The sequence below is a fragment of the Pseudomonas sp. GM55 genome, from assembly GCF_000282395.1.
Taxonomy (GTDB): domain Bacteria; phylum Pseudomonadota; class Gammaproteobacteria; order Pseudomonadales; family Pseudomonadaceae; genus Aquipseudomonas; species Aquipseudomonas fluorescens_CC.
The window spans coordinates 173,015-230,685 of the sequence record NZ_AKJJ01000034.1; the positions used below are offsets into that span (position 1 = coordinate 173,015).

Genomic DNA, 57,671 nt, shown 5'->3' on the forward strand with positions numbered 1-57,671 from the left:
CGCAATGAGTCTCGGGCACACCGGCCCAACGTGGCACGGCAATGCTGTCCCAGGTGCGCAGACGGCCTTTCAAGCGAGCCGCATCGACCTTGTTCAGGCCCATCTGCTGATAGTGTTCGGCTTCGATTTCACCCGCTGTCAGCGTAACGATCCAGGTTTCGTCGGCCTGACTGTACAAACCGAAGGCCGCCAGCTCGGCGTCATCGGCATGAGGCGCGATGACCATCACCCGCTGACGCCGATAATCCGGATGCTCGAACGCCCACAGCACAGGCTCGCCGAACACACGACAGTGACGCCCGCGCAAGCGCAGGTCACCACGCGACAGCGCCTGAGCCTGGCCACTGAGATTGAGGTAACGAAGGCCGTTTACGCCCCGCTCGAAGGTTTGTCGGTCATGGCTCTCCCCCCCGAGCAACTCGACCACCGGATCGATAAAACGTCCCAGCCAGGTGCTTTTTACCCGCAGGGCCAGCACCAGCGTCGCGTCGTCGACCAGCATCACGCCCTCGTCCAGCCGCAAATGTTCACCGCTCAGATGCACCTTGGGCTGCGGCGTGTACGGGGGAAAGCTGTACAGGTAATCGTCTTTCGGTGAGTAGAACAGATGGTCGGCAAACCAGGCTTCGTGGGCAATCCAGCCCAGAACCGCCAGCACCAGCGGCAACCACCAGGCCACCAGCACACCGATGACGATCAACAGCACCAGCGCAATCAACAGGCCGATACGTTTATTGCGCCGATGACGCTTGAGCAGTTGCTGTTTGCGGCTCATGGCTTGGCTCATACGGTGAAGACCGGCACAGGGTTGCACCAGCGATCCTTGTATTCACGGTCGGCGCGACCGAAGGAAAAGCGCAATGGTTTGTCCTGCGCCCGGGCATGCTCCCAGGCGCTTTGGGTATTGAGGAAACTCAACACACTGCCAGGGCTGAACTCGCGAGTCTCGGGATCGACCCCACCGTTGATGTACTCGACGCTGATCCATTGCGGGGTTTCGACGCGGTACACCAATTGAATCGCAATCGGCGCATCGTTGAGGAAAATCACCGAGCCGATCAACAACTCGCGCAACAATTCGATGACGTCGGCCATGCGTTCTGCCCCCGTCGCCGGGAAGCCCCAGCGGCGCTGGAACAGATCGCAATAAATAGCCGCCAGATCGAAGCTGGAAAACTCCGATACCGGCCGCACCACACCACCGGCTTCTTCCAGCAAACGCAATTCGCGGCGCTGGTTATAGCGAAACTTTTTCGACAGCTCTTCGGGCGTGCGGGCCATGGCCAGTTGTTCGGCTTGCAACCTGATACCAGTGAAACGGCCTTCGTTCAGTGCCGACAGATACCGCGCGCGATGACGCAAAGGCGCCGTGGCATCGGCAGCGGCCGGCAGGATGATTTCGGCATTGCCCAGATCGAACAGACCTTTTTTACCGCGACGCTTGAGCACGTCCTTGGACAAGGCCAGGTCGCGGCCCCAGGTCGGGATCGCCGCCTTGACCTCATCGCCCTGCATCCAGGCCAGGTAGCGCACCGGAATGTCAGCCAGTTGCGCCAGCCGCTCGACCACCATGGGATGAGTCGCGACGCTGCCGCCATATCGCTGCCAGGTTTCGGCGTAAGTCGAGGCGTCGACTACCGCCCAGCCACGCTCGCGCCAGCCTTGAAATCGGTTGAGCATCAGCCCCTCTGTGCCAGTTCGGTAACGTGCGGCAAGTGCCAGAAAGCATCGCGCACCGCACGGTCGGAAAAGCGCTCGCGCAAGCGTTCGAGCATCAACTCGGCACACTGTCGGCGTTGCTGATCATCCATGCCGGCCAGATGTTGCAGCCCCTGGGCCAGATGTCCGGCATCGCCCAACGGGAACAGGATGCCCACGCCTTCGACCACTTCCTTCGCTCCGCCGCAGGCCGTGGCCAGCAAGGGTACGCCGGCGGCCATGGCCTCCAGCAGCACCATGCCGAACGGTTCGTGATCGGAACTCAGGGCAAACACATCGAAGGCCCGGAAGTAGTTGCGCGCATCCGGCACCTGACCGAGGAACAACACCCGGTCACCAATACCCAGTTCCCGCGCCTGAGCCTTGAGCTTTTCCTCCAGACGTCCTTTACCGAGAATGACCAGTTGGCTGTTGGCCGGCAGCCTCGGCAACGCTTCGGCGAAACCCTGCAGCAGCGTGGCCTGGTCCTTGTCCGGATGCAGCCGTCCGACGTTGCCGACGATCCAGGCATCCGCCGCCAGCCCGAGGGTTTCCCGGGCCTCGCGAGCCGACACCTGTGTGGCTTGCAAGGCATCCACGTCGATACGGTTGTACAACGTCTGAATTCGCGAAGCCGGCCACTTTGGCAGGCAATTGCGCATGTCGTCGCGCACCGCGTCGGACACGCCGAGCAGACTCAAACGCTTGCGGAATATATGCGCGAACAGTTTACGACTGCCGCGCTTGTAGTCTTCAAACCCGTGGTGCACGCCAATGACCGGCAACGACGTACCGAGCAAGGCGATATAGATGGGTTTGAAGCGGTGAGCGATGCAGAAACTGAAGTTGCGCGACGCGGCGATCTTGCGCAGATCGCCGATGGCGCCCAGCTTCAGGCCACGAATGGCCTTGGAGCTGTACTCCATGAACAGTACTTCATCGCAAGCGCAGCCCGCGGCGACTTCGGCATCGGCAGCCCCGGTGAGAAACACCGTGGTCACACGATACCCGGTCCCCGCGAACAGGCTGGCGTACTGCCGTGCGCAGTCCAGAAACGGCCCGTCATAGCCGTGGCAGAACTGCAGCACATGGCGTTCAGCCGAACGTGTCATAGGCGTTCGCGCCCTCTTTGACCACCAGGATGTCTTCCATGATCAGATACTGTAGATCCGAACCGAAGAACATATTCAGCGCATCGGTCGGCGAGCAGATCATCGGCTCGCCACGACGATTGAGCGAGGTGTTGAGCGACACGCCGTTGCCGGTGAGCACTTCCAGCGCTTTCATCATGTCGTAGTAGCGCGGGTTGTATTCGCGCTTGAGCACCTGGGCGCGGGAGGTGCCGTCTTCGTGGACGACTTCCGGCACGCGGGTTTTCCACTCTTCAGCCACTTCGAAGGTGAAGGTCATGAACGGAGCCGGGTGATCGATCTTGATCATCTGCGGCGCCACAGTGTCGAGCATCGACGGGCAGAAAGGCCTCCAGCGCTCGCGGAACTTGATCTGGTGGTTGATGCGGTCAGCCACGCCGGCCACGCTCGGGCAACCGATGATCGAGCGACCACCCAGTGCACGCGGACCGAACTCCATGCGGCCCTGGAACCAGGCCACCGGGTTGCCGTCGACCATGATCTTGGCAATCTGCTCCGGCATGTTGTCGAGCTTGCGCCAGGTTGGCTTGTTCTCGTGACGAGCACAGGCGGCGATCACGTCTTCGTTGCTGTAGGACGGGCCGAGGTAGACGTGTTCCATCTTCTCGACCGGCACGCCACGGGCATGGGACACATAGGCTGCCGCGCCTACCGCGGTGCCGGCGTCGCCGGACGCCGGCTGTACGAACAGCTCCTTGACGTCGTCGCGAGCGATGATTTTCTGGTTCAGCTTGACGTTCAACGCACAGCCACCGGCATAGGCCAGCTTGCCGGTTTCCTTGAGCACGTCGCCCAAGTAGTGGTCGATCATCTGCAACGCGATTTTTTCGAACAGCGCTTGAATGCTGGCGGCGTAGTGAATGTACGGCTCGTCGGCGATGTCGCCTTCGCGCTTTGGACCCAGCCACTCAATCAGCTTCGGCGAGAAGTAGTAACCCTTGCCCTTTTCTTTGTAGCGACGCAGGCCGATGACGTTGGCGTAGTCGGTGTTGATCACCAGCTCACCGTTCTCGAACGAAGCCAGGCGCGAAAAATCGTACTTGCTGGCATCGCCATACGGCGCCATGCCCATGACCTTGAATTCGCCGTCGAGCATATCGAAACCGAGGAATTCGGTGATCGCGCCGTACAGGCCGCCGAGGGAGTCCGGATCGAAGAATTCCTTGATCTTGTGGATCTTGCCGTTTACGCCATAACCGAAGAAGGTCGTGGCGTACTCGCCCTTGCCGTCGATGCCAAGGATCGCTGTTTTCTCTTTGAAACCGGAGCAGTGATAAGCACTGGAGGCGTGGGCCAGGTGGTGTTCGACCGGCTCGATCTTGATCTTCTTCGGATCAAAACCCAGTTGCTCCAGGCACCAGACGATCTTGTTGCGATAGCGCTTGTAGCGACGGTTGCCCATCAGGATCGCGTCGAGTGCACGGTCCGGGGCGTACCAGTAACGCTTGGCGTACTGCCAGCGAGCCTTGCCGAACAGGCTGATCGGGGCGAACGGGATCGCCACCACGTCGACATCGGACGGCTTGATGCCGGCCTGTTCCAGGCAGAATTTCGCCGATTCGTAGGGCATGCGGTTCTTTGCATGTTTATCGCGTACGAAGCGTTCCTCTTCAGCCGCCGCGACCAGCTTGCCGTCGATATACAGGGCTGCGGAAGGATCATGGCTAAGGGCGCCGGACAGGCCAAGAATCGTCAATGCCACAGGGGTCTAGCCTCTTTAGTCTGCATGCAGGCGCTGTAAACGCCTCAAAAATGATGTGCCTTCGCAATGAGCGAGAGACAGCTAAAGGGCGGGATTATAGCGTAAAAGCAGCGGCAAGCCTCTAGCGGCAAGCGGCAAGCGCGCGTGGCGGTGTTCAAGGGGCTTATTATCCCCCGGCAGGCCGCCAGTAAATGATGATGTCGCCATCCGCGACTTGCCGGTAAACCGTGTATGGCAAGACTACGGTGTCCAGAATGCCCGACAGTGTCATATCCAGAAGTGCAACGGGTACGAGGAACCCCATATGATCGGCCGGTGCGTTCAATACACAGAAATCGTAGGCCAGGCCGCTGTAGACCCGGGGAATGGACTGGCAATAGGTTTTCTGCTTGCGAAGCCCCTTGGCCGCGTCCGCTTCGTCCTGCAAGACCGTCGAAACGGTCCCACACCCTGTCAAAACCAATGAGATAACACCTGATGCGACTGCCTTTTTGATCATCTGAAGCCTGCCCTCCGAGAACATCAGGCAAGCTAGCATCAGGGCGATTTCAGCCACAGTTCATGACTTCCCAAAATCGCGTAGGACGGTTCACAAGAACCTGTCCCTAATCTTCGCTGACTGTTCGGGCCTAATCGTCGGATCGCCGCCCGGAGCAAGCCCGCTCCCACAGTAGTTCCGACCGTTCAGAATTCCCTGTGGGAGCGGGCTTGCCCGCGATAGGACCGAAGGTCCTGATTCAGTCAGCGCTGGAGACGTCCTTGGGTAGACGCTGATCGATCACCTGATACAGCGCACTAGTTTCAGGCCAATTACGCATGAACCGCGCCCGATCCCGGGCATAAGCCGAAGCGAAACTGCCCACCGAACCATGCTGACGCATCGCATCCAGATCGATCAGCGCCCAGCGATCCTGTTGCCAGAACAGGTTGTGACCCTTGAAGTCCCCGTGACTGATCCGCTCGCGAATCAGCTCGGCAAACAGGTGGTCCAGCGCCAGCAATTCAGCTTCGGGCGCATCGCCGTTTTCAACGTACGGCGCAAAACGCTCGATGATGTCCGGCCCCGGCAAATACTCGGTGATCAGGTAAGCCCGGCTGCGCAGCCATAGAAAACGTTTTTCCAGCAACGCCAGCGGCTTGGGCGTGGCAATCCCGAGGAACGCCAGGCGGTTGCCTTCGCGCCATGAATGCCAGGCCCGGCTCGGGCGCCAGAAGCGCTTGAGCCAGTGGGCGAAACCCTTGATGTTGTAGCGTTTGATCACCAGCGTGCGGCCATCCACCTCGACCTTGCCGACGCTCGCCGCCCCGCCGGTCTTGTACAGATGCCCCTGGTCGAGCAAGGCATCGGCCTGCTCCAGCACCGTCACCATCGACGACTCTTCCTCGCGGCGAATCGCCCGCAATCCGAAAGCCCCGCGCTGGACGCTGAACAGCGTGCACTCGCGGCCGACCTTGATCAGGAAGTCCTTGAGGCGCCAGCTTCGGACCTTGTCGATCTGCTTCTGCAACGCTTCCATGGGCAACGCGTGTTCGCCGTTGCTGAGCAGGTAATACACCAGCAACTCTTCAATGAAAGGCTCGATCGACTTCGGCAGCTGGGCGAAGAACACCCCGAGGTTTTCCAGGACCTTCTGCCGTGACAGCGGCTGACCGGGGGTCTCGCAGCAGATACCCGCGCCATCGATCAGGTACAGGCGACCGCCCTGACGCAGCAAATTGTCCAGGTGCAGGTCTTCCTGCCACAGGCCCTTGCGATGCATCTGGCCGATCGCACCCAACGCCTCGGCCAGCACCGCCCCTTGCCCATCGGACAGTACGGGCTGCTGCTCAACCTGCTTCCAGGTATCGCCCAGACTTTCGGCATGCTCAAGGAAATCAAACAGCAGCCAGCCACCCTCGCCGTCCTTCAGGCCATCGGCCAACAGCTGCGGCGTGGTCAGCCCCTGGGCGGAGAGCAGGCGCACGCCGTCCAGTTCACGCTGAAAATGCCGTGCAGCCTTGCTGCCGACCAGCAATTTGGCCAACACTGGTCGGCCACGCCAGACGCCGGCACCGACATAACGCTGCCCCGGCAAGACCCGCAACAGACTCAGCAGTTGCAGCTCGGCGGGGCCGGCGGCGTCGGCCAGCGATACGCTCAGCGGCAATACGGGATTGCGGCCAGCGGCCTTCAGTTCTGACAAACGCATCAGCGTGGCCTCTTTTGACTGCGCCGCACGGTCAAACGCTGCAGCCAGCTGTCGACCAGCGAGCTGTCCTGCGGTTGATCCAGATAGGCGGCCAGTAATTGCCGCAGTTGCGACTCGCCCCACTCGGGCGCGCGGCGCGCCAGCGGTTCCAGGTCCTTGATTCGGTCACGCAGCCCGTACAGCAGCGGTCGGGTCTTTTCCAGATCGATCAATTGAGCCTGATAGCCGTTGCCGGTGGCGCGCATGAAAATATGCTTGGGATAGAAGCACCCATGCACCTGGCGCGCAGCGTGCAGTCGCCGGGCCAATTCGCCACTGGCCCTGAGGATTTCCGAGTGCTGCTCAGGGCTCAATTCATCCCAGCGCTGCAGCAGCGATTCAAGGTCGTCCCAACCATCCAGGGCGCGGGTCAGCAGGATCGCGCGCACTTCGCCATTGACCTTGCGCTCCCCGTAGAACACCGCTTCCAGCGCTGGAACCCCCAACTCCCGGTAACGGGAGATGTTGCGAAACTCGCGAGCGAAACTCGGCTCTCCGAAGGGTGCGCGCAATGTGCGGGTCAGGTAGTTGCTTTGACGCTTGAGGTAGAAACCATGACCTTCCAGATCCAGCCGAAACACGCTGCTCCAGCCGCCGCGACCGGTGTTGGGTTCGTCCACCGCATCGAGTTGCCTGGTCCAGAGTGCATCGAATGTACCGAGGCCATGGCGCTCAAGCAGCGCACGGTCTTCAGCGGCCAGAAAATCAGTCATTCGCGCCCCTCGAAAAATCTCAACACGTGCCGGATGCGTTTTTTGTCCGCTGCGTTGAGCCGGGTCCGGTTGCGGTATTGCAGGTAAAAGCGCAGGCGCTGGGTCGCCGACAGTTGATACTTGGCGACCTTGTCCAGGCACGCCAGATCCTTGGTGATGCGGTACTTGAGCCAGAAACCGCGCCAGAAATCGCCGTTGGGGCAATCGATCAAAAACAGTCGAGCCTCATCGTCGATCAGCAGGTTGCGCCACTTCAAGTCGTTATGGGTGAAACGGTGGTCGTGCATGGTCCGGGTGTGCTGCGCCAACTGACGACTGACAGTATCGACCCACGCGCGATCCGATAGTTTCGGATCGCGTCGCTCGGCCAGTGCCGACAAGTCTTCGGTACGCGGCAGTTCCCGGGTAATCATCGCGCCGCGAGCGTAGGCCACACCGCGCCGCTCCAGCCCCCAGGCCACCACGTCGGCAGTGGGGATACCCCACTTGGCGAAGCGCTTGAGGTTCTGCCATTCCATCTTCACCCGAGGTTTGCCCAGGTAACGCCGCAAGCCTCTGCCAGCACCCACGTAGCGCTTGACGTAATAGTTGACGCCATTGCGCTCGACACGGATGACCTCGGAGAGCAGGTCACAGGTGATCTGCTCGCCTTGCAGTGCAAACACAGCCTCGAGACTGCCAAAGTCATCGGCCAGGTCGCTGTAGGCCGGTTCCAGTCTCCAACCCGACATTAGAGCGCATCCCCGTATCGCTGTTTACGCTCGTAGAGCTTTTTGGCCTTGCCATCGAGCCATGCCAGCAAAGCGGCCTCTTCACTCAGGATCTGACGCAGCGGCTGCTGGAAATAGCCTTTGAGGAACCGCAGCTTGTCGCGGCGGGTCAGGCCGATGTCCAGCGCGGAAAAGTACAGGGCCGCCAGATCCTTGTTGCGCCAGCGCGAGGTGATCGCCGGGCGGGTCTGGGCGCGGTGCAGGTCGATCACCGAGAGCTTGAAGTCGTCTGCGGTCACCGGTTTGTCGGTGTGCAGCAGGAAATGGCAGATGTAGCAGTCGCGGTGGTTGACCCCGGCGCGGTGCATCATGCCGGTCATGCGTGCAACTTCGGCGATCAGCGCGCGCTTGAGCTTTGGCTCGGGCGGCTGTTTGATCCAGTTAATGCTGAAATCTTCGAGGCTGACCGTGGGCGCCAGCTCTTCGGTGACGATGAACGAGTGCTGGTCGGCCGGGTTGCGGCCCTTCTCGCCATACGCGACAGCGGTCATGGTCGGCACGCCGGCTTCCTGCAGGCGCTGAATGGCCTGCCACTCCTGACCGGCACCCAGTACGGGAAGCTTGGCCGTGAGCAGGTTCTTGAAGATTTCGCCCCAGCCGATGCCACGATGGATTTTCACGAAAAACCCGTTGCCGTCGACTTCCGTGCGTAATGTCCGGCGTGCTTCCAGTTCGCGGTACACCTCGCCCTTGAGCCCCTCGACTTCGGCGAACGGGTCGCGTCCGGCCCAGAGGCTCTTGAACGGTTCAGCCAGCATCAACTTCATTTAAGCGTGCTCCGCCAGAATTACATCGGCCGCGTGCTGCGGCATGCTGTAGAGATCGGCCGTCTCGGCGTAGGCCAGACCATTGCGGCTCCAGGCCGCCCTTGCTTGAGCGTCGTTCAACATGCCGGTCAGGTACTGCGTCAGCTGTGCCTGATCGAACGGTTCGTCCAGCACCAGGCCGGCATCGGCCTCGGCGATGTAATGGGCGTAACCGCACACCGCGCTCACCAGCACCGGCAAGCCGGCCACCAGTGCTTCGAGCAGCACGGTGCCGGTATTTTCGTTGTACGCCGGGTGGATCAACAGGTCGGCTCCCAACAGGAAACGCGGGATATCGCTGCGCCCCTTGAGGAACGTGACGTTGTCCCCCAGCCCCAATGTTGCACTCTGCATCTGGAATAATTTGGGGTCATCCTGGCCAATTACAAACAGCCGGGTGCGCCTCCTCAACTCGGCAGGCAATGCCGCCAGCGCCTTGAGGCTGCGGTCCACACCTTTGGTCTTGAACCCGGAGCCGATCTGCACCAGCAGCAGTTCGTCGTCCTTGAGATTGAACTCAGCGCGGAACCCTGCACGAATGTCATCGGCATCGGCCGGCCGACGACGGTCCTGGGCGATACCCGGGGGTAGCAGGTGGAAACGCTCCAGCGGCGTGTCGTAATGCTTGATGAACAGCGGCTGCTGGACCTCGGAAATCATCAACACTTCGGTCTTGGCGTCCCTGGCGAACACCGCCCGCTCGTATTCGGCGAAGTGGCGATAGCGGCCCCAGCGGCGATACAGCGAATTGCGCAGGTTCTGCGCCTTGTCTTCGAAGCAGCCGTCGGCGGCGTAGTAGACGTCCAGGCCCGGCATCTTGTTGAAGCCGATCAGGCGGTCAACCGGGCGCCTGGCCAGGTCCGCCTCCATCCATTCGCTGAGTTTTTCGTTGCGCCGATGGTTGAAGAACGCCTTGACCGGCGCCACCAGCACTTCGAAACCCGGCGGCACGTCGCCTTCCCAGATCAGCGTGTAGACGCGAATCTGGTGACCGCGCTTCTGGCACTCCAGGGCGATGCGCATGAAATCGCGCTGCAAGCCGCCAAACGGAAAATATTTGTACAAGACAAATGCCAATTGCATCAGCGCAGCTCCTCAGCCATTAACAACGTGCTCAGTCGGCTGGCGACACGCTCGGGGTTCAGACGCGTGAAGCACAACGGCCACTCGCGTTTCAGGTCAAATTGACGGGCATCGTCGGCCGTCGGTTGATAGGTGCATTTCTTTTGCAGGCACGGCGCACACGGGAAGTCGCTGGCCATGTGAATCTGCACCTTGCCGTAGGCGCCGGTCAGGCCCGGATTGGTCGGACCGAACAGCGACAGCGTCGGCACATCCAGCGCGGCGGCCAGATGGCCGAGGCCGGTGTCCACCGCCACGCAGGCTTGCGCGCCGGCCAGCACCTTGCCGACCCCAGCCAGATTCAGTTTTGGCAGCACCTCGGCGTGCTTGAAACCCGCAGCGATACGCTCGGCCCGGGCTTTCTCCTGCGCATTGCCCCAAGGCAACTTCACCCCGACGCCAAGGTAGCCGACCCGTTCGGTCAGCTCGCGCCAATAGGCTTCAGGCCAGTGTTTGGTGTCCCAGGTGGTGCCATGCAGAAACACCACGTAAGGATTCTTGCGCGGCAATTCCACCAGGCGCTCGATATTCAGTCCGTAGTCGCCCAGGCCTTTGGGCAAGTCATAGCCCAACGCAATGGCGAACAACTGGCGCACTCGCTCCACCGCGTGCTGCCCGCGGGCAACGGCCAGGCGTCGATCGTAAAAGCGCGCAGCAATAGGCTCGCGCGCAGAGCTTTTATCGAGGCCGGCCACCGGCGCCTTGACGTAACGGGTCAGCCAGGCGCTTTTCAGCAAGCCCTGGGCGTCGATCACCAGGTCATATCGGGTGGCGCGAACGCTTTGCTTGAAGCGCTTCCACTCGCCGCTCTTGATGGTCTGCCAGATGTTTTTGCGCCAGCGACGGATCGCCACCGGAATCACCTTGCCCACCGCCGGGTGCCAGGTCGGGATCTCGGCAAAGCCTTCTTCCACCACCCAGTCGAATTTGATGCCGGGAATCGCCCGCGCCGCATCAGTCAACGCTGGCAACGCATGAATGACGTCGCCCAGCGAAGAAGTCTTGATCAACAGAACCCGCAAGCTATTTGACCTCGACCACAGTGCCCTGCAAACGCTGCAAGGCTTCGTTCACCGCTTGCGGCATGAGCTGGCGCAAGCAGTTGTAATGGCCGAACCGGCAGGTGCGGTCGAAGCATGGGCTGCATTCAATGCCCAGGCGCACGATCTCGACATGCTCGGCCAGCGGCGGCGTGAAGCCCGGCGACGTCGAGCCGTAGACCGCCACCAGAGGGCGATTCAGCGCCGCGGCGACGTGCATCAGGCCGGAGTCGTTGGACACCACCGCATCGGCACAGGACATCAGGTCGATGGCTTCGGCCAGCGAGGTGCCGCCACTGAGGTTGACCGATTCTTCTCGCAGGCCGGGAATCAGCCGCGCACGGATGTCTTCGCCCACGGCGTGATCGTTTTTCGAACCGAACAGCCAGACTTGCCAGCCTTCGCGGATCTTCGCTTCGGCGACCTTGGCGTAATGCTCGGATGGCCAGCGCTTGGACTCGCCAAACTCGGCGCCGGGGCACAGGGCCAGCACCGGACGGTCGAGGGTCAGGCCGAATTTGGCCAGAGCCGCCTCGCGGGTGACCGGGTCGATCTGCAACGCAGGGCGCGGATAGGGTTTTGGCAACTCGACGCCCGGCTCGTAAGCCAGGGCCATGAAGCGCTCGATCATCAGCGGATAACGATCTTTATCCAGTGTGCGCACGTCATTGAGCAAGCCATAGCGCAATTCGCCACGCCAGCCGGTGCGTTTCGGGATGCCAGCAAAGAACGGCACCAGCGCCGACTTCAGGGAATTGGGCAACAGGATCGCCTGATCGTACTGGCCGGCCAGGGATTTGCCGATGCGCCGGCGCGTCGCCAGCTCCAGCACACCGTGACCGAGCGGGAAGCTCAAGGCCTGGCGAACCTCGGGCATGCGCTCAAGAATCGGCCGGCTCCACTCGGGGGCCAGCACGTCGATTTCGCATTGCGGGTGGCGTTGTTTCAGACACTGGAAAAGTGTCTGCGCCATCACCATGTCACCGACCCAACTGGGCCCAACGATCAGAATTTTCATGTGGTTTCCATAAACGAACCGGGGAGGCCTACGCCTCCCCGCCTCGAGAATTCTACAGAACAACGCAAATCTACTACTGTAGGAGCGAGCTTGCTCGCGATGAACCTGAAAACTCCGCGGGGTGTCAGGCTCGCCGCGTTATCGTTAACGACCATCGCGAGCAAGCTCGCTCCTACAGGGAATATTGGCGTATCAAATATCCCGTTTCAGCGTAGACCCAGCTCGCGCCAGACCCGCATGACCTGCCGCCGTTCGTCCGAGAACTGGTCAGCCGGTATCACCCCCGGGTTCTTCTGCAGAGCCTGCCGGTGGGCGGCGGAACGGTACGCTTTATACACTTCACGCAACAGGCCGGCATCTTCGACGGGCATCAGCCCTTCATGCTCCAGCTCTTCCAGAATGCGGATATTATCCGTCCAGCGCAGCAATGGCGGGTGTGTTTCGGACCACGCCAGGGCCGCGTATTGCACCATAAATTCAATATCGACGATACCTCCGGCGTCCTGCTTGATATCGAACGGCGCCGTGGCTTCGAAGGCATTTGCCCCGGTGCCGGCCGCCGTGCTCTTGCTGCCGAGGTTGTCGCGCATCTTGGCGCGCATCTCGCTGACCTCCTGGCGCAGGGTCGGCAGATCACGTGGCTTGCCCAAAATTGCGGCACGGACTTTCTCGAATGCCTGACCGACATCCTGACTGCCCACCAGCACTCGCGCCCGCACCAGCGCCTGGTGTTCCCAGGTCCAGGCTTCGTTTTCCTGATAACGGGCAAACGCTCCCAGGGAACTCACCAGCAACCCCGACGCACCGGATGGCCGCAGACGCATGTCCACTTCATACAACTGCCCGGAGTTGGTCTGCGCCGTCAGCAAGTGAATGATCCGCTGCCCCAGACGGGTGAAAAATTGCGCGCCATCGATGGGTTTCGGCCCATCGGTTTCGGCCTGCGGATCGCCGTCGTGGATGAACACCAGGTCCAGGTCCGAACCGTGCCCGAGTTCCAGGCCGCCGACTTTCCCATAACCGACAATGATGAAGCCGGGATCGCACAAGGTGCCATCGGTGCGCAGCGGCGTGCCGTACTTGGCCACGGTCTGGCGCCAGGCCAGTGCCAGCACTTGCTCCAGGATCGCTTCGGCGAGCCAGGTCAGGTAATCGCTGACCTTCATCAGCGGCAGGCTGCCGGCGATTTCCGAAGCGGCCACCCGCAAGCGGTGCGCCAGCTTGAAGTGGCGCAGTGCTTCCATCTGCTGTTCGAGGTCGTCCTCGGGAATCCGTGTCAGGCGCTCGCGCAACTCGGCCGCCAGCTCTGGCGCCAGTGGCGGTTTGAACAGCCGGCCTTCGTTGAGCAATTCGTCGAGCAGCAACGGGAAACGGGTGATTTGCTCGGCGATCCACGGGCTCGCCGCGCACAGCGTCAGCAACCGCCGCAGCGCGCCGGGGTTCTCGGTCAGCAGCACCAGGTATGCGGAACGACGGGCCACGGCTTCAACCAGCGGCAGCACCCGCTCCAGTACCAGGTCCGGATTGTCATGCTCCACGGCCTGAGCCAGCAAACGCGGAATAAAAGCATCGAGACGTTCGCGCCCCAGACGCTGCATTGCCCTCAATTGCGGGCTGCTGCGCAAGCCGGCCAGGGCTTTCAAGGCTTTGGGGGCATCCTTGAAACCACCTTGTTCCAGTTGGCGGCAAGCAGCCTCATCATCCTGAGCCTCCTCCCACAGCGGCAACCACTCACCGCCGACCACCACTTCGCTTTCGGCGCCCTGCTCTTCGTCGGGATCGGCGATCACCTGCCCGAAGTGCCAGGCCACGCGGCCGCGCCAATACATCAGTTGCTCGTGGAAAGCCGTCCAGTTGGCGAAACCCAGCATAAAGGCAATACGCGCCTGATCCTGCTCGCCATCGGGCAACATTTGCGTCTGGCGATCGGCAATCGCCTGAATCGCGTGCTCGGTGTAACGCAGGAATTCATACCCTTCACGCAGCTCGCTGATCACGGCCGGCGGCAGGTAACCCTGGCCTTCCAGTGTGCTGAGCACCTTTAATAGCGGGCGCTGCTGCAGGCTCAAATCGCGGCCGCCGTGAATCAGCTGGAACGCCTGAGCAATGAACTCGACTTCACGAATACCACCGGAACCCAGCTTGATATTGTCGGCCATGCCCTTGCGCCGCACTTCCTGCTGGATCAGCTGCTTCATGGTGCGCAGCGCTTCGATGGCCGAAAAGTCCAGGTAACGCCGGTAGACGAATGGCCGCAGCATCTCTTGCAGTTGCGCACCGGCTACTTGATCGCCGGCCACCACCCGCGACTTGATCATGGCGTAGCGTTCCCAGTCGCGTCCCTGGTCCTGGTAATACTGCTCCAGCGCGTTGAAGCTCAGCACCAGCGCGCCTGCCGAACCGTAGGGACGCAAGCGCATGTCGACGCGGAACACAAAGCCGTCGACGGTCATCGGGTCCAGCGCCTTGATCAGCCGCTGGCCCAGACGAATGAAGAACTCCTGGTTATCCAGCGGACGTTTCACGCCGACGGTTTCGCCGCCTTCGGGGTAGGCGAAAATCAGATCGATGTCCGACGACAGGTTCAGCTCCACCGCACCAAGCTTGCCCATGCCGAGAATGACCATCTGCTGCGGCTCGCCGCTACGCCGGCCGGTCGGCACGCCGAACTGCTGGCAATGCCGCACGTACAACCATTGATAGGCCTGATCGATGCTGGCATCGGCCATGTCCGAGAGGTCACGGCAGGTCTGAATCAAATCGGCCTGGCGGGTCAGGTCGCGCCAGATGATCCGCACCTGATGGCGTGCACGCTGACGGCGCAAGGCGCGGCCAAGCTGATCGTCGGTCTCGGCCACACTCACGGCGGCGGCAATCTGCGCGCACAACTCACCGGGAGCGAAGCTGCGGTCCAGTTCGCCGGACTGCACCAGCTGCAGCAACATCAAAGGGTCACGAACACACTGTTCAATCACGAAATCGCTGGCGGCGGTGACGCGGGCAAATTGCGCCCAGCGCTCTGGCGTCCAGGCTGACAGGCCGTGGTCATCATCCAAAGCGGCGACAGCAGCCCGGAACGACTGCTCGGCACGGGTGACAAACGGCAGAAGAATGGCGGGCAGTTCGGCAAACGAAGGGAGGCTCATGGTCTATCCTTGATCGGCGTACAACGGACTGCATGTAGTGGTTTGCGAAAACCCACTACCTGAGGGAGTGTCGAACAAAAGTTAGAAATAGCTGAAATTTCTTTTATTTTGGCAGCCAGCATCAAGCTTTTACCTTTTGTAGTTGGAAAAAGACCAACCTTAACGATTATTCTCACAACGCAGCCGGGGGCCACAAGCCGCTCATCTGTAGTTTTACTACTCGTATATACATTAGCCGGGCTGAAATGCCGGAAGATTTGTAGTAAAACTACACGCCGCCGGAACAACCTGTCGGCAATCCAAGAATTCATAACGTCTGCCCACAAGGCCAGTCGCTAACTCAGGCAACCGATTCTGGTAGCCTTTCCGCCCTGGAGCAAGCCATGCAAGACCTCGATCCCGTCGAAACCCAGGAATGGCTGGACGCCCTGGAATCGGTTCTCGACAAAGAAGGCGAAGACCGTGCTCACTATCTGATGACCCGTATGGGTGAACTCGCGACCCGCAGCGGTTCGCAGTTGCCTTACGCCATCACCACGCCTTATCGCAACACGATCCCCGTTACCCACGAAGCACGCATGCCTGGCGACCTGTTCATGGAACGCCGCATTCGCTCGCTGGTACGCTGGAACGCGATGGCCATGGTAATGCGTACGAACCTGAAAGATTCTGACCTCGGCGGTCACATCTCCAGCTTCGCTTCCAGTGCGACCCTGTATGACATCGGCTTCAACTACTTCTTCCAGGCCCCGACCGACGAACACGGCGGCGACCTGATCTACTTCCAGGGCCACACCTCGCCAGGCGTTTACGCCCGCGCATTCATGGAAGGCCGCATCACCGAAGACCAGATGAACAACTTCCGCCAGGAAGTCGACGGTCAGGGCCTGTCGTCCTACCCTCACCCATGGCTGATGCCTGACTTCTGGCAGTTCCCGACCGTATCCATGGGTCTGGGCCCGATCCAGGCGATCTACCAGGCACGCTTCATGAAGTACCTGGAACACCGTGGCTTCATCCAGCCAGGCAAACAGAAAGTCTGGTGCTTCCTGGGCGACGGCGAGTGCGACGAGCCGGAATCCCTGGGCGCCATTTCCCTGGCCGGCCGCGAGAAGCTCGACAACCTGATCTTCGTCATCAACTGCAACCTGCAGCGCCTCGACGGCCCGGTTCGCGGCAACGGCAAGATCATCCAGGAACTCGAAGGCGTGTTCCGCGGTGCTCAATGGAACGTGACCAAAGTCATCTGGGGCCGCTTCTGGGACCCACTGCTGGCCAAGGACGTCGACGGTATCCTGCAACGCCGCATGGACGAAGTCATCGACGGCGAGTACCAGAACTACAAAGCCAAAGACGGCGCGTTCGTCCGTGAACACTTCTTCAACACGCCGGAACTCAAGGCGATGGTTGAAGACCTGTCCGACGACGAGATCTGGAAGCTCAACCGTGGCGGCCACGACCCGTACAAGGTCTACGCGGCGTACCACGAAGCGGTCAACCACAAAGAACAACCGACCGTCATCCTGGCCAAGACCATCAAGGGTTATGGCACCGGTGCCGGCGAAGCGAAAAACACTGCGCACAACACCAAGAAAGTCGACGTCGACAGCCTGAAGTTGTTCCGCGATCGTTTCGACATCCCGGTCAAGGACGAAGAGCTGGAGAACCTGCCGTTCTTCAAACCGGAAGAAGGCAGCGCCGAAGCCCGTTACCTGGCCGAGCGTCGCAATGCGCTGGGCGGTTTCGTACCACAGCGTCGCGCTCAAAGCTTCAACATCCCGACCCCTCCACTGGACACCCTAAAGGCGATCCTGGACGGCTCGGGCGACCGTGAAATTTCCACCACCATGGCCTTCGTGCGGATCCTCGCGCAACTGGTCAAGGACAAGGAAATCGGCCCGCGCATCGTACCGATCATCCCGGATGAAGCCCGTACCTTCGGTATGGAAGGCATGTTCCGTCAGTTGGGCATCTACTCCTCCGTCGGCCAGCTCTACGAGCCAGTCGATAAAGACCAGGTGATGTTCTACAAGGAAGACCAGAAGGGCCAGATCCTCGAAGAAGGCATCAACGAAGCGGGCGCCATGAGCTCCTTCATCGCTGCCGGTACTTCGTACTCCAGCCACAACCAGCCGATGCTGCCGTTCTACATCTTCTACTCGATGTTCGGCTTCCAGCGTATCGGCGACCTGGCCTGGGCCGCTGGCGACAGCCGCACCCGTGGCTTCCTGATCGGCGGCACCGCCGGCCGTACCACCCTGAACGGTGAAGGCCTGCAACACGAAGACGGTCACAGCCACCTGCTGGCTGCGACCATCCCGAACTGCCGCACCTACGATCCAACCTACGGCTACGAGCTGGCGGTGATCATTCAGGACGGCATGAAGAAGATGACCGAAGAGCAACAGGACGTCTTCTACTACATCACCGTGATGAACGAGTCGTACCAGCAGCCAGCCATGCCGGCCGGTGCCGAAGAAGGCATCAAGAAAGGCATGTACCTGCTCGAAGAAGACACCCGCGAAGCGGCGCACCACGTTCAGCTGATGGGCTCCGGCACCATCCTGCGTGAAGTCCGTGAAGCTGCGAAGATCCTGCGTGAAGAGTTCAACGTCGGCGCCGACGTGTGGAGCGTTACCAGCTTCAACGAACTGCGTCGCGACGGCCTGGCCGTTGAGCGCACCAACCGTCTGCACCCGGGCCAGAAGCCCAAGCTGAGCTACGTCGAAGAGTGCCTGAACGGCCGTAAGGGTCCGGTCATCGCGTCTACCGACTACATGAAACTGTTCGCCGAGCAGATCCGTCAGTGGGTACCGTCCAAGGAATTCAAAGTCCTGGGCACCGACGGTTTCGGCCGCAGCGACAGCCGCAAGAAACTGCGTCATTTCTTCGAAGTTGACCGTCATTTCGTGGTGTTGGCAGCCCTGGAAGCACTGGCTGACCGTGGTGACATCGAACCCAAGGTGGTGGCCGAGGCCATCGTCAAGTTCGGTATCAACCCGGAAAAACGCAACCCACTGGACTGCTGAGGAGAGATTCTGTGAGCGAACTCATTCGCGTACCTGACATCGGCAGCGGTGAAGGTGAAGTAATTGAACTGTTTGTGAAGGTCGGCGACCGCATCGAAGCCGACCAGAGCATCCTGACGCTGGAATCGGACAAGGCGAGCATGGAAGTGCCCGCGCCGAAGGCCGGTATCATCAAGAGCCTGAAAGTGAAGCTGGGCGATCGCCTGAAAGAAGGCGACGAACTGCTGGAGCTGGAAGTCGAAGGTGCCGCTGCGCCAGCCCCTGCGGCTGCCGCTGCACCGGCGGCCAAGGCTGAAGCCAAACCGGCTGCTGCCCCTGCCGCCGCTCCTGCTGCTGCGCCGGCTGCTGCCAGCGTTCAGCAAGTGCACGTGCCGGACATCGGTTCGTCGGGCAAGGCCCAGATCATCGAGATCCAGGTCAAGGTTGGCGACACCGTCGCGGCCGATCAGTCGCTGATCACCCTGGAATCCGACAAGGCCAGCATGGAAATCCCGTCGCCTGCCGCTGGCGTGGTCAAGGCCATCAGCGTCAAGCTCAACGACGAAGTCGGCACCGGCGACCTGATCCTGGACCTGGAAGTGGCAGGCGTTGCTGCGCCGGCTGCTGCTCCAGCACAGGCTGCCGCTCCGGCAGCCGCCGCTGCACCTGCACCTGCGGCAGCCCCGGCTGCTCCAGTGGCCGACAGCGTTCAGGACATCCACGTTCCGGACATCGGTTCGGCGGGCAAGGCCAAGATCATCGAAGTCCTGGTCAAGGCCGGCGACAGCGTTGAAGCCGACCAGTCGCTGATCACCCTGGAATCCGACAAGGCGAGCATGGAAATCCCATCGCCTGCCGCTGGCGTGGTGGAAAGCGTTTCCATCAAGCTGGATGACGAAGTCGGTACCGGCGACCTGATCCTCAAGCTGAAAGTCAAAGGCGCCGCTCCTGCTGCTCCGGCACCTGCCGCTGCCGCTCCGAGCGCTCCGGCTCCAGCCGCTGCTGCTCCGGTTGCCGCTGCTCCTGCTGCTGCCCCGGTTGCTGCTCCCGCCAAGCCGGGCGCCAAGGTTCACGCCGGTCCTGCCGTGCGCCAACTGGCCCGCGAGTTCGGCGTCGAGCTGAGCGCTGTAGGCGCCAGCGGTCCGCACGGTCGCATCCTGAAAGAAGACGTGCAGGTCTACGTCAAAGCCATGATGCAGAAGGCCAAGGAAGCACCGGCCGCTGCGGCTGGCGCAACCGGTGGCGCGGGCATCCCGCCGATTCCGGTCGTGGACTTCAGCCGCTTCGGTGAAATCGAAGAAGTGCCGATGACCCGCCTGATGCAGGTCGGCGCTGCCAACCTGCACCGCAGCTGGCTGAACGTACCGCACGTGACGCAATTCGACTCGGCGGATATCACCGAACTCGAAGCGTTCCGTGTTGCCCAGAAAGCCGTTGCAGAGAAGGCCGGCGTCAAGCTGACCGTCCTGCCGTTGCTGCTCAAGTCCTGCGCGCACCTGCTCAAGGAACTGCCGGACTTCAACAGCTCGCTGGCACCAAGCGGCAAAGCGATCATCCGCAAGAAATACGTGAACATCGGCTTCGCCGTCGACACCCCGGAAGGCCTGCTGGTACCGGTCATCAAGAACGTCGACCAGAAGAGCCTGCTGCAACTGGCGGCCGAAGCGGCTTCCCTGGCTGAAAAAGCCCGGACCAAGAAGCTTTCGTCGGACGAGATGCAAGGCGCCTGCTTCACCATTTCCAGCCTCGGCCACATTGGCGGCACCGGCTTCACGCCGATCGTCAACGCGCCGGAAGTGGCGATCCTCGGTGTCTCCAAGGCAACCATCCAGCCAGTCTGGGACGGCAAAGCCTTCCAGCCGAAACTGATGCTGCCACTGTCGCTGTCCTACGATCACCGTGTGATCAACGGCGCCGCTGCTGCACGCTTCACCAAGCGTCTGAGCGATCTGCTGGGCGACATCCGCACCATGCTCCTGTAACACCGACCGGCCCTCCTTCACCGGAGGGCCGATCGCGTTCCACGTTTCCGAGCGCCACGCTCGTACCTCAACCCCGCCAATTTGGCGGGGCTTTTTTTGCCCTGTATTTATCAATGCAACAGTTTCTTACAGCAAATAAAAGCACGTCATAACTTTCGCCGCGTAGAAGTACGACAACCAGCGCCCACAAAGACTACATAAGAAAGCGCCATCACCTGACAGGCAACTAGCTGCACAGCTACTTAAAGTTAAATTAGTTGCGCAACACAACTAATAACTTATCGAACGGAATCGAACATGAAACTTAACACCCCGATTGTCGGCCCTATTCTTGGCCACACCACACATAACGAAGCTCGCATCATGCTGGCCGGTGCGACTAGCAACACCACAGCATTGGCGGTTATTCGTTACCGGCGAACCGGAGAACTTAAATGGTCCGCCCCACACTTCTCAGAACTTCCGGCAAACGACGATACGACCGGTGTTGTTGTATTGACCAATCTGCAGTCGAGTATGAAATATACTTATCAGGCCGGCTGGTGCATCCCCGCCAGTTCAACCAAACCGCAAGACATCGCTTTTACATGGCCCGAGCAAGAACACACTTTCTGGACCGTCTCGGCGAAATCCGACATCAAGCGCAGCTACATAATTGGCTCATGCCGCTACCTCAACCTGACCGCGAATGGGGCTGTGGATCCGCAACGAGGGGATCGGGTCTTCAAGGTAATGGCTGATCAAAATCTTCGTACCGACGGCCTGGTGATGGTCGGCGATCAGATTTATGCCGACGATCTTAACTTTGCCTTTCCAGACCGCAAACTTTCAGATTTTCTGCGGAAATACCGCGCAGCTTTTTCACAACCTCATATCAAGAACATAATGAGCAACACCCCCACTTACATGATTCTTGATGATCATGAAATCGAAGATAACTGGCCCGCCAAGCGCGCCCCAAACGATGATGAACTGTACAAAAACGCCATGAAGGCTTATCAGCTTTATCAATGCAGCCACAGTCCGGCTTATACACTGACACCTGATAACACTGTCAATCGCAAACTTGAGCACTATTGGTATCAGTTTACTAACGGCAACCTTGAGTGGTTCGTGACTGACACTCGCACCCAACGCAATCTGTCACCTAATGATCGACGACTGATGGATCACACCCAAGAGAAAGCCCTGACCGACTGGCTGTTGACCAGCAACGCTAAAGTCAAATTCATCGTTACGTCGGTCATGTTTTACCCCGACCTGAAAAACGACGGCGGCGATGCCTGGAAGTCCTTTCCCGAGCAGCGGAACAGGCTCCTGGAGTTCATTCGCTTGAACAAGATCAAAAACGTTGTTTTCGTTTCCGGCGACGTGCACGGCTCGATGACCAGTCGATTGACCCACTCCGAGGACAAAGACTTTGTTGTGCATACCATCGTGTCTTCGCCACTGTGCAACACCACCCTGCTGCCTTATGCCAAAACGGCCGACTTCATCCTGGACAAGCCGCTGACCACCGTCGGCACTGGCAGTTACAATCTTGCTCTGACCAGCAACAAGGTCATCGGCACAGACAACTTCGCGCGCATCACCGTTGAGGGCAACCTGATCACCGTAGGTTTCTTCAATAACACCGGACAAAATCTTCAGCCGGTCACCATCCCACTGGTCTGATGGCGGCATGACTCGCCATGTGGGACGTATTCAACACTTTCCAGCCCCCATGGCGACCGGTTTCACCCCCGCCACTCCAGAATTTCACTTCGTTGCCGACATATTCTTATAGCACTTGGCCTTCATCTCTCTTGTCAGTCGGTGTCGCAATGATGCAACCTTGCCGCAGGCAACAGTAAAGAGGGCGAGAGCCCAGCGCGTTCAGCATATTCGAAGCGAGTTTCCCTCCATATGAAAAGCCAACCCGATGCCGCCAGCCGTATGGTGGCCGAGGTAGTGACGCAGTTGCCTGTGCCCTCGCGGCTCGGCATGCTGCGTTTCGAACGGCTTAATGAACCCAGCTGGGCGCTGCTGTTTCTCGATCCCAATTGCGAACGCCAGTTCGGCCTGCCCGCCGTGGAACTGTGCGCGCTGGTGGGCTCGCCCTACGCCAGCCTGATGGAGCCGGAAGCGCGCTATCAACTGCACGACGCGGTCCAGCAACAGCTGACTGAAAGCACGCATTACCTGATCCGCTACACCCTGCACACCGCCTCGGGTTCCCTTAATCTGCTGGAACTGGGTGAAGCCTACAAACAACACAATCGCCACCTGTTGCGCGGCTACCTGCTGGTCATTGACGGCCTGTTCGAGGATGACCCGCTGCAACCGGCCCTGGATCTGGAAACCCAGAACTCGCGCCTGCAAACCGCCCTGGAACTCAATCAGCGCGCCCAGCAGGAGCAACTGCTGCATCTGGACCGGGTGCGTGCCCAGCAGGACCTGATCCTGCTGCTCACCCGCCAACGCTACAGCAGCAACAACTCCTTGCGCGAAGCTGCCGAGCTGATCACCCGCAGCGCCTGCGACATTTACCAAATCGACTGCGCCAGCCTGTGGCACCTCGAAGGCTCGATGCTGGTGCCGATCTCGGCCTATCACCGCACGAGTCAGGAATACCTGCTGCCGCAGCCGATCGACGTCAGCGTTTTCCCCGATTACCTCGACGCCTTGCACACCGGTCGCGCCATTGACGCCCATAACGCCATGCGCGACCCGCGTACCCGGGAGATGGCCGAAAGCTTGCGCCCGCGCGACGTCAACGCGATGCTCGACGCCAGTATCCGTGTCGATGGCCAGGTGGTTGGCGTTTTGTGCCTGGAGCAAACCGGTGCAACCCGTGCCTGGCAGTCGGACGAAATAGCCTTCGCCGGCGAACTGGCGGACCAGTTTGCCCAGGTCATCAGTAACCACAACCGACGAACCGCCACCAGCGCCCTGCACCTGTTTCAGCGTGCGGTCGAACAAAGTGCCAACGCCTTTTTGCTGGTGAATTGCGATGGCGTGGTGGAATACGTCAACCCGAGCTTTACCGCAATCACCCAGTACTCCACCGAAGAAGTGCACGGTCAGCGCCTGTCGGAACTGCCGGCCCTGGAGAACCTCAGCGAACTGCTGTTCGACGCGCCTTCGGCGCTGGCCAAGAGCAACAGTTGGCAGGGCGAATTCAAGAGCCGGCGGAAAAACCTCGAACCCTACTGGGGCCAGTTGTCGATCTCCAAGGTTTATGGCGACAACCGCGAGCTGACCCATTACATCGGCATTTACGAGGACATCACCCAGACCAAGCTTGCTCAGCAACGCATCGAGCGCCTGGCCTACACCGACAACCTGACCAATCTCGGCAACCGCCCGGCGTTCATCCGCAACCTCGACGAACGCTTCGCCCGGGACAGCGACGCACCGATCAGCCTGTTGCTGGTGGACATCGACAACTTCAAGCGGATCAACGACAGCCTCGGCCACCAGACCGGCGACAAACTGCTGATCAGCCTGGCCCGGCGCCTGCGCAACAGCTTGATCCCGAGCGGTAGCCTGGCACGCTTCGCCAGTAACGAATTCGCCGTGTTGCTGGACAACAGCGACCTCACGGTAGGCCAGCAAGTGGCCAACCAGTTGCTGGCGACCCTCGACAAACCGATGTTCGTCGACAACCAGTTGATCAGCGTCACCGGCTCCGTGGGCCTGGCCTGCGCGCCGCTGCACGGGCGCGACCCGCAAACCCTGATGCGCAACGCCGGGCTGGCGCTGCACAAGGCCAAGGCCAATGGCAAACACCAGGTGCAAGTGTTCACTGAAGCGCTGAACGCCGAGGCCAGCTACAAGCTGTTCGTCGAAAACAACCTGCGCCGCGCCCTGACCCAGAACGAACTCGACGTGTTCTACCAGCCCAAGCTGTGCCTGCGCAGCGGGCGCCTGCTGGGAATGGAAGCACTGCTGCGCTGGGATCACCCGGAAAAGGGCATGATCCGCCCGGATCAGTTCATCAGCGTCGCCGAAGAAACCGGGCTGATCATTCCGATCGGCAAATGGATCGCCCGCCAGGCCTGCCGCATGAGCAAAGCGCTGACCGCCGCCGGCCTGGGCAACCTGCAGGTGGCGATCAACCTGTCGCCCAAGCAATTCTCCGATCCGGACCTGGTGGCCTCCATCGCCAATATTCTCAAGGAAGAAGCCCTGCCCGCCAATTTGCTGGAGCTGGAGCTGACCGAAGGCCTGCTGCTGGAAGCCACCGAAGACACCCATTTGCAGCTCGACCAGCTCAAACGCCTGGGCCTGACCCTGGCCATGGACGACTTCGGCACCGGTTACTCGTCGCTCAGTTACTTGAAAAAATTCCCCATCGACATCATTAAGATCGATCGAAGCTTTATCCACGAAATCCCGGACAACCAGGACGACATGGAAATCACCTCCGCGGTGATTGCCATGGCCCACAACCTGAAACTCAAGGTCGTGGCTGAAGGCATCGAAACTGCCGAGCAGTTGTCGTTCCTGCGCCGTCACCGCTGCGACGTCGGCCAGGGCTACCTGTTCGACCGTCCGATCCCGGGCAACGAGCTGATCGAAAAGCTCAAGCGCTATCCGCGTGGCCCAATCGCCTGACAGCGATCCAACTCTCGGGCAAACTGCTTGTCTGTCTAATTATCCTGACTGAGAGGACTGATCATGGTTCTGCGCTCGGAAATTCTGGTGAACAAAAACGTGCTCCCGACTAAAGAACAAGCTCTGCCTGGCCGCGAAACTCCGATGAACCTGCCCGAGAAGCACTTTGTCTTCAAAGACACCCCACTGCTGGGCCCGTTCTTCGAGGACGTCGAGTTTGCGATTTTCGGCCTGGGCTGTTTCTGGGGTGCGGAACGCCGCTTCTGGCAACGCGAAGGCGTGGTCAGCACGGTGGTCGGTTACGCTGGCGGCTTCACGCCGAACCCGACCTACGAAGAAGTCTGCTCCGGACTGACCGGCCATGCCGAAGTGGTGCTGGTGGTGTACGACAAGGCGAAAGTCAGCTACCAGGAGCTGCTGGCGATGTTCTGGGAACTGCACAATCCGACTCAGGGCATGCGCCAGGGCAACGACATCGGCACTCAGTACCGTTCGGTGATCTACGCCACTTCGCCTGAACAACTGGACGCCGCGCTCAAGAGCAAAGCAGCGTACCAGGCTGAACTGTCCAAGGCCGGCCTCGGTGAAATCAGCACCGAAATCGAACAGGCCCCGACCGTCTATTTTGCCGAGGCTTATCACCAGCAATATCTGGCCAAAAATCCGGAAGGCTATTGCGGGATCGGCGGCACAGGCGTGACCTGCCCGATCTGACACAGATCACTCGTAGGAGCCGGCTTGCTGGCGATGGCGGCGGTGGGTCCAGCTGTGACCTCTGGGCCGCCATCGCCGGCAAGCCGGCTCCTACAGGCCGAGCATTACTCGGCAATCAACCAATCCATCCGCCACCCACCCTGGGTCTGTCCAAGCTTCTCGGACAACCACGGCAGCAGTTCACGCAACTCTTCCTCCAGCCCCCACGGCGGATTGGCAATCGCCAACCCGGAACCGTTCAGGCTGTTCGGCGTATCCAGCGGATGCACCAGCAACTCCACCCGCAACAACTTCGGCGCACCGGTGCCAGCCAGGTCCTGATAGAAACGCCGCAGAGCGCGCTGATCCTTCACCGGGTACCAGATCGCTGCCACGGTCTGGCGCATCCGGCCAATCGCTTCCTTCAACGACGCGGCACAACGCTGCATCTCGTCCAGCTTCTCGAACGGCGGATCGATCAACATCACTGCACGCTTCTCCGGCACCGGCAGCAAGGCCCGCGACACATGCCAGCCCTCGCCCAGGTGAACCTTGACCCGGCGATCACCAGCCATGTTGTCTTTGAGCAACAGCCCGTCTTCCGGGTGCTTCTCATTGAGCAACACACGGTCTTGCGGACGAGTCAGGCGCCGCGCCAGTTCCGGCGACCCCGGGTAATAGCGTAACTGGCCGTCCGGGTTCATCTCGTGTAGCACCTGCATGTAATCGGCGGTCAGGAGCGGCAGGTCCGGCTGATCCCACAAACGCGCGATGCCTTCCAGGTACTCGCCGGTGCGGCTCGCCTGATCGCCCTGCAGGTCATACAGACCAATACCGGCGTGGGTGTCGAGATAGGCAAACGGCTGCTCCTTGCGCGACATCAGGGCGATGAGGCGGGTCAAGGTCAGGTGTTTGAACACATCGGCGTGATTGCCGGCGTGGAAGGCGTGACGATAATTCATGGCTGCTCCTGCGAAGGCCGGGAAGTTTACCTTTTACCGGCCGGCAAGTCAGGGGTTGGCGGCTGAGTGGGTGGGCCGAGGAGAACACTGCAGTGAAAATGCAAAAAAATGGCCCGCATCCAGAAGGACGCGGGCCATTTTCACTCAAGCCAACGGGTCAGCGCATGCGCTGCTGCCGGTTACTTGTTCAGACGATAATCGCTCTCGGCAGCAGCAAAACGCTGGAACATACCGGCAGTCGGCGTGCCCATTTTGCTGACCAGGTAGATAGCCAGGCTGGCGAAGATGAAACCAGGGATGATTTCGTACAGACCCAGCAGCTCGAAGTGTTTCCACACGATCACGGTGATCGCGCCGACCAGGATGCCGGCCAGTGCGCCGTTGCGGGTCATGTCTTTCCAGATCACGGAGATCAGCACCACCGGACCGAATGCGGCACCGAAACCGGCCCAGGCATAGCTCACCAGACCCAGTACACGGTTTTCCGGGTTGGCGGCCAACGCGATAGCAACCAGGGCAACCAGCAGCACCATGGCGCGACCGACCCAGACCAGTTCGAGTTGGGAAGCCGATTTACGCAGGAAGGTCTTGTAGAAGTCTTCGGTCAGCGCGCTCGAGCACACCAGCAGCTGGCAGCTCAGGGTGCTCATTACCGCAGCCAGGATGGCCGACAGCAGCACACCGGCAATCCATGGGTTGAACAGGATTTTCGCCAGTTCGATGAACACACGCTCGTGGTTCTCGGAAACCGGCATGGCCACGGCCGGGTTGGCCGAGAAGTAAGCGATGCCGAAGAAACCTACAGCGACGGTGCCGCCCAGGCACAGGATCATCCAGGTCATGGAGATGCGACGGGCATTGGCAATCGATTTGACCGAATCCGCCGCCATGAAGCGCGCCAGGATGTGCGGTTGACCGAAGTAGCCCAGGCCCCAGCCCATCAGCGAGATGATGCCGATGAAGGTTGTGCCCTTGAGCATGTCGAAGTTGCCTGGATCTTGCGCTTCGATCGCCAGGAAAGTGGTATCGACGCCACCGGTGGCCAGCAGCACGATGATCGGCGTCAGGATCAGGGCGAAGATCATCAGGGTGGCTTGTACGGTGTCAGTCCAGCTCACGGCCAGGAAACCACCGACGAAGGTGTAGGCAATCGTCGCCGCCGCACCGGCCCATAGCGCCGTCTCGTAGGACATGCCGAAGGTGCTTTCGAACAGACGGGCACCGGCCACGATGCCGGAGGCGCAGTAGATGGTGAAGAACACCAGGATCACCACGGCGGAGATGATCCGCAGCAGGCCGCTTTTGTCTTCGAAACGGCTGGCGAAGTAGTCCGGCAGGGTCAGGGCATCACCGTTGTGCTCGGTCTGCACGCGCAGACGGCCGGCGACAAACAGCCAGTTCAGGTAGGCACCGGCGATCAGGCCGATGGCGATCCAGCTTTCGGAAAGACCGGACATGTAGATCGCGCCGGGCAAACCCATCAACAACCAGCCACTCATGTCGGAGGCACCGGCGGACAGTGCGGTCACGACGCTGCCCAGGCTACGGCCGCCCAGAATGTAGTCGGAAAGGTTGTTGGTGGAGCGATAGGCCATCAAGCCGATCAGCACCATTGCTGCGATGTAGATCACGAACGTGATCAGGGTTGGATTGCTTACGCTCATTAAGTTACGCCCTGGCTTTGTTTTTATGTAGCGGCGGCTGGTGAACCGCTCGCAAACGCATACGTTTGACAGACGGTCCGGGATCCCGCGCATTTATGACTGATGTTTCCCCAGGAAAGCCATCAGCCGGAGCACCCGGATTTTGTCCGGGTTGCACCTTGGGGCGCGAATGCTATTCAACAAAGCAAATAAGGTGCAACCAGTTTCTTGAGAATAAGTTGCACCCAACTGTAAATAAATTTCAAACCCGGTTTTTTGCTCCCTTTCGGAGCAAGAACGGAAGCCAACCAGCTTAAAAAGCACCAAGCAGACGCAGCACTGCCGTACCAGAATTTATTTCCTGACGAGCTGCGTAATATTCCGATAAAAAAAGGGTTGCACCCGGTTGCACCTCAACAGTTGCACGGCTAATCTTGCCGCCAGCTGATGCCACGCCGTCGTGGCAAACATGAGGATAAAAACATGGCTACCACCACCCTTGGGGTCAAACTTGACGACCCGACCCGCGAACGCCTCAAGGCCGCCGCAACTTCGATTGATCGCACGCCGCACTGGCTGATCAAGCAGGCAATCTTCAATTACCTGGAAAAACTCGAGGGTGGTGCAACCCTGACCGAGCTGAGCGGTTTGACCAAGGATTCCGACGACAGCGTCGACGCGCCTCTGGATCACGCCCACCAGTGCTTCCTCGAATTCGCCGAAAGCATCCTGCCGCAATCGGTGCTGCGCGCCTCGATCACTGCCGCCTACCGTCGTCCTGAGCCGGAAGTGGTACCGATGCTGATCGAGCAGGCACGCCTGCCGGCACCGATGGCTGAAGCCACCAACAAACTCGCCGCATCCATCGCGGAAAAACTGCGCAATCAGAAGAGCGCTGGCGGCCGCGCCGGCATCGTTCAGGGGCTGCTGCAGGAATTCTCCCTGTCGTCCCAGGAAGGCGTGGCACTGATGTGCCTGGCCGAAGCGCTGCTGCGCATTCCGGACAAAGGCACCCGCGACGCGCTGATCCGCGACAAGATCAGCACCGGCAACTGGCAGCCGCACCTTGGCAATAGCCCATCGTTGTTCGTAAACGCTGCCACTTGGGGTCTGCTGCTGACCGGCAAGCTTGTGTCTACGCACAATGAGGCCGGCCTGACCTCATCCCTGAGCCGCATCATCGGCAAGAGCGGCGAGCCGATGATCCGCAAGGGCGTCGACATGGCCATGCGCCTGATGGGCGAGCAGTTCGTCACCGGTGAAACCATCGCCGAAGCCCTGGCCAACGCCAGCAAATTCGAAACCAAGGGCTTCCGCTATTCCTACGACATGCTGGGTGAAGCCGCACTCACCGAGCACGACGCGCAGAAGTACCTGGCCTCGTACGAACAAGCCATCCACTCGATCGGCAAAGCCTCCCACGGTCGCGGGATTTATGAAGGCCCGGGCATTTCGATCAAGCTGTCCGCCCTGCACCCACGCTACAACCGTGCCCAGTACGAGCGCGTGATGGATGAGCTGTACCCGCGCCTGCTGTCGCTGACCCTGCTGGCCAAGCAATACGACATCGGCCTGAACATCGACGCCGAAGAAGCCGACCGCCTCGAGCTGTCGCTGGATCTGCTGGAGCGCCTGTGCTTCGAGCCGCAACTGACCGGCTGGAACGGCATCGGTTTCGTGATCCAGGCTTACCAGAAGCGTTGCCCGTACGTGATCGACTACGTGATCGACCTGGCTCGCCGCAGCCGTCATCGCCTGATGATCCGCCTGGTGAAAGGCGCGTACTGGGACAGCGAAATCAAGCGCGCCCAGGTCGAAGGCCTGGAAGGCTACCCGGTCTACACCCGCAAGGTGTACACCGACGTGTCCTACATCGCCTGCGCCCGCAAGCTGCTGTCGGTACCGGAAGTCATCTACCCGCAGTTCGCCACGCACAACGCCCACACCCTGTCGGCCATTTATCACATCGCCGGCCAGAACTATTACCCGGGCCAGTACGAATTCCAGTGCCTGCACGGCATGGGTGAACCGCTGTACGAACAAGTTGTAGGCAAGGTATCCGAAGGCAAGCTGAACCGTCCGTGCCGTGTGTACGCGCCAGTCGGCACCCACGAAACCCTGCTGGCCTACCTGGTGCGTCGTCTGCTGGAAAACGGCGCGAACACTTCGTTCGTCAACCGTATCGCCGACCAGTCGATTTCGATTCAGGAACTGGTGGCCGACCCGGTGGCGAGCATCGAACAGATGGCGACCGTGGAAGGTGGTTTCGGCCTGCCGCACCCGCGCATCCCGTTGCCGCGTGACCTGTATGGCTCCGAGCGCGCCAACTCCAGCGGCATCGACATGGCCAACGAACATCGCCTGGCTTCGCTGTCCTGCGCGCTTCTCGCTACCGCACACAACCACTGGAAAGCCGCGCCGATCCTCGGCTGCGCATCCAGCAACGAAGCCCCGGCCCCGGTTTTGAACCCGTCGGACCTGCGTGACGTGGTCGGCCACGTACAGGAAGCGACCGTCGAAGATGTCGACAACGCAATCCAGTGCGCCCTGAACGCTGCACCGATCTGGCAGGCCACGCCGCCGGCCGAACGCGCCGCGATCCTGGAACGCGCCGCCGACCTGATGGAAGCCGAGATCCAGCCGCTGATGGGCCTGCTGGCTCGCGAAGCCGGCAAGACCTTCGCCAACGCCATCGCTGAAGTGCGCGAGGCCGTGGACTTCCTGCGTTACTACGCGGTGCAGGCACGCAACGATTTCACCAATGACGCCCACCGTCCGCTGGGCCCGGTGGTGTGCATCAGCCCATGGAACTTCCCGCTGGCGATCTTCAGTGGCCAGGTGGCTGCTGCACTGGCTGCCGGTAACCCGGTATTGGCCAAGCCTGCGGAGCAAACGCCGCTGGTGGCCGCTCAAGCCGTGCGCCTGCTGCTCGAAGCCGGGATTCCCGAAGGCGTGCTGCAACTGCTGCCGGGCCGTGGCGAAACCGTCGGTGCCGGCCTGGTCGGCGACGAACGCGTCAAAGGCGTGATGTTCACCGGTTCCACCGAAGTCGCGCGCTTGCTGCAACGCAACATCGCCGGCCGCCTGGACAGCCAGGGGCGTCCGATCCCGCTGATCGCCGAAACCGGTGGCCAGAACGCGATGATCGTCGACTCTTCGGCACTGACCGAACAGGTGGTGATCGACGTGGTGTCCTCGGCGTTCGACAGCGCCGGCCAGCGTTGCTCGGCCCTGCGCGTCTTGTGCCTGCAGGAAGATTCCGCCGACCGCGTCATCGAAATGCTCAAGGGCGCCATGGCTGAAAGCCGTCTCGGCAACCCCGAGCGCCTGTCCGTGGACATCGGCCCGGTGATCGACGCTGAAGCGAAAGCCGGCATCGAAAAACACATCCAGGCCATGCGCGACAAAGGTCGCAGCGTGTACCAGGTGGCCATCGCCGATGCCGAAGAAGTCAAACGCGGCACCTTCGTGATGCCGACGCTGATCGAACTGGAAAGCTTCGACGAGTTGCAGCGGGAGATCTTCGGCCCGGTGCTGCACGTGGTTCGCTACAAGCGCAAAGACATCGATCAGCTGATCGGCCAGATCAACGCATCCGGCTACGGCCTGACCCTGGGCGTGCACACCCGCATCGACGAGACCATCGCCAAGGTGATCGACAACGTCAACGCCGGTAACGTCTACGTCAACCGCAACATCGTCGGTGCCGTGGTCGGCGTGCAGCCATTCGGCGGCGAAGGCCTGTCGGGTACGGGTCCGAAGGCCGGTGGTCCGCTGTACCTGTACCGCCTGCTGTCGACGCGTCCTGCGGATGCGATCGAACAATCCTTCGCTCGCGGCGATGCTGCCGCAGCACCGGACGTTCGTATGCGCGACACCATGAGCAAGCCGTTGACGGCCCTGAAAGCCTGGGCCGACAGCAACAAGTTTGCCGACCTGAGCACCCTGTGCGTGCAGTTCGCCGCACAATCGCAAAGCGGCATCACCCGCGTTCTGGCTGGCCCGACCGGCGAGCGCAACAGCTACGCGATCCTGCCACGGGAACACGTGCTGAGCCTGGCGGAAGTCGAAGGCGATCTGCTGACGCAACTGGCGGCAGTACTGGCTGTCGGCGGTTCGGCAGTATGGCCGGAATCCGACACCAACAAGGCGCTGTTCGCACGCCTGCCGAAGGACATTCAGACGCGCATCAAGCTGGTTTCTGACTGGAACAAGGACGAAGTGGTATTTGATGCGGTTCTGCATCATGGCCATTCCGACCAGTTGCGTGCGGTTTGCCAGCAAGTTGCCAAACGTGTCGGTGCTATCGTTGGCGTGCAGGGCCTATCGCAAGGCGAAACCAACATTGCGCTGGAACGCCTGGTGATCGAGCGCGCGTTGAGCGTGAACACGGCTGCGGCGGGTGGTAATGCGAGCTTGATGACCATCGGTTAAACCGCCGAGTGTCAGCTGCGAAAAATGGGCGCCCTCACCGGCGCCCTTTTTTTACCTGAAACACTCGAGTGGAATACCGCACAAGACCCTGTAGGAGCCGGCTTGCTGGCGATCAATTCACCGCGGTGTATCTGATGCACCGCCATCGCCAGCAAGCCGGCTCCTACAGGTTGCGTGTTTGGCCTGTCTATCACCGTTATCAATCTTCCTTTCGCCCAAACCTCCCCCCCGCCTAGACTCGGCCCATTCCAATAAAAGGTAGGCCGCCATGTCCGAGACGTTGCTCAGTTCCCGTAATCTGGCTTTCGAGCTGTATGAAGTCCTCGATGCCGAGGGCCTGACCCAGCGTGAGCGTTTCGCCGAGCACAACCGCGAAACCTTCGATGCAGCCATCAGCACCGCCCGCAGCATCGCCGAGAAGTTCTTCGCCCCGCACAACCGCAAGGGCGACGAGAACGAGCCGCGCTATGAAAACGCTCAGGCGATTCTGATTCCGGAAGTGAAACCGGCGGTGGATGCCTTCCTCGAAGCCGGTTTCCTCAATGCCGCACGCAGTTTCGACGCCGGCGGTATGCAGCTTCCTACACTGCTCTCCCAGGCCTGCTTTGCCCACTTTCAATCGGCCAACGCCGCATCGACGTCCTATCCGTTCCTGACCATGGGTGCGGCGAATCTGATCGAAAGCTTCGGCACCGATGAGCAAAAGCGTCGCTTCCTGCAACCGATGATCGACGGCCGCTTCTTTGGCACCATGGCCCTGACCGAACCGCACGCGGGTTCGTCGCTGTCGGATATTCGTACCCGAGCAGAGCCGGCGCCTGACGGCACTTATCGCCTCAAGGGCAACAAGATCTTCATCTCCGGCGGCGATCATCCACTGTCGGAAAACATCGTGCACATGGTCCTGGCCAAGCTGCCAGACGCACCAGCCGGCGTGAAGGGGATTTCACTGTTCATCGTGCCCAAGTTCCTGGTCAACGATGACGGCAGCCTGGGCCAGCGCAATGACGTGCTGCTGGCTGGGCTGTTCCACAAGATGGGCTGGCGTGGCACCACGTCCACCGCGCTGAATTTCGGCGACAACGGCGAGTGCGTCGGCTATCTGGTAGGCAAGCCGCACCACGGCTTGAGCTACATGTTCCAGATGATGAACGAGGCGCGAATCGGCGTCGGCATGGGTGCTGTGATGCTCGGTTACGCCGGCTATCTGTACTCGCTGGAGTATGCCCGTGAGCGTCCGCAGGGGCGCGTGCCCGACAGCAAGGACCCGAATACTGCGCCGGTGGCAATCATTCAGCACGCCGACGTCAAACGCATGCTGCTGACGCAAAAAGCCTACGTCGAAGGCTCATTCGACCTCGGTCTGTACGCGGCGCGGTTGTTCGATGACACCACGACGCTGGAAACGGAAGCCGAACGCAAACAGGCCCATGAACTGTTGGACCTGCTGACGCCGATCGTCAAATCCTGGCCGTCGGAGTTCTGCCTGAAGGCCAACGAACTGGCGATCCAGATCCTCGGCGGCCACGGCTACACCCGCGAATACCCGGTGGAGCAGTACTACCGCGACAACCGCCTGAACCCGATCCACGAAGGCACCCACGGCATTCAGTCGCTGGACCTGCTGGGCCGCAAACTGGCGCAGAACGGTGGCGCGGGGCTCAAGCAACTGATCCGCCTGATCGCCGACACCACTGAACGCGCCCAGACATTCGAGTCGCTGACGCCACTGCGCGAACCGCTGGAGAAACTGGTGGCGCGCCTGCAAACCGTGACCATCGGCCTGTTGACCGACCTGGCCCAGGGCAAGGTCAACAGCAGCCTGGCGAACTCGGCGCTGTACCTGAAGGTGTTCGGGCACACCGTCATTGGCTGGCGCTGGCTGGAACAGGCGATTCGGGCCGAGGAAGGCTTGGCCAAGGGCAATGCGGCGGATGTGAGCTTCTATAAAGGCAAGTTGCAGGCGGCGCGCTACTTCCTGACGTGGGAAGTGCCGGGTTGCCACCATGAGCTGGCGATTCTTGAAGCTCGGGATGATGTGTGCCTGGGGATGCAGGATGAGTGGTTTTGATCAATTTTTTTCGGTGCTGCTGAAATCCAATCGCGGGCAAGCCCGCTCCCACAAGTTTTGCGGTGAACACAGGATTGTGGTTCTACGCTGATCCTGTGGGAGCGGGCTTGCCCGCGATGGCGTCAGCACAGACAACGCATTTATCAGCTCAGACGAAACCCACCCATCTGCCGCGCCAGATCATCCGCCAACCGCTGCAACGTCTGGCAATCATCCCGACAGGCCCTGACCTCCCCCGCCGTCGCCCGCGCGAGATCGGAAATGCCCTGCACGTTACGGTTGATCTCCTCAGTCACCGCCGACTGCTCTTCGGTTGCAGTCGCGACCTGATGGTTCATGTCGCTGATGCGTTCCACCTGACCGGTAATCGCCGTCAACGACGCACCAGTCCTCTGGCTCGACTCCACACCGGTACCCGTGGCCGCTTGCCCGGTATGCATCGACGACACTGCGTTCTCGGCACCCTGCTTGAGGCTGCCGATCATCTGCTGGATTTCATCGGTGGACGATTGCGTACGCCGCGCCAGGGTGCGCACTTCATCGGCCACCACGGCAAACCCGCGCCCCATGTCGCCGGCTCGCGCCGCTTCGATAGCGGCGTTGAGCGCCAGCAGGTTGGTCTGCTCGGAAATCCCGCGAATCACCGCCAGCACCTGATCGATGGACGCCACTTGATGGGCCAGATCCCCCACCGCCGTGGCCGCAACACCGATTTCCCGGGACATGCTTTCAATGTGGCGGATCGAACCACCCACCACCTCCCGCGCTTGCAGCGCTTCGTCACGGGCGGTTTGTGAAGCGAATGCCGCGTTACCGGCGTTCTGCGCGATGTCCTGCACAGTCAGGCCCATTTCATGTACCGCGGTGGCGACCATGTCGGTCATTTCCTGCTGGCGTCCGGAACGTTCGGCGGTGTTGTCCACCACCCGCGCCACCTGCCCGACAGCAGTGCGCAGGTGTTCGCTGGTGGTCAGCACTTCACCGATCATGTCGCGCTGACTGTCGAGGAACCGATTGAAGCCACGCGCCAGGTCGCCCAGCTCATCGGCGCGACTGGAATCTAACCGGTGGGTCAAATCTCCACCACCGCTACCAATGGCAACCAGTGCCGCTGTTACCTGACGAATCGGCCGCACCAGTCCACGGGCCAGCAGCACCACCAGCAACAGGCACACCATCGCCACTGCCAGGCCGATACCGCTGCTCATCCACATGGCGCGGCGGGCTTCGGCGTAGATCTGCGACTGCGGCACTTCGGCCACCAAGGTCCAATCGAGATCGCGCAATGGCAGGCTCAACGCGAGAAAGTCTTCGCCGTCACGCTGGAAGCCGCTACTGGTGGCAACTTTTTGACTGATCACCGCTTGTGCTGCCGTAGCACCAATCTGCTCGGCCAGGGTGCGCTTGCCACTGAATTGCGCTTCTGGATGGACCTGGATCAAACCGTCGGAACGCACGAGATAGACCTTGCCGCGCTCACCGAAACTGAAATTGTGGATCAGTTCCGACAGCTCTTTCATGCTCAGGCCCAGCCCGGCAACGCCCACGACTTTACCGGCCTGCTCGACTTTGAGGTCGATGAACAGCGCCAATTCTCCGGTGGCCGTGTCGTTGTCGATATTGAGGGTGCGCGGCTGATTGCTGTCGAGGAACGCATAGAACCAGGCATCCTTCGGGTTGGTACGACTGAGCGTACGGTCCAGGCCTTTTTCGGTGAAGTAATGGTTGGACGCGGTGCCGACAATCAGCGCGGTAAAGGCCTTGTGCTCGGCGCGGATGCCTTCGAGGTAGGTAGTGAAAGTGCCGGCCTGGGCGCGGTCTTCACCCCCGGCCAGCCAGTCGCGCACCATGCTGTTGCTGGCGATGTCCTTGGCGGCCGTGAGGGGCTGAACAAGGATGCGCTCGATGTCGTTGCGCATCGCTTCGATGCTCGACGGTAAGGCTTGCTCGACCAGATAGTTCTGCGCCAGCCGATTGACCACCAGGGTATAGATGCCAACTACGATCAGAATACTGACCAGCAAGGCGCTGCCCATACTCAGGATCAATTGCCATTGAATACTGCGTCGCCAGAACTGCATGGAGCACCCCCAAAGAATAAGAGGCTGAAACACTGCAACAGCCGTGCCGATTGTATACAAACCAGGCGACAATCTATTCTTTGGTTGTGCGCAAAGCCGATCAGGCCTGATTGATCGTCTTGGAGATCACTTCAACCGTGGCGCTGACTTGCTCTTGGTAACGGTCGAGTTCGAGCTTGTGCTGCCTCAAATCCTAATGAATCGCCTCAAATACAAATGAAACCGCCGGTCGGCACCTGTCAACTTTGACAGGTTACAGCAAGGCGAAAAATGCGTAGCGTCTGAAACTCCGAAGGGGCATGCCAAAGGAGGCCGCCATGAACGGGGACAAACGCGAAAAAACAATTGAAATTCTCGAATATCCATTTCCGTTAGACGCAATGCTGCAATTCGTAAGTGCGGGCCAAAAAATAGGCATTACTTCGTCTACCCTGAAATTAGTAAAGCTTAGAACCTTCATAAGATCCGAGAAAGACCAAAGTTACTTGATCAAAGTCGAGGCCGAGGATGAAACTTACCATTCAACCCAACCCATCGACGTTAGTAGATATGCTGTATGGGCTATAAAGGGAGATAAAGTAGACACTCCTAATGGTCAATGGACAGTGCTGGGAAAAAGATACACCGAAACGCCTGCCGGATTTGACATTACGATTTTTTTGACAACCATCTCCGGAAAAACACATGAGGAAACCGTCAGTACAAAGGCTTTGGTCCCAGACCAAGAGGAAATGCTAAGGTGTATCCATGTCGGTGAGCAAATCGGCGACCAATTCAATCAGGAGACTGTCGGTGAAAAGAAATATATAACCGGGGACGAGCCAGGTTATCAAATCAGAATTGAAACTAGCCGTCGTCAGATCACCGCAACCGAGTCAACCGATATGTATAGGCGAGCTGAAGTTTGTCAGATCCTAGAATATCAGGATGAGGGGCCCGGGTATGTGTTTATCATATATGACAAGCGCTTCACAAAGAACGCGAATGGAGATTATACCGTTGGAATTTGGCTCCAATAAATCGCTCTTTTTTGAAAAGAGCGATTCCGTAATAAGACAATCACCAAGCGCCTAACCCTGATTGATGGCCTTCGCGATAGTCTCGACCGTGGCGCTGACTTGCTCTTGGTAACGGTCGAGTTCGAGCTTGTGCTGTTTCTGCATTTCAATCTGCTGGGAGCACAGATTCATCGCCGCCAGCACCAGCAGTCGGTCACCGATCAGCGTCGGGTACTTCCTCTTGGTTTCGGCCAGGGCTGCCTTCAACATCATCGCGGCGTCCAACAGGGTCTGTTCTTCCCCGGCCGGTGCCTTGATCGAATAGTCCTCCCCCAGGATCGAGACGACTTTTACCCCTGCGGCGTTGTAACTCATGCGCTGACAGGGCCTGCGCTGACGCGCTCAACCAGGGCCTGAATGCGGGCAGCCGTGGCGCCTTGCTTCTCTTCCTGTTCCATCAGGCTCAGTTGCAGGCTTTCGTTTTCATCCTTGGCCTGGGCCAGTTCTGCGGTCAGGGTCTGGTTGGTGCCAAGCAGGGTCTGGTTCTGCTGTACCAGGTCGCTGACCAGTTGTTCCAATTGGCTTAGAGATGCTTCCAACATTTTGATTTTCCGGGCTTTTTCAAAGGGCGCGTACGATAAAGAAAAGTCACCGTGGATGCCAGGGTTATACAGGCGCAAAGCCTTGATTCTGCTGACGGGCGACCTTCCTCGCGAGTTTTAAAGACTGCGATTGGCCAATCTGGTTCCTGCACTTCGTCGCCACAAGGTGCAACCGGCTGAAACACGTCCGGCTCAAGGCTTGAGTCCGGCGACCGATAAGTCATTCATACAGCAGCTTCAGCCCCGCACGGATGCGCTCTTTCCCGGTAAACGCCCATTCCCTGTAGGAGCTGGCTTGCCAGCGAAGAGGCCCTCAATAACTGCAATAGTCTTGAGGCAGCCTTCGCTGGCAAGCCAGCTCCTACAGGCGATCGAGCAGGGAGTGATTCAACCGCGGTATTTTGATCTGCAAAAGCTTTTTGACAGCATCACATTTCAACAGGTTAGAATCGCTGGCACGCGGACTGCATGGTCAGTTTGTGCCCGCCTTTCAGCTTTCTGGAGTACCGCCTTTGAATGCGACGACCATCAACAGCCTGTTCTTGATCGGCGCGTTGCTGGTAGGTGCGAGCATTCTGGTGAGCTCACTTTCGTCTCGCCTCGGTATCCCGATTCTGGTGATTATCCTGGCCGTCGGCATGGCGGCCGGCGTCGATGGCGGCGGCATTATTTTCGACAACTACCCCACGGCTTATCTGGTCGGCAACCTCGCACTGGCAGTCATCCTGCTCGACGGTGGCTTGCGTACCCGGGTGTCGAGTTTCCGCGTGGCGTTATGGCCGGCATTGTCTCTCGCTACCGTCGGGGTCCTGATAACCACCGGGCTGACCGGCATGGCGGCCGCATGGCTGTTCAATCTGAACCTGATCCAGGGCCTGCTGATCGGCGCCATCGTCGGCTCCACCGACGCCGCGGCGGTGTTCTCGCTATTGGGCGGCAAAGGCCTGAACGAACGGGTTACCGCCAGCCTTGAAATCGAGTCCGGCAGCAATGACCCGATGGCGGTGTTCCTCACCGTCACCCTGATCGACATGCTCGCCAGCGGCCAGACCGGCCTGCACTGGAGCCTGCTGACCCACCTGATCCGCGAATTCGGCATCGGTAGCGTCATCGGCCTGGGCGGTGGCTGGCTGATGCTGCAACTGGTCAACCGCATCAACCTGGCCACCGGCCTGTATCCGATTCTGGTCATTGCCGGTGGCCTGGTGGTGTTTGCCCTGACAAATGCCCTGCACGGCAGCGGCTTCCTTGCGGTTTACCTGTGTGGATTGATGATCGGCAACCGTCCGGTGCGCAGCCGCCACGGCATTTTGCACATGCTCGACGGCATGGCCTGGCTGGCGCAGATCGGCATGTTCCTGGTGCTGGGGCTGCTGGTGACGCCTCACGATCTGCTGCCTATTGCCTTGCCGGCGCTGGCACTGGCGCTGTGGATGATTCTGTTCGCCCGGCCACTGTCGGTGTTGGTTGGCCTGCTGCCGTTCAAAGCATTCCATGGTCGCGAGAAAGCGTTCATCTCCTGGGTCGGCTTGCGCGGCGCGGTCCCGATCATTCTGGCGGTGTTCCCGCTGATGGCCGGCCTGCCCAACGCCCAGCTGTACTTCAACCTCGCGTTCTTTATCGTGCTGGTGTCGCTGCTGGTTCAGGGCACGAGTCTGCCGTGGGTCGCCAAGCTGTTGAAAGTGACGGTGCCACCGGAGCCTGCTCCCATCTCCCGCTCGGCCCTGGAAGTGCATGTCACCAGCGAGTGGGAACTGTTCGTTTATCGCCTCGGCGCGGAAAAATGGTGCATCGGTTCACCCCTGCGCGAGCTGAAAATGCCCGAAGGCACCCGCATCGCCGCCCTGTTTCGTGGTCAACAATTGCTCCATCCGTCGGGTAGTACGGTGCTCGAAGTCGGTGATTTACTGTGTGTCATCGGCCATGAACACAACTTGCCGGCCCTCGGAAAACTCTTCAGCCAGGCGCCACAACGAGGCCTGGATCTACGCTTCTTCGGTGACTTCGTACTGGAAGGAGACGCCCAGCTGGCCGCGGTTGCGGCCCTGTATGGGCTGAAAGTCGAAGGCATCGATCCGGACATGTCCCTGGGCCGCTTCATTGCCCAGAAAGTCGGCGGTGCACCGGTGGTGGGTGACCAGGTGGAATGGAACAACACCATCTGGACCGTGGCGGTCATGGACGGGAACAAGATCGGCAAAGTGGGCGTCAGATTCCCCGAAGGAAGTCGCCCGAGCCCCGGCCTCTTCCTCTAAACTGCTTCCACTATCATTTGCTTGACCGGTCTTTATGCCTAACCTGCGCTCCATTTTCGCCATTGCCCTGCTGGGCTTGAGTCTCTCTGTCGGCCCCCTTGGGTTATCGCAAGCGGCGCAAGCGGCCGAACCGCCCTCCAGCGAAGCCGTGCAGGCGAGCCTGGACAAGATCGCCGACCGCAAATTGCCGGAAGCCGATCAGAAGGCCCTGCAAACCGTCCTGCAAAGCACGCTGACCCAGCTCAACAACAAGCGTGACTACGAGCAGAAGCTGGCCGATCTCAAGCAAACGTTGAGTTCTGCACCCAAGCAGACGCTCGAGAACCAGCGTGAACTGACCCGCCTCAAGGCCAGCACCTTGGTACCGGTGGCGCAGCGTTTCGCCAAGGAACCGATCCAGCAGCTGGAGCAAATGCTCACCGAGCGCTCCACCCAGCAAAGCGATCTGCAAAAAGCCCTGGGCGACGCCAACAGCCTGATCATCACCGCCCAGACCCGCCCCGAGCGCGCCCAGGCGGAGATATCCAGCAGCCAGACGCGCATTCAGCAGATCAACAACATCCTCAAGAACGGCAAGGATGGTGGCAAGGCCTTGAGCGCCGAGCAGCGCGACCAGCTCAATGCCGAGCTGGCAGCGCTGAACGCCCTGATCCCGCTGCGCCGCCAGGAACTGGCCGGCAATACCCAATTGCAAGACCTCGGCAGCAGCCAGCATGACCTGTTGTCGGAGCGATCCGATCGCCTGGATCGGGAAATCCAGGAACTGCAAACCCTGATCAACCAGAAGCGTCTGGCGTTGTCCCAGGAAACGGTCACCCAGCAATCCATCGAAGCGCAGAAAGCTGGCGGCAGCAGCCTGCTGGCCACCGAAAGTGCGGCCAACCTGAAGCTCTCGGACTACCTGCTCAAAAGCACCGACCGCCTCAACGAAGTCACCCAGCAAAACCTGCAGACCAAGCAACAGCTCGACAGTCTGACTCAGAGCGACTCGGCCCTGGACGAGCAAATCAACGTGCTCAAAGGCAGCCTGCTGCTCTCGAAGATTCTCTACAAACAGAAGCAAGCGTTGCCGCGCCTGCGGCTCGACCGCAACCTGGCCGACCAGATTGCCGACATTCGCCTGTATCAGTTCGAAGTCAGCCAGCAACGGGAGTTGCTGAGCAACCCGACCACCTACGTCGAGAACCTGCTGTCGACCCAGCCGCCCGAGCAAGTCACACCGCAGCTGCGCAAAAGCCTGATGGAACTGGCCACCACCCGCGCCGACCTGCTGGAGCGCCTCAATCGCGAACTGAGCGCGGTGCTCAATGAATCCATCACCCTGCAACTGAACCAGAAGCAACTGCTCAGCACAGCGCAAAGCCTGCGGGCGACCCTCGATGAACAGATGTTCTGGATTCCGAGCAACAAGCCACTGGACCCGGAGTGGTTTCGCAGTGTGCCGGATCGCCTCCAGCATCAACTCGATTCACTACCGGTACTTTCAAGCCTGAGCGAACTGGCTGATGGCCTGACCCAGCGCCCGCTGCTGTTCCTGCCGCTGGCACTGCTGATCGGCGCGCTGCTGTGGCGCCGCAAGAATCTGTACGCGCGACTGAACAAGGTTCACCAGGACATCGGTCACTTCAAACGCGATAGCCAGTGGCATACGCCGCAGGCGATCCTGGTCAATATTCTCCTGGCGATGCCGGTTTCCCTGGGCCTGGCATTGTGCGGGCTGGCCCTGCAAATCGACGCCCGTGGACAGAACGCCAATATGGGTGCGGCGTTACTGCAGATGGCCGGGGCCTGGCTGGTGTTCTACACCGCCTACCGGATCCTCGCGCCGGGTGGTGTGGCGGAACTGCATTTCCGTTGGGAAAAGCCCCAAGTGGAATTCCTGCGCAGGTGGGTCCGTCGCCTGGGCATGGTGGTCATGGCGCTGGTGACCGTGGTGGCGGTTGCCGAACTGCAGCCGGCGGCGCTGGCCGATGACGTGATCGGCATGCCGGTGGTGCTCACCTGCTACGCCTTGATGACCTTGCTGCTCAGCCGTTTGCTCATCAGCAGCCCGACCCACAAAAACGCCTCGCTGTTCCGCAAGGTGGTGGGGATCCTGTTCACCGCCCTGCCCGTCGCGCTGTTCGTGGCAGTGTGTTTCGGCTACTACTACACCGCGCTGAAACTCAGTGACCGCTTGATCAACACGCTGTACCTGCTGATGTTCTGGCTGGTAATCGAAGCCACGTTCGTGCGCGGCCTCAGCGTGGCGGCCCGCCGCCTGGCTTACCAGCGCGCCCTGACCAAGCGGCTGGCCACCAAGGAGGCCGGCGACGGCGAAGCGGTGATCGAAGAGCCGAGCATGGACATCGAAAAGGTCAACGAACAGTCCCTGCGACTGATCCGCCTGGCGCTGCTCGGCGGCTTCATGGCAGCTCTGTATTGGGTCTGGGCCGACCTGATCTCGGTGTTCTCGTACCTGGACAACATCACCCTCTACGAATACACCAGCGGTACCGGCGCCAACATGAGCATGGTGCCGATCAGCATCGGCGACATGCTCGGCGCGCTGATCATCATCGGCATCACCTTCGCCCTGGCGCGCAACTTGCCGGGCCTGCTGGAAGTGTTCGTGCTGTCGAAACTCAACCTGGCCCAGGGCAGCGCCTACGCGACCACCACGTTGCTCTCGTATGTGATTGCCGGCGTCGGTTTCGTCTCGACGCTGTCGACCCTCGGTGTCAGCTGGGACAAGTTGCAATGGCTGGTGGCGGCACTGTCGGTCGGCCTCGGTTTCGGCATGCAGGAGATTTTCGCGAATTTCATCTCCGGCATCATGATCCTGTTCGAACGTCCGGTGCGGATCGGCGACACCATCACCATCGGCAACCTGTCGGGCACCGTGAGCAAGATTCGCATCCGCGCCACGACCATCACCGACTTCGACCGCAAGGACATCATCGTCCCGAACAAGACGTTCATTACCGGGCAACTGATCAACTGGTCGCTGACCGACACCATCACCCGGGTGACCCTCAAGCTCGGCGTCGACTACGGCTCGGACCTGGACCTGGTGAAAGAACTGCTGCTCAAGGCGGCCCGCGATAACCCGCGCGTCCTGAAGGACCCGGAGCCGCATGTGTACTTCCTGAATTTCGGCGAAAGCACCCTGGACCACGAGTTGCGCATGCACGTGCGCGACCTCGGCGACCGCAACCCGGTGCTCGACGAGGTCAACCGCTTCATCAACCGCGAGTTCAAGAAGCAGCACATCAATATCTCGTTCCGGCAGATGGAGGTTTACCTCAAGAACCTGCACGGCCAGGAATACAAGATGGTGCCAATCGAGCCGGAAGCGAAAACCATCGTGCCACTGGTCGACGGCAAACCGTCGCAAGAACCGCCCGCCGCCAAACTCGACTAACCGGCCTTTCCCCAGCAGAATGCTCGGACATTCTGCTGGAGCCGGCCCTTGAAAGCCCTCGACGAACTGACCTTCGATAATCGCTACGACCGCCTGGGCGACGCGTTTTCCGCCCATGTGCTGCCCGAGCCCATCGACAATCCGCGCCTGGTCGTGGCCAGCCCAGCCGCCATGGCGCTGCTCGACCTCGACCCGGCCGTGGCCGAAACCCCGGAGTTCGCCGAACTGTTCAGCGGCCACAAGCTCTGGGCCGACGCGATCCCGAGGGCGATGGTCTATTCCGGGCATCAGTTCGGTTCCTACAACCCGCAACTGGGCGACGGTCGTGGCCTGCTGCTGGGCGAGGTGTACAACGAGGCCGGCGAGCACTGGGACCTGCACCTCAAGGGCGCCGGCCAGACGCCGTTTTCTCGCATGGGCGATGGCCGGGCGGTACTGCGTTCGTCGATCCGCGAATTCCTCGCGTCCGAAGCCCTGAACGCCCTGAACATCCCGACCACCCGCGCCCTGTGCGTGATCGGCTCAGACACCCCGGTGTGGCGCGAAAAACAGGAACGCGCAGCCATGATCCTGCGTCTGGCGCCGAGCCATGTGCGCTTCGGCCACTTCGAATATTTCTACTACACCAAGCGCCCCGAGCAGCAGAAAGTACTGGGTGATCACGTACTGGCCATGCACTTCCCGCAATGCCTGGAGCAACCGGAACCGTACCTGGCGATGTTCCGCGAAGTGGTCGAGCGCAATGCCGAACTGATCGCCAAGTGGCAGGCCTATGGCTTCTGCCACGGGGTGATGAACACCGACAACATGTCGATCCTCGGCATCACCTTCGATTTCGGCCCGTTCGCCTTCCTCGACGACTTCGACGCCAACTTCATCTGCAATCACTCCGACGACCAGGGCCGTTACTCCTTCAGCAACCAGGTGCCGATTGGCCAGTGGAACCTCAGCGCATTGGCCCAGGCCCTGACGCCGTTCATCAGCGTCGAAGCCCTGCGCGAAACCCTCGGCCTGTACCTGCCGCTGTTCCAGGCCCATTACCTGGACCTGATGCGCCGCCGCCTCGGCCTGACCACTGCGCAGGAAGATGACCAGACATTGCTCGAGAGCCTGCTGCAACTCATGCAAAACAGCGGCGTCGACTACAGCCTGTTTTTCCGTCGCCTGGGTGATGACGCACCGGAACAGGCCATCACCCGCCTGCGTGATGACTTCGTCGACCTCAAGGGCTTTGATGCCTGGGGCGAGCGCTATATCGCCCGGGTAGCCCGTGAAGGTGCACATGATCAAGAGCAACGTCGCCAACGAATGCACGCCGTCAACCCGCTGTACATCCTGCGCAACTACCTGGCACAAAAGGCCATCACTGCGGCAGAAAGCGGCGACTACTCGGAAGTCCGCCGACTGCACGCGGTGCTGAGCAATCCGTTCGAGGAACAACCGGGGATGGAAAGCTACGCAGAAAGGCCGCCGGAGTGGGGCAAGCATCTGGAGATCAGTTGTTCGTCGTGAGGCGGCGCACAATTGAAAACCTGGAGATACGACTCCAGATAGGGATCATTCGCTTTCGACTGGACGACTTGTCATGACCGACCCACTCCTCATCCCCTGCCCCCACTGCAACGGCCTCAACCGCATTCCCGCCGAGCGTCTCAACGATCACCCCAGATGCGGACGCTGCAAGGCCGAAGTCCTGCTGAACAAACCGTTTGAATTGAAGCAAGGCGACTACGCCAGCCAGATCAAGGGTGATCTGCCGCTGCTGGTGGACGTATGGGCGGACTGGTGCGGACCGTGCAAGTCGTTTGCACCGGTGTTCGAGCAGGCGGCCGGGCAACTGGAGGGCAAGTGTCGACTGGCCAAACTGGACAGCGAGGCGAACCAGCAGTTATCGGCGCAGTTGGGGATTCGCTCGATTCCGAGCCTGATCCTGTTCAAAAACGGCCGGGAAATCGCCCGGCAGAGCGGGGCCTTCCCGTTACAGCAACTGATGAGCTGGTTGCGTAGCCAGGGGATCTGAAACACCACATACCCTGTAGGAGCGAGCTTGCTCGCGATTGCGGTGTATCAGTCAACAGAGATGTTGAATGTGACTCCCTCATCGCGAGCAAGCTCGCTCCTACAGAGTTCTATGCAGTCAGCCAGAATCAGGCGTTTTCCAGCAGGTTGTGCAACTCGACAAACTGCTGAGTCAGCTTGTGCCGCGGGTCGAGATGGATCAGCGGTGTATTGGCCTGGTGGGATTCGCGCATGCGCACCGAGCTGGCCAGGTACACCGGCAACACCGGCAGGCCTTCGGCGATCAGTTCGTCGAGAATTTGCTGGGGCAGGCTGGCGCGGGCCTGGAACTGGTTGACGACGATGCCTTCGACTTCCAGGCCTTCGTTGTGGTCATCCTTCAACTCTTCGATTTCCGCCATCAGGCCGTACAGTGCCTGGCGCGAGAAACTATCGCAATCGAAGGGAATCAACACACGATCGGCGGCAATCAATGCAGAAACCGCATAGAAATTCAGCGCCGGCGGGGTATCGAGGTAAATCCGGTCGTAGTCTTCGCTCAGTTCTTCAAGCAACTTACGCAGTTTGTTGATCTTGTGCTTGGCTTCAAGCTTTGGCTGCAGGTCCGCCAGTTCGGCGGTAGCGGTAATGACGTGGAGGTTATCGAACGGGGTTTCGTAGATGTCGACCTGATTCTTCTTCGAGAAGGGCCCGGAAGACAGCGTTTGCTTGAAGAAATCGGCGATGCCCATCGGGATGTCGTTACCGGTAAGCCCCGTCAGGTACTGAGTGGAGTTGGCCTGGGCATCGAGGTCCACCAGCAGGGTGCGAAAACCCTCGCTGGCACTGACCGCCGCCAGATTGCAGGCAATGCTGGATTTGCCAACGCCACCTTTCTGATTGAACACCACGCGCCGCATGTCAAAACCTCCGTGTATCAAAGAATGACCGAGTGTAGTGGTCCGCCACGTTGCTTCGCTACCTTCTCGGTAAAGGGACTACACAGTCAGTTGCCTTCTCCTGCTTGAAAAGCCCTGAACGGTCCGATAGCTCGACGCAGGAACCGACAGACGGAGCAATGATTTTGTGAATAATTACCAATCGTTCAATTTTTGCGAGCCCGCCGCTCCATCTTGCTGAGCAAAATGTAACCAGCATTTGCTACAGGTTCCCGGCACCGGGATAATGCGCGCCACTCGGCGCCAAACGCCACGCAGGGTGAGTCTCGGCTCTTGGCCACTCCCCCGCGTCAAGTAAGCCCGTGAGGGTGGGATGAATGTCTGTGATCAACTTCAACATCGCCCAATGGCGCGCCTGGGCCCCGGGGCTTGATAGCGTGAACGACTGGCAGGCCTGGAGCCGACAACCGGTCGTGCTGCCGCACAGCGATGCCGTTCCTGACGTTTCCTTTCTGCCGGCCATGCAGCGTCGTCGGCTCAGCCGCCTGGCGCGGATGGCCTTCAGTGTCGGCTGGCCATTGGCCGAAGGCCGCCAGGACCTGCCATTGGTCTTTGTTTCCCGTCACGGCGAAACGCCCCGCACCGTCGACATACTCAGTGATCTGGCCGCCGACCAGCCGCTGTCGCCGACCCAGTTCAGCTTGTCTGTGCATAACGCGATTATTGGCTTGTGGTCGATCATGCGTGGTGAAACCAGCGAAATGACGGCCTTGGCTGCCGCAGGCGATGGTCTGGAACACGGCATGCTGGAAGCTGCCGCGATGCTGGCAGAAGGCGCTCGCGCGGTACTGCTGGTGGTCACCGAAGAGCAGCCGCCCGAGGCTTACTCAACCTGGATCGACGACGTGCCGTTCCCTTATGCCGTCGGCCTGCTGATCACACCGGGTACCGACTGGCAGTTGTCCTTGAACAGCCCCCCGGATGCGTTGTCCAACCCCCGCTGGCCACACGCACTGAATCTGTTGCGTATGCTGCTCGGCCAGCAAACCACCTGCCAACATGCCTGGAAAAATCGTGTATGGACCTGGCAACGCAACCCGTGACCGAGAAAAACCGCGACGCCTATTACTGGCGCTTGCTGGCCACCGCCGCGAGCTTTGCCCTGTTCGGGTTGGGCGGGCTGTGCCTGCGCCTGGTGATTTTCCCGTTGCTGAACTGCCTGCCGGGCGACGCCCGGACCCATCGGCTGCGGGCCCGGCAAACCGTCAGCCGCTGTTTCTGGATTTTTGTGCGTTTCATGGCCCGTGCCGGGGTGCTGACCTACAACATTGAAGGCGCGGAAAAACTGGGTCGTCCCGGGCAAATGATCGTTGCCAATCACCCATCGCTGATCGACGTGGTGTTTCTGATCGGCCTGGTGCGTCACGCCAACTGCGTGGTCAAGCAAAGCCTCTGGGAAAACCCTTTCACCCGCGGACCGCTGCGCTGCACCGAATACATCAGCAACGACGGCAGCATGGACATGCTCGACGCGGCTGCCGACGCGCTGAAAGACGGCCAGACCCTGATCATTTTCCCCGAAGGAACGCGCACCCGCCCCGGCCAGGCACCGGCCTTTCATCGGGGCGGCGCGGCAATTGCCGTGCGTGGTGCGAAAATCCTCACCCCGGTCATTATCAAGGTCAACCCGACCACATTGACCAAGGCCGAGCCCTGGTATCGCATCCCAAAACGGCGCGTGCACTTCAGTTTCCGGGTCGGGGCCGATATAGACCCACAGACTTTCGCCAAGCAGGGGCCGCCTCCACAAGCCTCGCGCAAGCTCAACGATTATTTGCATTCTTACTTCATCAAGGAGCTCGCCGAAGATGAGCGATCTGAACACCCATAGCCTGCTGCTGGAAATCAAAGAGCTGATCATCGAAGCCCTGGGGCTCGAAGACATCAGCGCCGAAGACATCGGCAACGAACAGACGCTGTTCGGCGAAGGCCTGGGGCTAGACTCGGTGGACGCCCTGGAACTGGGCCTGGCCATCCAGAAAAAGTACGGCATCAAGATCGACGCCGATGCCAAAGACACACGTAATCACTTTAGTAACGTGGCGAGCCTTGCGGCGTTCGTCACCGCAAAACAGGCAGCTTGAGACCGGACCATGCAAACTCGTGACGACATTTTCAACACCCTGCGCGATGCCTTGGTCGAGCTGTTCGAGCTGGACCCCCAGCGTGTGAGCCTGGATTCCAACCTGTATCAGGACCTGGAAATCGACAGCATCGACGCGGTCGACCTGATTGATCACATCAAACGTCAGACCGGCAAGAAAATCGCCGCCGAAGAATTCAAATCGGTGCGTACCGTCAGTGATGTGGTCGAGGCGGTCTACCGTCTGGTTCAACCGGCCGCATGAGTCGACTGATTGGCCTCGGCCTGCTGCTGGCAGGCCTCTTGTATCCCTTTGCGGTGTATTTCGGCATGGAGCATTTCGCCCCCTGGCAGTTCGGCCTGCTGCTGGGTGGATTGTGGCTGGCCCGGGCGCTGACCGGCAAACGACGGCCTGGCAGCCTGTGGATGGCGACGGTGGCCATTGTGTTCTGCCTGTTGCTGGCACTGTTCGACAGCCCGGTGCTGTTGCGCTGGTATCCGGTGCTGATCAGCGCTTTCATGCTGGGGCTGTTCGGCTCGAGCCTGACATTCGGCCCACCGATCGTTGAACGCCTGGCCCGGGTACGCGAGCCACAATTGCCGGCCGAGGGCATTCGCTATACCCGTCAGGTGACCATCGCCTGGAGCGTTTTTTTTCTTTGCAACGGTTTGTGTGCCGCCGCCCTGACCCTCTGGGCGCCGCTGAGCTGGTGGACGTTGTACACCGGCCTGATTTCCTACGGATTGATAGGCCTGATGTTTGCCATTGAATGGCTGATACGAATAAGGGTACGAGGCCACCCATGAATTGGATAAAACTTGAGCACCTGCTGCTCAAGGCCCAGCCGGAGCGCGCCGTAACGACCGCTCCGGCGCTGGATCACGCCCGACTGTGCGAACAGGCACTGCGCCTGGCTGCCGGCCTGCAAGACCGGGGCGTACGGCAGATGGCCGTACACCTTGAGGATGCGGCCGACCTGGCGATCGCATTGCTTGGCGCCTGGCGTGCCGGGGTCAGCGTGCTGCTGCCGTCTGACCTGCAACCGCAGACCCGCCAACGCTGGTCAGGTGAAGTTGACCTGTGGCTGAGCGATCAGCCCGACGATGCACACCTGAGCGACTTTCGTCATCCGCCGCTGAGTGCGGCGGTGCTGGACCTCGATCACTGCCAACTCAGCCTGTGCACATCAGGCTCCAGTGGCGAACCCAAGCGCATCGAAAAACACCTGCGCCAACTGGCCAATGAAGTCGAAGCCCTGGAACAGCTGTGGGGCTCTGGCCTGGGCGCGGCGTGCATCATTGGCAGCGTCGCCACCCAGCACATCTACGGTTTGTTGTTCCGGGTGCTGTGGCCGCTGTGCGCCGGGCGCCCGTTCGTACGTCGGCAATTGGCCTTTCCGGAAGACCTGCAACGCGCCAGCCGCGAGTACCCGGCCTTCGCCTGGGTGGCCAGCCCGGCGCTGCTCAAGCGCATGGGCGACAACCTCGACTGGCCAGCCTTGAGCGCCGTGCGCCGGGTGTTTTCCTCCGGCGGCGCATTACCGGTCGAGGCTGCAAAGAGCCTGCATGAGCGCCTGGGGCAATGGCCAACGGAAATTTTCGGCAGTTCGGAAACCGGTGGCATCGCCTGGCGTCAGGGCGCTGAACTCTGGCAGCCCTTTGCCGATGTCTCGCTGACTCAAGACAGCGATGGTGCGCTGTTGATCGCTTCACCCTACTTGCCTGACGGCCATGTCGAACAGACTGCCGATTCAGCGCGCATCGCCGCCGATGGTCGCTTCGAGTTGCTCGGGCGACTGGACCGGATCGTCAAACTGGAAGAAAAACGCATCTCGCTGCCGATGCTGGAACAGGCGCTGATGGCCCATGAATGGGTCGTCGAAGCGCGGCTCGGCGTCGTTCAGGAAAACCGTGCTTCCCTGGGGACGTTGCTGGTGCTGAGCGAGGCCGGATTGCATGTGCTGCGCAATCAGGGCCGACGCAGCCTCACCGAGCCATTGCGCCAACACCTGAGCCAACACTGCGAAGCCCTGGCCCTGCCAAGACGCTGGCGCCTGCTGCGACAACTGCCGCTGAACGCCCAGGGCAAACTGCCCCAGGCCGACGTCGACGCCCTGCTGTTGGCGCCGCGCCCCAAAGCCCCGGAGGTGCTGGAGCAAGTCGAAAGCAATGGCGAGTGGAGCCTGCAACTGGCCGTGCCACCGGACCTGGCCTATTTCAGCGGTCATTTCCCCACGGCGCCGGTATTGCCTGGCGTGGTGCAGGTGGAGTGGGCGATGAGCCTGGGCCAGCAATTGATGAACCTGCCGAAAAAATTCGCCGGCATGGAGGTCCTGAAGTTCCAGCAACTGGTGCGCCCTGGAGATGAAATCCAGCTGCACCTGCGCTTCGACCCGGCGCGCGGCAAATTGTATTTCGCCTACCGCAACGAAACCGCTACGTGTTCCAGCGGGCGGATCTTGCTGGAGGCGGCACATGCATAGCCCCTGCGCCGTCGTCCCCGTGTACAACCACGAAAGCGCCATCACCACGGTGGTCGATGCCCTGATCGCCAGCAACCTGCCGTGCATTCTGGTGGACGATGCCAGCAGCCCGCGCTGCGCCCGGGTGCTGGATCGCCTGGCCCAACGTGAAATGGTTTACCTGATCCGACTCGCCGAAAACCAGGGCAAGGGCGGCGCGGTCATGACCGGCTTGCGCGAAGCGTCGCGCCTGGGTTTCAGCCATGCCCTGCAGGTGGATGCCGATGGCCAGCACGATTTGCAAGACGTCAAACGCTTCATCGAACAATCACGCCGCCACCCGCAGGCGGTGATTTGCGGTTATCCGCAATATGACGCCAGCGTGCCGAAAGGCCGTTTGTATGCGCGCTACCTGACTCACGTCATGGTCTGGATCAACACCCTGTCGTTGCAGATTCGCGACTCCATGTGTGGATTCCGGGTTTACCCGTTGCCACCGGTTCTGGCGTTGATCGAGTCAGCGAAAATCGGCAAGCGCATGGACTTCGACTCGGACATCCTGGTGCGCCTGGCCTGGCGCAATCAGCCGATGCAATGGCTGCAAACCAAAGTCCATTACCCGCTGGACGGCGTTTCACATTTTCGTATGTTCCACGACAACGTGCTGATTTCCAGCATGCATACGCGGCTGTTCTTCGGCATGTTGCTGCGTGCGCCGGTGATCCTCTGGCGACGGTGGCGGGCATGAGTGCAGACAAGCAGCACTGGGCCGATCGCGAGGAGCGCGGCAGTTTCTGGCTGATGAAGCTCACCGCATTCGGCGCCAAGGTGCTGGGCCGGCGCCTGTTGAGCCCGCTGCTGTACGGCATCGTTCTGTACTTTTTCCTGTTCGGCCGCAGCGCACGCCAAAGTGCCTGGCAATACCAGCAACGCCTGGCCGACTGGAGCGGTCGCAGCGAGTTGCGACCGAACCACTGGCGCGTGTTCGGCCAGTTCATGGCTTTCGCCGACTCCATGCTCGACAAACTCGACGTCTGGAACGGCAGGCTGAGCATCGAACACATCGAAATCGTCGACCCGGCACTGCTGCGCGACCAGTTGCGCGGTGCCCGCGGGCAGATGCTGGTGGGCGCGCACCTGGGCAATCTGGAAGTCTGCCGCGCACTGGCGGAGCTCGGCGAGAAAGTCACGATGAACGTGCTGGTACACACCAAGCACGCCGAACAGTTCAACCGTTTGCTGGGTGAAGCCGGGGCAACCAATTTGCGCCTGATTCAGGTCAGCGAACTGGACCCGGGGATCATGCTGCAACTGAGTGAACGCCTGGAACGTGGCGAGTGGCTGGCGATTGCCGGTGACCGCGTGCCGCTGCATGGCGGGCGCAGCGTGACCGTGGACTTCCTCGGTCATCCGGCCAGGTTCCCCCAGGGCCCGTGGTTGCTGGCCGGCCTGCTGAAATGCCCGATCAACCTGCTGCTGTGCCTGAAAAAGCCCGACGGCGACTATCGACTGACCATTGAACCGTTCGCTGACGCAATCGCCTGGAAGCGCAGCGACCGCGAGCAGGTCATTCATCAGTGGGCCTCCCGCTATGCCGAGCGCCTGAGTCACTATTGCCTCGAAGCGCCCCGACAATGGTTCAACTTTTACCCTTTCTGGAAGACCGATGACGACGCCAACGCTTGAGCCGGTAACCTTCGGCGAACGCCCCTTGCGCATTGAAGATGTGCTGGCACTGGCCAACCGCAAGGTGCCGACACAGTTGCAAAGCGATCCTGCATACCGCGAACGCATCGCCAAGGGCGCGCGCTTTCTGGACTCTCTGCTGGACAAGGAAGGCGTGATCTACGGCGTGACCACCGGTTATGGCGACTCCTGCGTGGTCGCGGTACCGCTGCATCACGTCGAGGCGCTGCCCCGTCATCTGTTTACCTTCCACGGCTGCGGGCTGGGCAAACTGCTAGACGCCCAGGCCACCCGTGCGGTATTGGCCGCGCGTTTGCAGTCGTTGTGCCACGGTGTTTCCGGGGTGCGCGTGGAGCTGCTGGAGCGCCTGCAGGCGTTCCTTGAACACGACATCCTGCCGCTGATCCCGGAGGAAGGTTCGGTGGGCGCCAGCGGTGATCTGACGCCGCTTTCGTACGTTGCCGCCACGCTGTCCGGCGAACGCGAAGTGATGTTCCGCGGCGAACGCCGGCAAGCTGCCGATGTGCACCGTGAGCTCGGCTGGCAGCCACTGGTGCTGCGTCCGAAAGAAGCCCTGGCATTGATGAACGGCACCGCCGTGATGACCGGTCTGGCGTGCCTGGCTTACGCCCGCGCCGATTACCTGCTGCAGCTGGCCACGCGCATCACCGCGCTCAATGTCGTTGCCCTGCAAGGTAACCCGGAGCACTTCGACGAGCGCCTGTTCGCCGCCAAGCCACATCCGGGGCAGATGCAGGTCGCCGCGTGGTTGCGCAAGGATCTGGCCATCGATGCGCCGACCGCACCCTTGCATCGCCTGCAAGACCGTTATTCCCTGCGCTGCGCGCCCCATGTGCTGGGCGTGCTGGCCGACAGCCTGAACTGGCTGCGCTCGTTCATCGAGATCGAGCTCAACAGTGCCAACGACAATCCGATCATCGACGCCGAAGCCGAGCGCGTGCTGCACGGCGGGCACTTCTACGGCGGGCACATCGCCTTCGCCATGGACAGCCTGAAAAACCTCGTGGCCAACGTCGCCGACCTGCTGGATCGGCAACTCGCGCTGCTGGTGGATGAGCGCTATAACCATGGCTTGCCGAGCAACCTGTCCGGCGCCACGGCCGACCGCGCCATGCTCAACCATGGCTTCAAGGCAGTGCAGATCGGTACCAGCGCCTGGACTGCCGAAGCACTGAAGAACACCATGCCGGCCAGCGTCTTTTCGCGCTCCACCGAATGCCACAACCAGGACAAAGTGAGTATGGGCACCATCGCCGCCCGGGATGCGATCCGCGTGCTGGAGCTCACCGAACAGGTGGCAGCCGCCACGTTGCTGGCGGCCAATCAGGGCGTCTGGCTGCGCGGCCAGGCCGAAGATGCACGACCACTGCCACCCGCCTTGGCCGCCATGCACGAAGCGCTGGCCAGGGATTTCCCGCCGGTCATCGAGGACCGCGCGCTGGAAGGCGAATTGCGCCTGTGCCTGCAGCGCATCGCCGAACAACACTGGAGGCTGCATGCGTAGCAAGGGATTCCTGCACACCGACACGGAAATCGTCGTACCGTTCTTTGACGTCGACAGCATGCACGTGGTCTGGCACGGCCATTACGTCAAATACCTGGAAGTCGCCCGCTGTGCGCTGCTGGACAGGATCGGCCACAACTACACCGCGATGAACGAGTCAGGTTATGCGTGGCCGGTGATCGACCTGCAATTGCGCTACGTGCGCGGCGCGGTGTTCGGCCAGAAACTCAACGTGCGCGCCAACCTGGTGGAGTGGGAGAACCGTTTGAAGATCAACTACCTGATCAGCGATCTGCAAAGCGGCGAACGTTTGACCCGGGCCATGTCGATACAGGTCGCCGTCGACCTCGCCAGCCGCGAGATGCAACTGGCCTCGCCGAAGGTCTTCACCGACGCTGTCGAAAGGGCCCTGCCATGATTTTCCGCCCCTCCCGCTTCCCTGTAGGAGCGAGCTTGCTCGCGATGGTCGTTAACGATGACGCTGGGCATCTGGCACCCCGCGCTGCTCTCAGGTTTTTCGCGAGCAAGCTCGCTCCTACAGTGTTCTGCGTGTTACTGGGCATTCCAGGGCTGGCCAACGCCTTCGATCTGCAACAACTCAGCGATCAACTGGCCAGGCCCGAAGTCATCCACGGAAATTTCACCCAGGAAAAACACCTGCGCGCCCTGCCCCAGCCGCTGGTCAGCAAGGGCACGTTCGTCCTGGCAAAAAACCACGGCTTGTTGTGGCTGCTGAAAACGCCACTGCAACAGGACTATCGCATCAACGCCAAAGGCATTGCCCGGCGTGACGGTATTGTTTGGCAAATGCTGCCGGGCAAAAGCGCCGGTGCCGAGCAGAACCGCTTGTTCCTGGCCGTGCTGCAAGGCGACAGCAGCGGCCTGCAACGGGATTTCGAGCTGTCCCTGAGCGGCGACGCACAGAACTGGAAGCTCACGCTGGTGCCACGCTCGATGCTGCTCAAGCAGGTGTTCAACCGGATCAACATTGCTGGCGCAGAACTGGTACACAGCATCGAACTGCTCGAAACCCAGGGCGATAGCACGTTATTGCGCATGCAGGACAGCACCGCCACCCAACCGTTGAGCGACGCGGAGCAACATGACTTTGCCCAGTGAACGGTTCCTGCCACGGCTGTTTCTGATCCTGCTGCTGGCAGTGCTCGCGCTCGCCGGTTGGCAATGGCGTGACGGCGCGCCGCTGTCGGCCAATCTGATGGAACTGGTACCCGGCACGGCGCCCGATGCCCTGGAACTGCGTGCCGAACAACGCATGCAAGAACCACTGAATCGCGAAATGCTGGTGCTGGTCGGTCATACCGATCGCCAGCAGGCCATCGCCATGGCGCAAACCCTCGGCGAGCAATGGCAGGCCAGCGGATTGTTCGAAAAGGTCCAGTGGACCCTGCAAGCCGACTTGCCGGCATTGCGCACGCAATTGCTGCAAGGTCGCCTGGCGATGCTCTCGGCGGCGGACCGACAACTGCTGGTCGATCACCCCGAGCTCTTTGTCCAGCAACGGGTGCAGGCATTGTTCGACCCGTTCAACGGTTACAGCCTGGTGCCGAGCCAGGATGACTGGCTGGGCCTGACCGGGCGCATCCAGAACAGCCAGCCGCAACGCGGTTCGGTGCAACTGGACATCGGCAGCGGCGCCTTGATTGCCGATGCCGATGGCAAGAGCTGGGTGCTGCTGCGCGCGCGCACCACCGGCAACGCCTTCGACATGAACCTGCCGCTGCAAGTGGCCGACTTGCTCGAGCACAGCCGCGAAGAAGCCGCACGGCACGACGTGCAACTACTCGCCGCCAGCGGCTTGCTGTACGCAGCCAACGGGCAACACCAGGCCAGCCGGGAGATGACCTGGGTCGGTGGCGGTGCCACCCTCGGGATTCTGTTGTTGCTGCTGCTGGCCTTCCGGCGTTGGCGTGTCTTGCTGGCATTCGTGCCGGTGCTGGTGGGCATGCTCTTCGGTGCGGTGGCCTGCGTGGCGTCGTTCGGCCATATGCACGTGATGACGCTGGTGCTGGGTTCGAGCCTGATCGGTGTGGCGGTCGATTACCCGCTGCACTATCTGTCCAAGAGCTGGAGCCTGAAACCCTGGCACAGCTGGCCTGCCCTGCGCCTGACCCTGCCCGGGTTGACCCTGAGCCTGATCACCAGCGGTATCGGTTACCTGGCCCTGGCCTGGACACCCTTCCCGGCGCTGACCCAGATCGCCGTGTTCTCTGCCGCCGGTTTGCTCGGCGCCTATTTGTCCGCCGTGTGCCTGCTGCCGGCCTTGCTCAAAGGCGTAGAGCTGCGCCCGGCACAGTGGCCATTACGCGTTTGCGAGCTTTTGCTGGGCTGTCGTGAAGCGCTGCTCAGACAGGCGAAAACACCGGTCCTGCTGGCGCTGCTGATCGCCTTTTGCGTGGGCGGCCTGTTACAGCTGAGCAGCAAGAACGACATCCGCCAGTGGATCGGCGCACCTCAACAATTGACCGACGAAGCCCGGACCATTGCACGGATCACCGGCTATCAACCCACCAGCCAGTTCTTCCTGATACGCGCCGCCAATCAGCAGCAACTGCTCGAACGCCAGAACGCGCTACGCGAACGACTGGATCAATTGATTGGCCTGGAAAAGCTCCAGGGTTATCTGTCGCTCAATCAACTGGTCAGCCCGCCGAACGAACAGCAACAGGTGCGCGAAGCGTTGAACAAACTGCCGTCGTTCTGGCAACCGTTGCTCGACATCGGCATACCGGGTGAGGCGCTGCAAGCCGAGCTGACGAAGTTACAGGCATTGCCGACCGTGGACATCGACGCTGCGCTCAGCGGCCCGTTGGCA

43 protein-coding genes and 2 pseudogenes (2 of these 45 running past the window's edge) are annotated in these 57,671 nt (G+C 60.7%); 24 read left to right on the forward strand and 21 right to left on the reverse strand.

The window, feature by feature from the left end; translation table 11 throughout:
* The 13 genes from PMI31_RS06340 to glnE form a co-directional block, all read right to left on the reverse strand.
* Positions 1-775, reverse strand: the 5' portion of a protein-coding gene (locus PMI31_RS06340) for a PIG-L deacetylase family protein (protein WP_008016944.1). It extends 668 nt beyond the left edge of the window; only the first 775 of its 1,443 coding nucleotides appear in the window; its start codon is at positions 773-775; its stop codon lies beyond the left edge, outside the window.
* An 8-nt stretch (positions 776-783) separates the two neighbouring features.
* Complete coding sequence (locus tag PMI31_RS06345; protein ID WP_008016946.1) at positions 784-1,680, reverse strand: antimicrobial resistance protein Mig-14; 897 nt, start codon at positions 1,678-1,680, stop codon at positions 784-786.
* The gene (locus PMI31_RS06350; RefSeq protein WP_008016947.1) at positions 1,680-2,810 is read right to left on the reverse strand and encodes a glycosyltransferase; all 1,131 of its coding nucleotides are present in this window, start codon (positions 2,808-2,810) and stop codon (positions 1,680-1,682) included. Before PMI31_RS06350 ends, PMI31_RS06345 begins: the two co-directional genes overlap by 1 nt.
* The gene (locus PMI31_RS06355; protein ID WP_008016948.1) at positions 2,794-4,551 is read right to left on the reverse strand and encodes a carbamoyltransferase family protein; all 1,758 of its coding nucleotides are present in this window, start codon (positions 4,549-4,551) and stop codon (positions 2,794-2,796) included. Before PMI31_RS06355 ends, PMI31_RS06350 begins: the two co-directional genes overlap by 17 nt.
* 166 nt (positions 4,552-4,717) lie before the next feature.
* The gene (locus PMI31_RS06360; protein ID WP_008016949.1) at positions 4,718-5,050 is read right to left on the reverse strand and encodes a YceK/YidQ family lipoprotein; all 333 of its coding nucleotides are present in this window, start codon (positions 5,048-5,050) and stop codon (positions 4,718-4,720) included.
* A 238-nt stretch (positions 5,051-5,288) separates the two neighbouring features.
* On the reverse strand, positions 5,289-6,740 hold the full coding sequence (locus PMI31_RS06365) for a lipopolysaccharide kinase InaA family protein (protein WP_008016950.1): 1,452 nt from the start codon (positions 6,738-6,740) through the stop codon (positions 5,289-5,291).
* On the reverse strand, positions 6,740-7,492 hold the full coding sequence (locus PMI31_RS06370) for a lipopolysaccharide kinase InaA family protein (RefSeq protein ID WP_008016951.1): 753 nt from the start codon (positions 7,490-7,492) through the stop codon (positions 6,740-6,742). The genes PMI31_RS06365 and PMI31_RS06370 overlap by 1 nt, the downstream gene beginning before the upstream one ends.
* On the reverse strand, positions 7,489-8,223 hold the full coding sequence (locus tag PMI31_RS06375; protein WP_008016952.1) for a lipopolysaccharide kinase InaA family protein: 735 nt from the start codon (positions 8,221-8,223) through the stop codon (positions 7,489-7,491). The genes PMI31_RS06370 and PMI31_RS06375 overlap by 4 nt, the downstream gene beginning before the upstream one ends.
* Positions 8,223-9,029, reverse strand: a complete 807-nt coding sequence (gene rfaP, locus PMI31_RS06380) for a lipopolysaccharide core heptose(I) kinase RfaP (protein WP_008016954.1) — start codon at positions 9,027-9,029, stop codon at positions 8,223-8,225. The genes PMI31_RS06375 and rfaP overlap by 1 nt, the downstream gene beginning before the upstream one ends.
* A complete protein-coding gene (locus PMI31_RS06385; RefSeq protein WP_008016955.1) occupies positions 9,030-10,151 on the reverse strand; it encodes a glycosyltransferase family 4 protein in 1,122 nt (373 codons plus the stop codon).
* The gene (waaC, locus tag PMI31_RS06390; protein ID WP_008016956.1) at positions 10,151-11,212 is read right to left on the reverse strand and encodes a lipopolysaccharide heptosyltransferase I; all 1,062 of its coding nucleotides are present in this window, start codon (positions 11,210-11,212) and stop codon (positions 10,151-10,153) included. The genes PMI31_RS06385 and waaC overlap by 1 nt, the downstream gene beginning before the upstream one ends.
* A 1-nt stretch (position 11,213) precedes the next feature.
* Positions 11,214-12,248, reverse strand: a complete 1,035-nt coding sequence (gene waaF / locus PMI31_RS06395) for a lipopolysaccharide heptosyltransferase II (protein ID WP_008016957.1) — start codon at positions 12,246-12,248, stop codon at positions 11,214-11,216.
* Between the two features lie 206 nt (positions 12,249-12,454).
* On the reverse strand, positions 12,455-15,394 hold the full coding sequence (glnE, locus tag PMI31_RS06400; RefSeq protein WP_008016958.1) for a bifunctional [glutamate--ammonia ligase]-adenylyl-L-tyrosine phosphorylase/[glutamate--ammonia-ligase] adenylyltransferase: 2,940 nt from the start codon (positions 15,392-15,394) through the stop codon (positions 12,455-12,457).
* Positions 15,395-15,777: 383 nt separating this feature from the next.
* Here glnE and aceE point away from each other — a divergent pair, with 383 nt between their 5' ends.
* The 5 genes from aceE to msrA all read left to right on the forward strand — a co-directional run bounded on the left by aceE (position 15,778) and on the right by msrA (position 25,697).
* A complete protein-coding gene (aceE, locus tag PMI31_RS06405) occupies positions 15,778-18,423 on the forward strand; it encodes a pyruvate dehydrogenase (acetyl-transferring), homodimeric type (RefSeq protein ID WP_008016959.1) in 2,646 nt (881 codons plus the stop codon).
* Between the two features lie 11 nt (positions 18,424-18,434).
* Complete coding sequence (aceF, locus tag PMI31_RS06410) at positions 18,435-20,384, forward strand: dihydrolipoyllysine-residue acetyltransferase (protein ID WP_008016960.1); 1,950 nt, start codon at positions 18,435-18,437, stop codon at positions 20,382-20,384.
* A 297-nt stretch (positions 20,385-20,681) separates the two neighbouring features.
* The gene (locus PMI31_RS06415; RefSeq protein ID WP_008016962.1) at positions 20,682-22,058 is read left to right on the forward strand and encodes an alkaline phosphatase D family protein; all 1,377 of its coding nucleotides are present in this window, start codon (positions 20,682-20,684) and stop codon (positions 22,056-22,058) included.
* Between the two features lie 231 nt (positions 22,059-22,289).
* The gene (locus PMI31_RS06420) at positions 22,290-24,983 is read left to right on the forward strand and encodes a putative bifunctional diguanylate cyclase/phosphodiesterase (protein WP_008016963.1); all 2,694 of its coding nucleotides are present in this window, start codon (positions 22,290-22,292) and stop codon (positions 24,981-24,983) included.
* A gap of 63 nt (positions 24,984-25,046) precedes the next feature.
* Positions 25,047-25,697 (forward strand): peptide-methionine (S)-S-oxide reductase MsrA, encoded by a 651-nt coding sequence (msrA, locus tag PMI31_RS06425; RefSeq protein ID WP_008016964.1) that lies wholly within the window; start codon positions 25,047-25,049, stop codon positions 25,695-25,697.
* 104 nt (positions 25,698-25,801) lie between these two features.
* On the opposite strand, the gene PMI31_RS06430 is transcribed toward msrA, so the two are convergent.
* On the reverse strand, positions 25,802-26,638 hold the full coding sequence (locus PMI31_RS06430) for a 23S rRNA (adenine(2030)-N(6))-methyltransferase RlmJ (RefSeq protein ID WP_008016967.1): 837 nt from the start codon (positions 26,636-26,638) through the stop codon (positions 25,802-25,804).
* A gap of 179 nt (positions 26,639-26,817) precedes the next feature.
* Positions 26,818-28,302 carry a sodium/proline symporter PutP gene (putP, locus tag PMI31_RS06435; RefSeq protein WP_008016969.1) on the reverse strand — a complete coding sequence of 495 codons (1,485 nt, stop codon included), beginning with the start codon at positions 28,300-28,302 and terminating at the stop codon, positions 26,818-26,820.
* Between the two features lie 462 nt (positions 28,303-28,764).
* Between putP and putA the strand changes: the two genes are divergently transcribed.
* A complete protein-coding gene (gene putA, locus PMI31_RS06440) occupies positions 28,765-32,715 on the forward strand; it encodes a trifunctional transcriptional regulator/proline dehydrogenase/L-glutamate gamma-semialdehyde dehydrogenase (protein WP_008016970.1) in 3,951 nt (1,316 codons plus the stop codon).
* Positions 32,716-32,983: 268 nt separating this feature from the next.
* Complete coding sequence (locus tag PMI31_RS06445; protein ID WP_008016971.1) at positions 32,984-34,786, forward strand: acyl-CoA dehydrogenase; 1,803 nt, start codon at positions 32,984-32,986, stop codon at positions 34,784-34,786.
* 143 nt (positions 34,787-34,929) lie between these two features.
* Here PMI31_RS06445 and PMI31_RS31810 read toward each other — a convergent pair whose 3' ends face one another.
* The 3 genes and pseudogenes from PMI31_RS31810 to PMI31_RS30715 form a co-directional block, all read right to left on the reverse strand.
* Complete coding sequence (locus PMI31_RS31810) at positions 34,930-35,775, reverse strand: methyl-accepting chemotaxis protein (protein ID WP_443216986.1); 846 nt, start codon at positions 35,773-35,775, stop codon at positions 34,930-34,932.
* A gap of 18 nt (positions 35,776-35,793) precedes the next feature.
* Positions 35,794-36,867: pseudogene (locus tag PMI31_RS31815) on the reverse strand (HAMP domain-containing protein); the annotation flags it as partial.
* Positions 36,868-36,967: 100 nt separating this feature from the next.
* Positions 36,968-37,054, reverse strand: a pseudogene (locus tag PMI31_RS30715) (cell division protein ZapA); the annotation flags it as partial.
* A gap of 130 nt (positions 37,055-37,184) precedes the next feature.
* Here PMI31_RS30715 and PMI31_RS06455 point away from each other — a divergent pair.
* The gene (locus PMI31_RS06455; protein WP_008016973.1) at positions 37,185-37,886 is read left to right on the forward strand and encodes a hypothetical protein; all 702 of its coding nucleotides are present in this window, start codon (positions 37,185-37,187) and stop codon (positions 37,884-37,886) included.
* 51 nt (positions 37,887-37,937) lie between these two features.
* On the opposite strand, the gene PMI31_RS06460 is transcribed toward PMI31_RS06455, so the two are convergent.
* Entirely contained in the window at positions 37,938-38,240 is a 303-nt protein-coding gene (locus PMI31_RS06460) for a cell division protein ZapA (protein WP_008016974.1), read from the reverse strand.
* The gene (locus PMI31_RS06465) at positions 38,237-38,467 is read right to left on the reverse strand and encodes a hypothetical protein (RefSeq protein ID WP_007971835.1); all 231 of its coding nucleotides are present in this window, start codon (positions 38,465-38,467) and stop codon (positions 38,237-38,239) included. The genes PMI31_RS06460 and PMI31_RS06465 overlap by 4 nt, the downstream gene beginning before the upstream one ends.
* Before the next feature lie 512 nt (positions 38,468-38,979).
* On the opposite strand from PMI31_RS06465, the gene PMI31_RS06470 reads away from it, so the two are divergent.
* The 4 genes from PMI31_RS06470 to trxC all read left to right on the forward strand — a co-directional run bounded on the left by PMI31_RS06470 (position 38,980) and on the right by trxC (position 46,145).
* The gene (locus tag PMI31_RS06470; protein ID WP_008016975.1) at positions 38,980-40,722 is read left to right on the forward strand and encodes a potassium/proton antiporter; all 1,743 of its coding nucleotides are present in this window, start codon (positions 38,980-38,982) and stop codon (positions 40,720-40,722) included.
* A gap of 34 nt (positions 40,723-40,756) precedes the next feature.
* Positions 40,757-44,125, forward strand: coding sequence for a mechanosensitive channel MscK (mscK, locus tag PMI31_RS06475; protein ID WP_008016976.1), 3,369 nt, complete (start codon positions 40,757-40,759; stop codon positions 44,123-44,125).
* 48 nt (positions 44,126-44,173) lie between these two features.
* Positions 44,174-45,637, forward strand: a complete 1,464-nt coding sequence (selO, locus tag PMI31_RS06480; RefSeq protein WP_008016977.1) for a protein adenylyltransferase SelO — start codon at positions 44,174-44,176, stop codon at positions 45,635-45,637.
* Positions 45,638-45,710: 73 nt separating this feature from the next.
* Positions 45,711-46,145, forward strand: a complete 435-nt coding sequence (trxC, locus tag PMI31_RS06485) for a thioredoxin TrxC (protein WP_008016978.1) — start codon at positions 45,711-45,713, stop codon at positions 46,143-46,145.
* Between the two features lie 127 nt (positions 46,146-46,272).
* Here the strand turns inward: trxC and PMI31_RS06490 are convergent, their stop codons facing one another.
* Positions 46,273-47,043: a ParA family protein gene (locus tag PMI31_RS06490; protein WP_008016979.1), complete on the reverse strand. Its 771-nt coding sequence runs from the start codon at positions 47,041-47,043 to the stop codon at positions 46,273-46,275.
* Positions 47,044-47,399: 356 nt separating this feature from the next.
* Between PMI31_RS06490 and PMI31_RS06495 the strand changes: the two genes are divergently transcribed.
* The 12 genes in view from PMI31_RS06495 to PMI31_RS06550 are tightly spaced (at most 9 nt apart) and all read left to right on the forward strand, a layout consistent with a single transcriptional unit that may run on beyond the window.
* Entirely contained in the window at positions 47,400-48,125 is a 726-nt protein-coding gene (locus tag PMI31_RS06495; RefSeq protein WP_008016980.1) for a beta-ketoacyl synthase chain length factor, read from the forward strand.
* Entirely contained in the window at positions 48,101-48,913 is an 813-nt protein-coding gene (locus PMI31_RS06500) for a lysophospholipid acyltransferase family protein (protein WP_008016981.1), read from the forward strand. The genes PMI31_RS06495 and PMI31_RS06500 overlap by 25 nt, the downstream gene beginning before the upstream one ends.
* Positions 48,891-49,166, forward strand: a complete 276-nt coding sequence (locus tag PMI31_RS06505; protein ID WP_008016982.1) for a phosphopantetheine-binding protein — start codon at positions 48,891-48,893, stop codon at positions 49,164-49,166. The genes PMI31_RS06500 and PMI31_RS06505 overlap by 23 nt, the downstream gene beginning before the upstream one ends.
* A gap of 9 nt (positions 49,167-49,175) precedes the next feature.
* Positions 49,176-49,430, forward strand: a complete 255-nt coding sequence (locus PMI31_RS06510; RefSeq protein WP_008016985.1) for an acyl carrier protein — start codon at positions 49,176-49,178, stop codon at positions 49,428-49,430.
* Complete coding sequence (locus PMI31_RS06515; RefSeq protein WP_008016987.1) at positions 49,427-49,972, forward strand: hypothetical protein; 546 nt, start codon at positions 49,427-49,429, stop codon at positions 49,970-49,972. The genes PMI31_RS06510 and PMI31_RS06515 overlap by 4 nt, the downstream gene beginning before the upstream one ends.
* Complete coding sequence (locus tag PMI31_RS06520; protein ID WP_008016989.1) at positions 49,969-51,648, forward strand: acyl-CoA synthetase family protein; 1,680 nt, start codon at positions 49,969-49,971, stop codon at positions 51,646-51,648. The genes PMI31_RS06515 and PMI31_RS06520 overlap by 4 nt, the downstream gene beginning before the upstream one ends.
* On the forward strand, positions 51,641-52,375 hold the full coding sequence (locus PMI31_RS06525; protein WP_008016990.1) for a glycosyltransferase family 2 protein: 735 nt from the start codon (positions 51,641-51,643) through the stop codon (positions 52,373-52,375). The genes PMI31_RS06520 and PMI31_RS06525 overlap by 8 nt, the downstream gene beginning before the upstream one ends.
* On the forward strand, positions 52,372-53,313 hold the full coding sequence (locus PMI31_RS06530) for an LpxL/LpxP family acyltransferase (protein WP_008016991.1): 942 nt from the start codon (positions 52,372-52,374) through the stop codon (positions 53,311-53,313). The genes PMI31_RS06525 and PMI31_RS06530 overlap by 4 nt, the downstream gene beginning before the upstream one ends.
* Positions 53,294-54,838, forward strand: coding sequence for an HAL/PAL/TAL family ammonia-lyase (locus PMI31_RS06535; RefSeq protein WP_008016992.1), 1,545 nt, complete (start codon positions 53,294-53,296; stop codon positions 54,836-54,838). Before PMI31_RS06530 ends, PMI31_RS06535 begins: the two co-directional genes overlap by 20 nt.
* On the forward strand, positions 54,831-55,256 hold the full coding sequence (locus PMI31_RS06540) for an acyl-CoA thioesterase (protein WP_008016993.1): 426 nt from the start codon (positions 54,831-54,833) through the stop codon (positions 55,254-55,256). The genes PMI31_RS06535 and PMI31_RS06540 overlap by 8 nt, the downstream gene beginning before the upstream one ends.
* On the forward strand, positions 55,253-55,957 hold the full coding sequence (locus PMI31_RS06545) for an outer membrane lipoprotein carrier protein LolA (protein ID WP_008016994.1): 705 nt from the start codon (positions 55,253-55,255) through the stop codon (positions 55,955-55,957). Before PMI31_RS06540 ends, PMI31_RS06545 begins: the two co-directional genes overlap by 4 nt.
* Positions 55,941-57,671, forward strand: partial view of an MMPL family transporter gene (locus PMI31_RS06550; RefSeq protein WP_008016995.1) — the 5' portion only. It continues 609 nt past the right edge of the window; the window shows 1,731 of its 2,340 coding nt (coding positions 1-1,731); the start codon lies at positions 55,941-55,943; its stop codon lies beyond the right edge, outside the window. The genes PMI31_RS06545 and PMI31_RS06550 overlap by 17 nt, the downstream gene beginning before the upstream one ends.

Excerpts from the sequence above, each read along its gene's own strand:
- PMI31_RS06345 (WP_008016946.1), bottom strand. The coding sequence starts at position 1,680 with ATGCTCAACCGATTTCAAGGCTGGCGCGAGCGTGGCTGGGCGGTAGTC.
- PMI31_RS06350 (WP_008016947.1), bottom strand. The coding sequence starts at position 2,810 with ATGACACGTTCGGCTGAACGCCATGTGCTGCAGTTCTGCCACGGCTAT.
- PMI31_RS06360 (WP_008016949.1), bottom strand. The coding sequence starts at position 5,050 with ATGATCAAAAAGGCAGTCGCATCAGGTGTTATCTCATTGGTTTTGACA.
- PMI31_RS06365 (WP_008016950.1), bottom strand. The coding sequence starts at position 6,740 with ATGCGTTTGTCAGAACTGAAGGCCGCTGGCCGCAATCCCGTATTGCCG.
- PMI31_RS06370 (WP_008016951.1), bottom strand. The coding sequence starts at position 7,492 with ATGACTGATTTTCTGGCCGCTGAAGACCGTGCGCTGCTTGAGCGCCAT.
- PMI31_RS06375 (WP_008016952.1), bottom strand. The coding sequence starts at position 8,223 with ATGTCGGGTTGGAGACTGGAACCGGCCTACAGCGACCTGGCCGATGAC.
- rfaP (WP_008016954.1), bottom strand. The coding sequence starts at position 9,029 with ATGAAGTTGATGCTGGCTGAACCGTTCAAGAGCCTCTGGGCCGGACGC.
- PMI31_RS06385 (WP_008016955.1), bottom strand. The coding sequence starts at position 10,151 with ATGCAATTGGCATTTGTCTTGTACAAATATTTTCCGTTTGGCGGCTTG.
- waaF (WP_008016957.1), bottom strand. The coding sequence starts at position 12,248 with ATGAAAATTCTGATCGTTGGGCCCAGTTGGGTCGGTGACATGGTGATG.
- glnE (WP_008016958.1), bottom strand. The coding sequence starts at position 15,394 with ATGAGCCTCCCTTCGTTTGCCGAACTGCCCGCCATTCTTCTGCCGTTT.
- aceE (WP_008016959.1), top strand. The coding sequence starts at position 15,778 with ATGCAAGACCTCGATCCCGTCGAAACCCAGGAATGGCTGGACGCCCTG.
- PMI31_RS06415 (WP_008016962.1), top strand. The coding sequence starts at position 20,682 with ATGAAACTTAACACCCCGATTGTCGGCCCTATTCTTGGCCACACCACA.
- PMI31_RS06420 (WP_008016963.1), top strand. The coding sequence starts at position 22,290 with ATGAAAAGCCAACCCGATGCCGCCAGCCGTATGGTGGCCGAGGTAGTG.
- msrA (WP_008016964.1), top strand. The coding sequence starts at position 25,047 with ATGGTTCTGCGCTCGGAAATTCTGGTGAACAAAAACGTGCTCCCGACT.
- PMI31_RS06430 (WP_008016967.1), bottom strand. The coding sequence starts at position 26,638 with ATGAATTATCGTCACGCCTTCCACGCCGGCAATCACGCCGATGTGTTC.
- putP (WP_008016969.1), bottom strand. The coding sequence starts at position 28,302 with ATGAGCGTAAGCAATCCAACCCTGATCACGTTCGTGATCTACATCGCA.
- putA (WP_008016970.1), top strand. The coding sequence starts at position 28,765 with ATGGCTACCACCACCCTTGGGGTCAAACTTGACGACCCGACCCGCGAA.
- PMI31_RS06445 (WP_008016971.1), top strand. The coding sequence starts at position 32,984 with ATGTCCGAGACGTTGCTCAGTTCCCGTAATCTGGCTTTCGAGCTGTAT.
- PMI31_RS31810 (WP_443216986.1), bottom strand. The coding sequence starts at position 35,775 with ATGATCGGTGAAGTGCTGACCACCAGCGAACACCTGCGCACTGCTGTC.
- PMI31_RS06455 (WP_008016973.1), top strand. The coding sequence starts at position 37,185 with ATGAACGGGGACAAACGCGAAAAAACAATTGAAATTCTCGAATATCCA.
- PMI31_RS06460 (WP_008016974.1), bottom strand. The coding sequence starts at position 38,240 with ATGAGTTACAACGCCGCAGGGGTAAAAGTCGTCTCGATCCTGGGGGAG.
- PMI31_RS06465 (WP_007971835.1), bottom strand. The coding sequence starts at position 38,467 with ATGTTGGAAGCATCTCTAAGCCAATTGGAACAACTGGTCAGCGACCTG.
- mscK (WP_008016976.1), top strand. The coding sequence starts at position 40,757 with ATGCCTAACCTGCGCTCCATTTTCGCCATTGCCCTGCTGGGCTTGAGT.
- trxC (WP_008016978.1), top strand. The coding sequence starts at position 45,711 with ATGACCGACCCACTCCTCATCCCCTGCCCCCACTGCAACGGCCTCAAC.
- PMI31_RS06490 (WP_008016979.1), bottom strand. The coding sequence starts at position 47,043 with ATGCGGCGCGTGGTGTTCAATCAGAAAGGTGGCGTTGGCAAATCCAGC.
- PMI31_RS06495 (WP_008016980.1), top strand. The coding sequence starts at position 47,400 with ATGTCTGTGATCAACTTCAACATCGCCCAATGGCGCGCCTGGGCCCCG.
- PMI31_RS06500 (WP_008016981.1), top strand. The coding sequence starts at position 48,101 with ATGGACCTGGCAACGCAACCCGTGACCGAGAAAAACCGCGACGCCTAT.
- PMI31_RS06505 (WP_008016982.1), top strand. The coding sequence starts at position 48,891 with ATGAGCGATCTGAACACCCATAGCCTGCTGCTGGAAATCAAAGAGCTG.
- PMI31_RS06510 (WP_008016985.1), top strand. The coding sequence starts at position 49,176 with ATGCAAACTCGTGACGACATTTTCAACACCCTGCGCGATGCCTTGGTC.
- PMI31_RS06515 (WP_008016987.1), top strand. The coding sequence starts at position 49,427 with ATGAGTCGACTGATTGGCCTCGGCCTGCTGCTGGCAGGCCTCTTGTAT.
- PMI31_RS06520 (WP_008016989.1), top strand. The coding sequence starts at position 49,969 with ATGAATTGGATAAAACTTGAGCACCTGCTGCTCAAGGCCCAGCCGGAG.
- PMI31_RS06525 (WP_008016990.1), top strand. The coding sequence starts at position 51,641 with ATGCATAGCCCCTGCGCCGTCGTCCCCGTGTACAACCACGAAAGCGCC.
- PMI31_RS06530 (WP_008016991.1), top strand. The coding sequence starts at position 52,372 with ATGAGTGCAGACAAGCAGCACTGGGCCGATCGCGAGGAGCGCGGCAGT.
- PMI31_RS06535 (WP_008016992.1), top strand. The coding sequence starts at position 53,294 with ATGACGACGCCAACGCTTGAGCCGGTAACCTTCGGCGAACGCCCCTTG.
- PMI31_RS06540 (WP_008016993.1), top strand. The coding sequence starts at position 54,831 with ATGCGTAGCAAGGGATTCCTGCACACCGACACGGAAATCGTCGTACCG.
- PMI31_RS06545 (WP_008016994.1), top strand. The coding sequence starts at position 55,253 with ATGATTTTCCGCCCCTCCCGCTTCCCTGTAGGAGCGAGCTTGCTCGCG.